Here is a 57,671-nt window from a genome sequence, read left to right as displayed (position 1 = left end):
AGATCGTGGGTGACTTCACCACCTCCATGTCACCATCACTGGCAGAAGAAGTGATGCCGCAGAATGATGGGTCCGTGCTGATTGAAGGCAGCGCCAGTGTGCGTGAAATTAACAAGGCGTTTAACTGGCAGCTGCCAGAGCAGGAAGCGCGCACCATCAACGGCATGCTGCTGGAAGCGCTGGAAGAGATCCCTGCCATCGCCACCCGTGTTCAGATCGGCCACTACAACGTCGATATTCTGGACGTGCAGGACAACATGATTAAACAAGTGCGCATCACGCCGAAGACGCCACTGAAAAAATCGGTAGGGTCCTGAAGCGATAAAAAAACGCCGCAATCGACATGATGCGGCGTTTTTTTTAGCAGCAAAGCCCTGACTAGATGTGCAGTTCTTTCAGCTTTTCAGCAGGCAGTTTCAGATCTTCGTTGCGGTTAACGCCGATCTCATGCGCCAGCACATTGCGGGCGATTTGCTGCGCTTCATCCAGTGAGTGCAGCTTGTAGCTGCCGCACTGGTATTCATTCAGCTCAGGGATCTGGTTCTGATCTTTCACTTTCAGAACATCTTCCATCGCCCCTTTCCACGCTTTGGCAACGCGCTGCTCGTCTGGTGTACCAATCAGGCTCATGTAGAAGCCGGTGCGGCAACCCATTGGCGAGATATCGACGATTTCCACACCATCACCATTCAGGTGATCACGCATGAATCCGGCAAAGAGATGCTCCAGCGTATGAATGCCACGCTCAGTGAGAATATCAATGTTCGGGCGGCAAAAACGCAGGTCAAAAACGGTAATCGTATCGCCATGCGGAGTCTTCATGGTTTTCGCAACGCGAACTGCCGGTGCGCCCATGATGGTGTGATCAACGGTAAAACTATCCAGTAGTGGCATACGTCACCTCCTGTTCTGAGAATTTTTTTTAAAACGATGAAACTTTTCTGTTCGCCCAACGTCTGAATATATGAAAGACGCGCATTTGTTATCATCATCCCTGACAACAGAGATGTTAATTTGGCCACATTGATGTGGCCTTTTTCTTTTCTACCCTTCCCGGCTCGCCAGATACGCTTCAAAATCCAGCTTATCATTCGCTTCCAGCTGCTGCTGTGCAGCAACAGACGCCTGCGCCTGACGCGTGAAATCTTCTTCTGTCAGCACTTCCAGCGGCTCTTCGCAGAGCAGATGGCGATACTGTTCAGCCAGCGCTACGCCGGTTCCGGTTACACCGTTGTCCTTCATTGCCTGAAGGATGCGCGCCGAGTAGGTTAGCTCAGGATCGTCGAACGATGCTACCAGTTGATCGCAAACCTGCTGATATTCCGTGCTGTCCTGATTATGACTGTCTAACACTTCAGCAACCCGACGCAGATCGGCAAACAGGGTTTTGCCCACTTCAACCAGCGAATGTTCCTCTTCTCCGCAGCCTACGGCAATTTTCTGGTCCGGTTTACGCCCTTCCAGCACAACCCGGTTCCAGTTTATACGGGTGCATTGCAACTCATCTGCACTCATTTCCGGCGCATCGGCCAGGGTACACCAGATCAGGAACAGGTCGAGGAAGCGAACCTGATTCTCATCTACGCCGATTGCAGAGAACGGATTGATATCCAGCGAACGCACTTCAATGTACTCAATACCACCACGCAGCAGCGCATCAGAGGGCGCTTCACCCGAGCGTGTCACACGCTTAGGCCGGATTGGCGCATAGAGCTCGTTTTCAATCTGCAGCACGTTGGTGTTGAGCTGCAGCCAGTTACCGTCGGCATCTTTAGTGCCCATCGCTGCATACTCTTCTGACGGTGTCTTGATCGCTTTCTTCAGCGCAGTGACATAGCCTTCCAGTGAGTTAAACGTGATGCCCAGAGAGCTCTGCGATTTATTGGTGTAGCCTAAATCGCTCAGACGCAGTGAGGTGGCGTACGGCAGCCACATCGTATCTTTGTCGTTGGTTTCAAACGGCAGCGCGCTCTCACGGCCCTGCAGGAAGCTGGAGCTGATAGCAGGCGATGCGCCAAACAGATAGGGGATCACCCAGCCGAAGCGATAATAGTTGCGGATCAGCCGCAGATAGCCCGCCGAGATGGTCTCTTTTCCGCTTTCCTTATCTTTCACGTCAGCCCACTCCTGCCAGAATGAGAGTGGCAGTGAGAAGTTATAGTGAATGCCGGAGATGGTCTGCATCAACGCGCCGTAGCGGTTTTTCAGTCCTTCGCGGTAGAGCGTCTTCATCTGACCAATATTGGACGTGCCATATTGCGCCAGCTCAATATTGTCCGCATCGTCAATCACGCACGGCATACTAAACGGCCACATGCGTTCATCACCCAGTTCACGGGCAACGTGACGATGGATATCGCGCAGGAATGCCAGCATATGATCAATGCTGTGATCCACTGGCGTAATAAATTCCAGCAACGTTTCGGCAAAGTCAGTGGTGATCCAGTCATGTTTCAGCGCCGACCCCAGAGATTCCGGGTGACCGCTTTTTGCCAGCTCGCCATTTGCCTCTACACGCAGCGTTTCACGCTCGATGCCACGGCCAATACCTTTAAGGGCATTGGGATGCGCTTCCAGCCAGGAGAGCGCTTTAGATACGTCCGGGATCACATTACCCCCCCGCTGTGATAATAATTTATTTTTGTTCAGCATAATGTTAACCGTAGCCTCGAATCTGTGCGAATCAATGCCACCATTGCATACCCTGTAATGTGGCAGTCGCGATAACGATATAACGCAGTGTTTTGCCGACAGCGAGAAACAGCATCGCGGGTAGCCAGGCGAAACGTAACCAGCCTGCCAGAACGCAGAGCAGATCACCTATCACTGGCAGCCAGCTGAATAACAGTGCTGCAGGTCCCAGTCGGTGCAACCACGTCATTGCTGTGTCATGCCATCGCCCCTGACGTTTTAACGGCAGCAAGCGACCAATAAGAATGTTGGTTAAGCCGCCCAAGGTGTTTCCCAGTGATGCGGCCAAAAGCAACCCGTAAACTGATGTCTTTTTTGCTATCAATAGTGCTATCAGCAGTGCTTCAGAACTTCCCGGCAGGAGCGTTGCACTTAAAAAGCTGCTGCCGAACATCGAGGCATAGGTAAGAACGTCACTCACAGTAAGCGGACATCCACCACAGCCATACCTGCCGCCTTCGCTGCCTGAATACCAAAGTCCGCATCCTCAAACACCACACAACGTGCCGGCGTCACACCCATTAGCTCAGCGCAGCGTAAGAAGGTTTCAGGCTCAGGTTTATGACGCTGTACGTCGTCAGCACCGACGACGGCCGAAAAGAGCTCACGTACGCCCAGCTGCGTCAGTAACGCCTCTGCCATGCTGTGTTCGCTTCCGGTACCGACCGCCATCGGACGCCGCCCGTGATACGCTTTCACCACCTCCATTAAAGGCAGTGGCTTCACGTTTTCCAGCAGCATCGCTTTCACGGCAGCGGTTTTTTCTGCGGCAAGAAAATGAGGGTCGAGTGACGACTGATTGGATTCAATGATGAACTGCGACAGCCGCCAGGTTGGTGCGCCATTGAAGTCGATAATACGTGCTTCATCCAGCGTTAATCCATAACGCTGGAGCACCTGACGCCACGCTTTTCGATGTGTCGGCTCAGTATCAAGAATCGTGCCGTCCATATCGAAAATCAGGGCGTCATATTGATCGTACATTGTCACTCCGGACATTCATCAAATGAGACATTACTTTAGCCTAATGTGGACAGGTTGTCGCCAGGGGGGATGAACAGCAAATGCTTTGAAAGCATTAACAATTTTTGTTTTCAGATAAAGGTGATCGTGCACGACCAGCGATAAACGTACGAAATTCCAGCGTTTTTTTAACATTCTTCTGGCAGACAAGCGGCGGCGGACGGGCATGGGCAGCAAAACAGAAGGCGTTGATGCGGGAAACAGGCGTTTCGGATCGCTTAAGTCAGGATGATGAATCAATGGGGCAGATTAAACAGGAAAAGAGTGCGTGTGAAGCCAGAGGGAAACTGCAGAGGTTTTTCAGGATACTCACTCAGCGTTTGCTGTACGGACGGTTACGGAAGTAACGCTATCGTGTTTAGTGAGGTCTTAGCGATCATCGCGCCATGATACTTTGAGGGATTTTGAGGCTAAAGAAGAAGATGGTGCATCCAGGAGGATGACTCAGCTTGCGCTTCGCCCTGCGGGCCGTTGCTGATGCAACGTTATCCCCCTTCGTGCGGCCGGAACGCTTATTGCGTCATGTCACACTGAGGAACTGCCAACATTCGAGAAGATGGTGCATCCAGGAGGATTCGAACCTCCGACCGCTCGGTTCGTAGCCGAGTACTCTATCCAGCTGAGCTATGGATGCATTGGGGTCTATCTTTTGGGGTCTATCTTTTGAGGTACAACTTTTTATGGACTTACAGAAACCAACCTGAGGATGTTACAAAGAATGGTGCATCCAGGAGGATTACTCAGCTTGCGCTTCGCCCTATGGGCCGTTGCTGATGCAACGTTATCCTCCTTAGTGCGGCCTGAACGATAATCACGTCATGACACACTGAGGCACTGTCCATATTCGGGAAGAATATGGTGCATCCAGGAGGATTCGAACCTCCGACCGCTCGGTTCGTAGCCGAGTACTCTATCCAGCTGAGCTATGGATGCATAAATCAAATTCTTGTACAACGCAGGGTGCTAACTACTCACCATGAAAGGAATTGCTAATTCGCTTTGTTTCTTTTTTTCGATGGTGCATCCAGGAGGATTACTCAGCTTGCGCTTCGCCCTGCGGGCCGTTGCTGATGCAACGTTATCCTCCTTAGTGCGGCCTGTACGCTAATGCGTCATGTCACACCGAGGCACTTCTCCATATTCGAAAATATGGTGCATCCAGGAGGATTCGAACCTCCGACCGCTCGGTTCGTAGCCGAGTACTCTATCCAGCTGAGCTATGGATGCATCGAAAATGGCGGTGAGGGAGGGATTCGAACCCTCGATACAGCTTTTGACCGTATACTCCCTTAGCAGGGGAGCGCCTTCAGCCTCTCGGCCACCTCACCTTACGCTTTCTTTCGAACTGTGCGTCTGAACGTTGTTTCTGCTCATCGGCACTGCGTGGCGCACATATTACTTTCCCGGACTTTTAAGTCAAACAATTTTTCCGAAACTTTGTTTGATTGAGCAAATCACACACAATTGGGACAAAATGGCGACAAAAAGAGTGAATTATCAACAATGAAAGATGATGGCGTTAATAAAACAGAGGAGGAACAGGTAGAAAGAAAAGGCAGGATTTTTACAGAAAGCGGTAGCGCCTCGCACAGGTGCGAGACGCTGAATCCGTTAAACGCTGGTTTGTTGCGTTTTTTCAGCCTGGATGCGTTGATAGATCTCTTCGCGATGCACAGACACTTCTTTCGGCGCGTTAACACCGATACGAACCTGGTTACCCTTAACACCCAGCACCGTTACAGTTACCTCATCACCGATCATGAGGGTTTCACCAACTCGACGAGTTAGAATAAGCATTCTTTGCTCCTTGAAAGATTAAAAGAGTCGGGCTTGTACAGGCTCCCGGCATTATCCATCATTTAACGCTGCACAATGTGTATGAGAAATACACCAATGCACATCGATGCGCCAATACATTCTGCTGATAGTTAGTTTAGCCGAAATACACTACATCAACCTGACTTTGTCATTTGCTGCTTTAGCATCGTATTAAAAAGCGCCGGAACAACCGTTCTGACGCTTTTTACGATGCCTTGTTTTAATTCACTTACAGACGGCTGCTGACCCAGTCCTCAACCCCTGCTAATGCGCCTTTCAGAGCACCCGCATCGTTACCACCAGCTTGTGCCATATCAGGACGGCCACCGCCCTTCCCGCCAACCTGCTGAGCCAGACCGGCAATCAACTCACCCGCTTTAACACGGTCAGTCAGATCTTTGGTCACACCCGCAATCAGCGACACCTTACCTTCAGTAACCGTTGCCAGCACAATAATCGCCGACCCCAGCTGATTCTTAAGATCATCAACCATGGTACGCAACATTTTAGGTTCAACATTGTTGAGCTCACTGACCAGCAGTTTCACTCCCTTAATGTCGATAGCATTGCTGCTCAGTGAAGCGCTCTCCTGCGCGGCTTGCTGATCGCGCAGTTGCTGCAACTCTTTCTCCAGAGCCCGTACATGATCGACCAGACCACGCACTTTCTCATTCAGGTTGCTGCTGTTCGCTTTTACCAGCTGCGCAAGATCCTGCAGCTGGCTGCTCTGCGCATTGACCTGCGCCAGCGCGCCTTCACCCGTAATCGCTTCGATACGACGAATACCGGCTGCGGTACCTGACTCCGCCTGAATACGGAACAGCCCGATGTCACCCGTGCGCGCAGCATGGGTACCACCACACAGCTCAACAGAGAAATCACCCATGGTCAGAACGCGCACGCGCTGATCATATTTCTCGCCAAACAGTGCCATTGCCCCTTTAGACTTCGCCGCATCCAGATCCATCACTTCGGTTTCAACCGGCAGGTTGCGACGAATTTGCGCATTGACGATATCTTCGACCTGACGAATCTCCTGAGGTTTCATCGCTTCGAAATGCGAGAAATCGAAACGCAGGTACTTGTCGTTAACCAGCGAGCCTTTCTGCGCCACATGCTCACCTAAAACCTGACGCAAGGCGGCATGCAGTAAGTGAGTAGCAGAGTGGTTAAGACGGATGCGCGCACGGCGTGCCGCATCAACCTGCGCCTCAAGGCGATCACCGATACGCAACTGCCCTGCGGTCAGCTTACCGACATGACCGATTGCCTGACCATATTTTTGTGTATCCTGGACGCTAAATTCAGCATTCTTCCCTTTCAGCAGACCGGTATCGCCTACCTGGCCACCCGATTCGCCATAGAATGGCGTTTCATCCAGCACGACCACGGCATCCTGACCCGCGGTCACTTCATCAACCGCCTCGCCTGCAACATAGAGCGCTTTCACCGTGGCAGCTAAATCGAGCTGGTCGTAGCCTTTGAAGGATGAGGCGGCATCAATACGAATAACGTTGCTGTAGTCAGCACCGAAGCCACTCGCTTCACGTGCGCGCTGACGCTGCTGCTCCATCGCCCGCTCAAAGCCAGCTTCGTCGATTTTCAGATTGCGTTCGCGACAGACGTCAGCCGTTAAATCAGCCGGGAAACCAAAGGTATCGTAGAGACGGAAGACGATTTCGCCATCCAGCGTGTCGCCCTGCAGTTTTTCCAGCTCTTCGTCCAGCAGCGCCAGTCCGCGCTCCAGGGTTCTGGCAAACTGATCTTCTTCGCTTTTCAGCACCTGCTCAACCTGAGCCTGCTGGCGCTGTAACTCTTCGCCTGCGGCACCCATGACCTCAACCAGTGGCGCAACCAGCTTATAGAAGAAGGCCTCTTTAGCGCCCAGCATGTTGCCATGACGCACGGCGCGACGAATGATACGACGCAGCACGTAGCCACGGTTCTCATTAGACGGGATGACGCCATCGGCAATCAGGAATGCACAGGAGCGAATGTGGTCGGCAATGACACGCAGCGATTTGTTACTGAGGTCAGTGGCACCGGTAACCTGTGCCACGGCCTGAATCAGTTTCTGGAACAGGTCGATTTCATAGTTGGAGTTGACGTGTTGCAGAACGGCAGAAATACGCTCAAGGCCCATTCCGGTATCAACCGACGGTTTTGGCAGCGGCAGCATGGTGCCATCAGCCTGACGGTTGAACTGCATAAAGACGATGTTCCAGATCTCAATGTAACGGTCACCATCTTCTTCCGGGCTGCCCGGCGGGCCACCCCAGATGTGATCGCCATGATCGTAGAAAATCTCGCTGCACGGACCACAAGGACCGGTATCGCCCATCTGCCAGAAGTTATCTGACGCATACGCGCTGCCCTTGTTGTCGCCAATGCGAATAATGCGTTCACGTGGCACACCGATTTCGTTCGCCCAGATATCAAAGGCTTCATCGTCGGTTTCATAGATCGTCACCCACAGACGCTCTTTTGGCAGGCTGAACCACTGCTCGCTCGTCAGCAGTTCCCAGGCAAAACCAATCGCCTCTCTCTTGAAGTAGTCACCAAAGCTGAAGTTACCCAGCATTTCAAAGAAGGTGTGGTGACGTGCGGTGTAACCGACGTTTTCAAGATCGTTGTGTTTGCCGCCTGCGCGTACGCAGCGCTGTGACGTGGTCGCACGTGTGTAGTCACGTTTGTCCTGACCGAGGAACACATCTTTAAACTGGTTCATCCCGGCGTTAGTAAACAACAACGTTGGATCGTTATTCGGTACGAGGGAGCTGCTGGTTACAACCTCATGTCCCTTGCTATGAAAAAAGTCGAGAAACGCTTGACGGATCTCAGCAGTGCTCTTGCTCATATATATCCTGGAATCACGCTAACGAACGTTCCCTCTGATCGGCGCGACCACATTCTGGTGGTGCCTGATTAGCGGAACAAAAAGTGGGAATAAGATAAATTTTCTTCAGTGGGAAGTAAAATTACATCGGCTTTTAGTCATCAAAATTTCTGAAAATGGACTGGATATCTTCGCTCATAAAACCCTTTGACTGCAGATAGCGTAGTACTTTCGCTTTCTCTTTCCACTCTGTGGGCAGCGGGTGTCCGAATTTTCGTTCAGCCAGCTGAGCCGCGCACGCCGCCCAGTCTACCTCTGTCTCTTCCATTGCAAGATCAATGGCTTCACGGTCGATGCCTTTCTGGCCCAGTTCAAGGCGCACGCGCTGCGATCCAAAGCCCTTACGGCTCCGGCTCTGAATAAATCGTTCGGTGAAACGCTCGTCGTTTAACCAGCCGCTTTCCTGACACCAGTTAAGAACCTGTTCCAGCAACGCTTCGGTAACAATTTCGGGCTCTTTTTTCTGCGCCCACGCAGCACGCTGCGCTGATTGTTGCAGTTTACGCGCTAACTCTGCACGGCTGTGGTCGCGCTGACCCAGAATACGCATCGCACGGTCAAGCAGACGAGAGTAAGAGACGACATTAGGTTGGGGTTGAGAGGGTTCAGTCATACTGCGCACCTTGTACAAACAGAGGGAGATTATGGCGACAGAACAGGACAGAGGGAAGGCAAGAAAGATAATAGAGGGGGATAAAACTACGGGAGAGGATTTCGCCCCTCCCGCATCAGAGATTAGAAGTCTTCGTTCGCTTCAGCCGCGTCTTCTTTCTCAGCAGCCTTGTCGGCTGCTGCGAGTTTTTCATCCGCGCCGTTGAGCAACATCTCACGTAACTTCAGATCAATCTCGTTTGCCACAGCAGCATTCTCTTTCAGGAAGTTGCCGGCATTCGATTTACCCTGACCAATCTTGTCGCCATTGTAGCTGTACCATGCACCCGCTTTTTCAATCAGCTTGTGCTTCACGCCCAGGTCGACCAGCTCACCAAAGGTATTGATACCTTCGCCGTACATGATCTGGAACTCAGCCTGTTTGAATGGCGCGGCGATTTTGTTTTTCACCACTTTAACGCGGGTCTCACTGCCGACCACGTTATCGCCCTCTTTGATTGCACCGATACGGCGGATATCAAGACGGACAGAGGCGTAGAACTTCAGCGCGTTACCACCAGTGGTGGTTTCCGGGTTACCAAACATCACACCAATTTTCATACGGATCTGGTTGATGAAAATCAGCAGGGTATTGGACTGCTTCAGGTTACCAGCCAGTTTACGCATCGCCTGGCTCATCATACGTGCCGCGAGGCCCATGTGTGAGTCACCGATTTCACCTTCGATTTCCGCTTTAGGCGTCAGCGCCGCGACGGAGTCGACGATGATCACGTCAACGGCACCAGAGCGCGCCAGCGCATCACAGATTTCCAGCGCCTGCTCACCAGTGTCTGGCTGAGAGCAGAGCAGGTTATCAATGTCTACGCCGAGTTTCTTGGCGTAAACCGGATCAAGCGCATGTTCTGCATCGATAAAGGCACAGGTTTTACCTTTACGCTGTGCAGATGCGATAACCTGCAGAGTCAGCGTGGTTTTACCTGAAGACTCAGGTCCGTAGATCTCAACGATACGGCCCATTGGCAGACCGCCTGCGCCTAATGCGATATCCAGCGACAGCGAGCCGGTAGAGATAGTTTCCACATCCATTGAGCGGTCTTCACCCAAGCGCATGATGGAGCCTTTACCAAATTGCTTCTCAATCTGGCCAAGCGCGGCAGCTAAAGCCTTCTGTTTGTTTTCATCAATCGCCATTTCAACTCCTAATCAAGCCGGGTAAACACGCACTCAGGGTGCCTGTACTCTTTCTGTTGCCGACAATTATACTGTATAGTCATACAGTATCAAGTTTAATTTGTCAGAAATTCGCCATACAGTTTCTGCAGGGCCCATGCCACCGACTGGCGGCGTACGGCATCACGATCGCCGCTAAAATGCTGCTGAAAAGTCAATACGTTATCCTGTGGCCCGGCAAAGCCAAACCACACCGTGCCCACCGGTTTTTCTTCACTGCCGCCATCCGGACCGGCAATACCGCTGACGGAGATCGCGTAGTCAGCATGGGCCGCCCTGCGGGCACCCAGCGCCATCTCCCGCACCACCACATCACTTACCGCACCATACTGCAACAGCGAAGCAGCCTGAACACTGACCATCTGCTGTTTGGCCTGGTTACTGTAGGTCACAAAACCCCGCTCGAACCAGGCGGAGCTGCCGCTGATATCGGTAAAGACTTTGGCAATCCATCCCCCCGTGCAGGATTCCGCACAGGTTACGGTGGCATTGTGCTGCTTCAGCTTCTCACCTATCTGCGCACTAAGCGCCTGCAATTGCTGATCATCCATTGCGACTCTCCCTTTGGCTGTGGGTTGAAGGTGGTGCAGAAAAACTGCTTTTTCAAGGTCACTCACCATTATTACGCTGTTTTTGCGGCCAGCTTTCCACTGCGCTTACCGGTTTTTCACCGCAACCATAAAAAGACGCGGGAAGGCGAGCAACACCTGACCATCGGCCTGAGCCGGATAAGCCGCGAGCAAACGCTGATGATAATCGGTCAGAAACGCCGTCTGTTCGGTCTCATCCAGCGTTGCCAGGAAAGGCCGTAAACCGGTCGCCTGCAGCCAGCTGATAATTGCCTGCGCATCGGCCATCACGTGATAATAGGTGGTACGCCAGATATCCACCTCACAGCCGGCCTGCGTCAGCAGATCGTAATACTCGCCCGTGGAAAGCAGCTGTGTACGTTCAGCGGCATCGGCATTGATGCGTGAACGCCAGCGATCCGTTGCCGCCACCTCGCGCATCAGCCGGTGCGACGGCTCATTGAGGTTATCAGGCATCTGGATCGCCAGCACGCCACCGGGCGCCAGCTGGCTGACCAGATGGGGAAACAGCGTTGCGTGATTATCCAGCCATTGCAGAGACGCGTTGGCGTAGACCACCTGCTGCGGCACATCGGCCTGCCAGTTGCGGATGTCCGCCTGGATAAAACGACAGTGCGGCAGGCGTTCAGCGGCCTGAGTTAACATCGTGGCGGAACTGTCCAGCCCGGTAATCTGCGCCAGTGGCCAGGCATCAGCGAGCAGCTCGGTGCTGTTACCGGGCCCGCATCCCAGATCGGTCACCTGCTCAACCTGTTCCAGGCTGAGGCGCGCCAGAAGTTCGCGGGCTGGACGGGTTCGTTCTGCTTCAAACTTACGGTACAGCACAGGATCCCACTCTTTCATCATGACCTCTCGCTCAGTTATCAGATGCATCCGCTTACTGAGACGGATGAAAGAGGAAAAAGTGCGACCCGTTGCTCATTTTTGAATCATGCGCTGGCAGAGACCGGCCGGAGTCATTAAGTTAAAACACTGTTTCATTTTTTTAACATCCGATTCAGGAGTCATTTATGAGTGAAAAATCGCCCTTTGCCGGTGTCTGGTGCCCTTCAGTCACCCCGTTCAATGCGCAGGGTGCGGTCGATATTGATGCGCTCGGGCGACATTTCTCCCGCCTCAATGACTCCGGTATCGATACCTTACTGGTGATGGGCAGCATTGGCGAGTTCGCCTCACTGACGCAGCAGGAACGCTTACAACTGATTCAGGAAACCAGACCCTTGTCATCGCTGAAGATGGTCGCGAACGTCTCGGCAACCTGCATTCCTGACATGCTGGAGCTGGCTGAAGCCGCCTGGAAAAATGACTTTGACGCGGTGATGGTGCTGCCGCCCTACTATTATGGCCAGACGCAAAACCAGCTGATGCACTACTTCGAAGCACTGGACGCGCAGCTCGGTGGTAAATGGTTTGCCTACAACTTTCCGGCACGCACCGGCTGCGACCTGACGCCCGCGCTGATTGCTGCCCTGGCGGCAAAGCTGCCCAACTTCGCCGGCATTAAAGATACGGTGGATTGCCTGTCGCATAACCGGATGATGATTGAAGAGACCCGCAAGGTGCGTAGCGATTTCGCCGTACTGTCGGGGTATGACGAGTACCTGCTCCCGAACCTGCTGGCGGGCGGTGCCGGCGTAATTTCAGGACTGAATAATATTGTGCCGGAGTACTTTGCGCAGATGATGACGGCATGGCGAAGTGGCAATCTGCCGGAGCTGACGCGCCTGCAGCAGCAGATCGGCCGTCTGATGGCGATTTACAGTATCGGAGATGATTTCGTAACGACAATTAAAACGGCCGTGGCACGGCGCTATGACTCGATGAGCAGCGGCTCACGAAACTACGGTGGCACGCTGAATGCGGAGCAGTGTGCCGCAATTGATAAGCTGTTCAGCTAAGCAGGAAAGCGGGCGCATCTCTGCGCCCCCGATCTCAGTTCTTTTTCACAAACTCAGATTTTAATTTCATCGGGCCAAAACCGTCGATTTTACAATCGATGTTGTGGTCCCCTTCAACCAGACGAATGCTTTTCACTTTAGTGCCGATCTTCAGCGATGAAGAACTGCCCTTCACCTTGAGATCTTTGATCACCGTGACGCTGTCGCCATCTGCCAGCAGATTGCCGTTGGCATCACGCACTTCCAGTGTTGCGTTGCTGCTGTCACCTTCTCCCTCGGTCCAGATGTGACCGCAGGAGGGGCAGTTAAGGTTATCGCCATCTTGCCAGGTGTAATCGGCGTGACAAGCCGGGCAGGCAGGTAAAGACATAATGACTCCAGAAATATCAGTGGCTGTGTGGCCTGAAAAAGGGCGTCATCATATAACCTTACAGTTAACAAGGACAGCCTTTATAACAGGCCGCCCTGGCGTGCCTTGCTCACCGCCTCACCCAACTGCCACACCGCCATCGCATAATGGGTACTGTGGTTGTAGCGGGTAATGACATAGAAATTGGGTAAGCCATACCAGTACTGGTAGCTGGTGCCCAAATCCAGGCGTAGCAGACTGACCTGATCGTTACCGTTCAGCGAGCCCTGTGGGGACAATCCTGACGCCGCCAGCATGCTCACGCTGTAACGGGTTTTGAAGCCATCTTCCAGCATCGGCGCCTGACCGCTGGCCGGTACCGCCACATTTTCGCCGCTGCGCCAGCCATGCTTCTGGAAATAATGCGCCACGCTGCCGATAGCATCCACCGGATCCCACAGGTTTGCATGACCGTCGCCGTTGAAATCAACCGCATAATCATTGTAAGAGGAGGGCATAAACTGACCATAGCCCATCGCCCCGGCAAAGGAGCCTTTCAGCGCCAGCGGGTCATCCTGCTCTTTGCGCGACATCAACAGAAAGGTTTCCAGCTCGCTGCTGAAGTACTCTGCGCGGCGCGGATAGTTAAAGGATAAGGTCGCAAGCGCATCCAGAATCCGCGTTTTCCCCATCACGCGCCCCCAGCGGGTTTCCACACCAATGATGCCCACGATAATTTCCGGTGGCACGCCATAAACCTGCTGTGCGCGTTGCAGGGCATCCTGATACTGATTCCAGAACGCCACCCCATTTTGCACGTTATCGGGCGTAATGAACTTGTTGCGATAGCGGATCCAGGCGCCATTAGGCCCTGGCGCTGGCGTATAGCTTGGTGCCTGACGGTCCATCAGTCGCAGCACATAATCCAGTCGTTTGGCCTGACCGATGATGTTGTGCAGTTGCTGACGGTCAAAGTCATGCTTCTCTACCATCTTATCGATAAATTGCTCTGCTGCCGGGTTACCGGCAAAGTCGCCAAACATCGCCTGTCCGCTGTGCGACGGCTGCAGTAAAAAACCGCCCTGTGGCGCAGCCAGCATCTTCTGCTGGGACGGGACTTCAGGTTTGCTGCTGCAGGAGGCCAGAAGCGGGATGAACGCAAGGAAGGCTAACTTGAGGCGCATCGGTTATCCATAAACGAGGGGTAATTTCAGATGCGGTAATAGTAGACGTTCAGCGCAATGACATACAGGGCAAAATCTTAAAAAAACGTCAAGGCAGCCGTGGGCTAAAATGGCTGCGGGTCTCTCTCTGTCCCGCAGCCATCATGCGCTTAGCGGCGGTTTCTCACCAGCTGATAGCGACGGGTCAGATACTCAACCGGCGCGCTCCAGATATGCACCAGCCGGCAGAACGGGAACAGCAGGAACAGCGTCATTCCCAGCACCATGTGCACGCGGTAGATAAACGCCACGCCGTCGAGATGCTGCGAAGCGCCACCGTGGAAGGTCACCACCGCCTGCGCCCAGCCCACCAGCTTCATCATTTCACTGCCGTCCATATGCTGGGCGGAGAAGGGAATGGTCAGCAGGCCCAGCGTCGCCTGAGCCACCAGCAGGGTCATGATCAGAATATCACCGACGCTACTGGTCGCCCGCACCCGTGGATTGGTCAGACGGCGCTTCAGCAGCAGTCCACCGCCCACCAGTGTCATCGCCCCGAACAGGCCACCGGCAATCATCGCCAGTTTCTGCTTCACGTCGATCGGCAGGAAGGATTCATACATCCAGTGCGGCGTCAGCATCCCGACGATATGACCGAAGAAAATACCGATGATGCCGATGTGAAACAGGTTGGAGGCGAGACGCATCCCTTTTTTGTCCAGCATCTGACTGGAACCGGCACGCCAGCTGTATTGCCCGTAGTCATAGCGCAGCCAGCTTCCCACCAGGAAGACCGTTCCGGCGAGGTAGGGGTAAATATCGAAGAAGAAAGTGTTAATAAAATTCATGCTGATTCTCCTGTGGTACGCGCCGTCGCCGCGGCGATGTCCAGATACTGCGGCGCGACCGCATCGGCGAAGCGACGCTGATGCATCGCCTGCTGCGCCGAGGCGCAGCCCTGTTCGCCGAGAAATTTAATCTGCTCCTCTTCCCAGACAGCATCCAGTGCTGCCGGCGTATCGTCGCGCGCTTCCTGCGCCACCTGTGGCTTGAGGGCCGCAGGATCAACCGCGCTACCGGACAGCGTCAGTAATACTGTGAAGAGATCGGCGTAGGGGCTCTGACGCTCTTCAAGCCGCGCCGCCAGCAAGGCCAGGATAGGCACGATGTCGTCCAGTCCCTGACGCGCGGCCTCATCGCTTTTACAGGCGAGATACTCCAGGTAGAGCGGCAGGAAATCGGGCAGCTCTTTGCTGTCCAGCTCCAGACCATCGGCACGATACTGTTCCAGCAGATCAACCATCGCCTGACCGCGATCGCGTGACTCACCGTGCACGTGTTCAAACAGCAGCAGCGAGGTGGCGCGGCCACGATCAAACAGTTCGCAGTAGTCAGCCTGCACGTCCAGCAGTGGCCGGGCACAGAGCTGATTGATAAAACGCACCAGCCGTGCGCTCTGCTGCAGGTTGAGTTCAGTGGCGTCATCCAGCGCCGCGATCAGGTCGGAAGAGTGGGTAAACAGCGCCTCGTCCGGGTAGTCCAGCAGCCGCGAAAGAATCCGTAACGTCATCATGAGGCATCCTCCGGACGAATGGTTTTCTTACTGACGTCGATGGCATCAATACGGCGGCTGTTGAACAGGTTGAATTTGCTGTCGCTGCCGTGACAGCCATCGCCAAAGCTAAAGCCGCAGCCTTTGCTTTCCGGGAAGGCTTCACGTGCCAGTTCGCGATGGCTGGAGGGCACCACAAAGCGATCTTCATAGTTCGCGATCGCCAGATAGCGGTACATCTCCTGCGCCTGCGCTTCGGTCAGGCCGACCTGCTCCAGCGCCCGGATATCATGCTCACCGTCCACGCTTTCTGCGCGTTTGTAATGACGCATTGCCAGCATCCGCTTCAGTGCCAGCAGCACCGGTGCGGTGTCGCCTGCGGTCAGCAGGTTCGCCAGATACTCAACCGGAATGCGCAGGCTTTCCACATCCGGCAGCACGCCGGTGTGCGCCAGCGCCCCGCCATCCACCGCCGACTGAATCGGTGACAGTGGTGGCACATACCAGACCATTGGCAGCGTGCGGTATTCAGGGTGAAGTGGCAGCGCCAGCTTCCACTCCATCGCCATTTTATAGACCGGTGAACGCTGTGCTGCATCGATCACGCTCTGCGCAACGCCATCTTTCAGCGCCTGCGCAATCACCGCCGGATCGTTGGGATCAAGGAAGATATCCAGCTGGCTCTGATAGAGATCTTTCTCGTTTTCCGCTGCGGCCGCCTGTTCAATGCGGTCAGCGTCATAGAGCAACACGCCGAGATAGCGGATACGGCCGACACAGGTTTCTGAACAGACGGTGGGCTGGCCCGCTTCAATGCGCGGATAACAGAAAATGCATTTTTCTGATTTGCCGCTTTTCCAGTTGAAGTAGATCTTCTTGTACGGACAGCCGGTGAGGCACATCCGCCAGCCGCGACATTTATCCTGGTCGATCAGCACGATGCCATCTTCGCCGCGTTTGTAGATCGCGCCGCTTGGGCAGGTCGCCACACACGCCGGGTTGAGGCAGTGCTCACACAGGCGCGGCAGGTACATCATGAAGGTGTGCTCAAACTGACCGTAAATCTCCTTCTGGATGTTATCGAAGTTCTTATCCTGCGAACGTTTGGCAAACTCGCCGCCGAGGATCTCTTCCCAGTTCGGGCCGTTTTCGATCTTTTTCATCCGCTGACCGGTGATCAGCGAGCGCGGACGCGCAATCGGCTGATGCTTACCGGCGGGCGCATTGTGCAGATGCTGATAATCAAAATCGAACGGTTCGTAGTAATCATCCAGCGCCGGCACATCCGGGTTGGCGAAGATCTTCGACAGCAGGCCGATGCGACTCCCCATGCGCGGCTCCAGCTTACCGTTGATCTTACGGATCCAGCCGCCCTTCCACTTCTGCTGATCTTCCCAGGCGTGCGGATAGCCAACACCAGGTTTGCTTTCAACGTTGTTAAACCAGGCGTACTCCATGCCCTCGCGGCTGGTCCAGACGTTTTTACAGGTCACCGAGCAGGTGTGGCAGCCGATACATTTGTCGAGGTTCAGCACCATGCCGACCTGTGAACGAATTTTCATGGTTTTACCTCCTGCTGGCTGCCCTGGCAGGCATCGTTGCCTTCCCCATCTAACCAGTTAACGTTGTTCATTTTTCTCACTACCACGAACTCATCGCGGTTAGAGCCGACGGTGCCGTAGTAGTTAAAGCCCCAGGAGAGCTGCGCATAACCGCCGATCATATGGGTCGGTTTCGGGCAGGTCCGCGTCACCGAGTTATGGATCCCGCCGCGCTGGCTGGTGATCTCCGAGCCAGGGATATTCACGATACGTTCCTGCGCGTGGTACATCATGGTCATACCCGCCGGGATGCGCTGACTCACTACTGCACGTGCGGTCAGCGCACCGTTGGCATTGAACGCCTCGATCCAGTCGTTATCCACGATACCCAGCTCACGAGCGTCATCTTCACTCATCCAGACAATCGGTCCACCGCGCGACAGTGTCAGCATCAGCAGATTGTCGCTGTAGGTGGAGTGAATGCCCCACTTCTGGTGTGGCGTCAGGAAGTTCAGCGCCTTCTCCGGGTTACCGTTGGGTTTGCTGTTCAGCAACGGCTTCGCCGCACGGGTATCGATTGGCGGACGATAGACCATCAGGCTCTCACCGAAGGCGCGCATCCACTCATGATCCTGATAGAGCTGCTGACGGCCGCTCAGGGTTCGCCACGGGATCAGCTCATGAACGTTGGTGTAGCAGGCGTTGTAAGAGACATGTTCATCTTCCAGCCCTGACCAGGTCGGGCTGGAGATAATTTTGCGCGGCTGCGCCTGGATATCGCGGAAGCGAATCTTCTCATCTTCTTTATTGAGCGCCAGGTGGGTGTGGTCACGACCGGTAATCACGCCCAGTGCCTGCCAGGCTTTCACCGCCACCTGACCATTGGTTTCCGGTGCCAGCGCCAGGATCACTTCTGCCGCATCGATCGCCGTGTCGATATTCGGCCGCCCCGCTGCCGGGCCATCCGCTTTGACGTAGTTCAGTTGCTTGAGGAAATCGACCTCTTTGCTGGTGTTCCAGCTGATACCTTTGCCGCCGTTACCCAGGGTCTCCAGCAACGGTCCCAGCGAGGTAAAGCGCTCCCAGGTCGCCGGATAGTCGCGCTCCACCACCATAATGTGTGGCGCGGTTTTACCCGGAATCAGATCGCATTCGCCTTTTTTCCAGTCTTTCGCCTCAAAAGGCTGCGCCAGTTCCGCGGGTGAGTCATGCAACACCGGCAGAGTAACGACGTCCGTTTCAACGCCTAAATGACCCGGGCAGAGATCGGAGAAGGCTTTGGCGATGCCTTTGTAGATCTCCCAGTCACTTTTTGAGTCCCAGGCAGGATCGACGGCCGCCGAAAGCGGATGAATAAACGGATGCATATCCGAGGTATTCATATCGTCTTTTTCATACCAGGTCGCCGTTGGCAGCACGACATCGGAGTAGAGACAGGTGCTCGACATGCGGAAGTCGAGTGTGACCACCAGATCCAGTTTGCCTTCGGCACCCTGATCCAGCCACTCCACCTCTTCCGGCTTCACGCGGCCCTGCTGGCCTAAATCTTTGCCCTGAATGCCGTTTTCCGTGCCCAGCAGATACTTCAGCATGTACTCATGCCCTTTACCGGATGAGCCGAGCAGATTGGAGCGCCAGACAAACAGGTTACGCGGGAAGTTCTGCGGATCGTCCGGCTGTTCAGCGGCAAACCGCATGGTGCCCTGCTTCAGGCTTTCCACGGTGTAATCCAGCGGCGACTGACCGGCGGCTTTCGCCTGCGCCGCGATGTGCAGCGGGTTGACGTTAAGCTGCGGCGCTGAAGGCAGCCAGCCCATACGTTCGGAACGGACGTTAAGGTCGATCAGGCTGCCGCTGTAGCGACTTTTATCCGCCAGCGGGGAGAGCAGTTCGCTGGTGGCCAGGGTTTCATAGCGCCACTGACTGGAGTGGTTGTAGAAGAAGGAGGTGCTGTTCATCTGGCGTGGCGGACGCTGCCAGTCCAGGCCAAAGGCCAGCGGGGTCCAGCCGGTCTGCGGACGAAGTTTCTCCTGACCGACATAGTGCGCCCAGCCACCGCCGCTCTGACCGACGCAGCCGCAGAAAATCAGCATGTTCATCAGGCCACGATAGTTCATGTCCATGTGATACCAGTGGTTCATACCGGCACCGACGATGATCATCGAACGACCGCGGGTTTTCTCGGCGTTTTCGGCAAATTCACGGGCAATGCGAATGATGTTCTGACGGGAGACACCCGTAATCTGCTCCGCCCAGGCCGGGCTGTACGCTTTGATGTCGTCGTAGGTTTGCGCGCAGTTGGCATCATCCAGACCGCGATCCAGACCATAATTCGCCAGCGTCAGATCGTAGACGCTGGTGACCAGCGCTTCACTGCCATCCGCCAGTTGCAGGCGTTTCACCGGCAGCTTATGCAGCAGGATTTCGTCCAGCGCAACGCTGTTGAAATGCTCGCTGGTAATGCCACCGAAGTAAGGGAAACCGACCTCCACCACCTCATCATGGCTGCCGAGCAGGCTGAGCTGCAGTTCAACTTCCTGATGTGACGCCCCATCACGCTGCTCGAGGTTCCACTTGCCTTTTTCGCCCCAGCGGAAGCCGATAGATCCCTGCGGCGCGGTCAGTTCCCCGGTCGCCTCGTTGATCGCGACGGTTTTCCACTCCGGGTTATTCTCCTGACCGAGCCCATCCACCAGATCGCTGGCGCGCAGCTGACGGCCGGCGGCGTAAAAACCGCCCTCACGGGGTTCCAGCAGCACCAGCATCGGCATATCGGTGTAACGACGCACGTAGTCGCGGAAATAGCCAACTTCGCGATCAAGATGAAACTCTTTCAGCATCACGTGGCCCATCGCCAGCGCCATCGCGCTGTCGGTGCCCTGCTTCGGACTCAGCCACTGGTCACACAGCTTCGCGACCTCAGCATAGTCCGGCGTGATCGCCACGGTTTTCGTCCCTTTATAGCGGACTTCCGTAAAGAAGTGTGCATCCGGGGTGCGGGTCTGCGGCACGTTAGAGCCCCAGGCAATAATGTAGGAGGAGTTGTACCAGTCAGCCGATTCCGGCACGTCGGTCTGCTCGCCCCAGGTCATCGGTGAGGCTGGCGGCAGATCGCAGTACCAGTCGTAGAAGCTCAGACAGGTTCCGCCAATCAGTGACAGGTAACGTGCGCCCGCAGCGTAAGAGACCATCGACATCGCCGGAATCGGTGAGAATCCCATAATGCGGTCAGGGCCGTAGGTCTTCGCGGTGCAGATGTTCGCGGCGGCGATCATCTCGTTGACTTCCTGCCAGCTGGAGCGGACAAAGCCGCCGCGTCCACGCGCCTGTTTGTAGCTTCTGGCCTTTTCAGGATTGCTGATGATGGATGCCCAGGCGTCCACCGGGTCGCTGTGCTGCGCTTTCGCATCGCGCCAGAGCTGAATCAGCTTCTTGCGCATTAACGGATATTTCAGGCGGTTAGCGCTGTAGAGATACCACGAGTAGCTGGCACCGCGTGGGCAGCCACGCGGCTCATGGTTTGGCAGATCGGGACGGGTACGCGGATAGTCGGTCTGCTGGGTCTCCCAGGTGACCAGTCCATTTTTGACGTAGATTTTCCAGCTGCATGAGCCGGTACAGTTAACGCCGTGCGTGGAGCGCACGATTTTATCGTGCTGCCAGCGACTGCGATAGCCATCTTCCCAGTCGCGGTTGCTGTTTAACGTCTGGCCATGCTGGCCGGAAAAGGGTTCGGCCAGCTGTTTGAAATAGCGAAACCGATCAAGAAACTTGCTCATCCGGAATACTCCTGAAGGCTTAATGTGACATTGCTGACTCTGCATCTGTCCCGACACAGAAAGTGAAATTGTGCCGGTGCGCCACACCGGCTTTGTCGTTATCAGGCGCGTGATTTTCGGCCGTAAACCAGCCAGGTCACCGCGATGCAGCAGAGATAAAAGACCAGGAAGATTTTCATCGCGCCGGCGGGTGAACCGGTCATGGCGAGCGAAAGGCCAAAAGTCTGCGGAATAAAGAAACCGCCCAGCGCGCCAATGGCGGAGATAAAGCCGAGCGCAGCAGAGGTTTCTGTTGCCGCTTCGCGCTGTGCCAGCGCATCGTCGCCGCCCTCAGCTTTGATACGTTCCAGCGTCAGCTTACGGAAGATCACCGCAATCATCTGGTAGGTGGAGCCGCTGCCCAGCCCGGACGTCAGGAACAGGCCCATAAACACGGCGAAGAAGGCCACGAACGAGCCATCATGTCCGGCACCCGGCAGGGTAAGGAACAGCAGCGCAGCAAACAGCGCCATCAGCACGTAGTTGATCAGCGTGACGCGGGTACCGCCGAAGCGGTCAGAAATGATGCCGCCTGCTGAACGGGCCAGCGCGCCAATAAAGGGGCCGAAAAAGGCGTAATGCATGATCACGACATCAGGAAATTGCGTCTTCGTCAGCATGGCAAAACCGGCAGAGAAACCAATAAACGAGCCAAAGGTGGCCAGATAGAGCAGCGCCATAACCCACAGGTGGGGACGTTTCAGCACCGGTAACTGCTCACGCAGCGAGGATTTCGCCGCCGCCAGGTCATTCATGCCGAACCAGGCCGCCAGCGTGCCGATCGCCAGGAACGGCACCCAGATCCAGGCGGCATTTTCCAGCCAGATGCTGTCGCCGGTGACGGTGGTCTGACCCACATCGGCAAAACCAAAAATGGCACAGGAGATCGCCAGCGGGGCGACAAACTGCATTACGCTGACGCCAAGATTACCGAGGCCGCCGTTGATACCCAGCGCGCCGCCCTGACGGGCTTTGGGAAAGAAGAAGCTGATATTGCCCATGCTCGACGCGAAGTTAGCGCCACCAAAACCGCACAGCAGGGAAATCACCATAAAAGTGGTGAATGAGGTCTGGCTGTCCTGTACGGCAAAGCCGAGCCAAAGGCAGGGAATGATCAGGATGCCGGTGCTGAAGGCGGTCCAGCGACGTCCTCCAAAGATGGGAATAACAAAAGAGTAAGGCACACGCAGCAACGCGCCAGAAACCGACGGCAGTGCGGTCAGTAAAAAGAGCTGCTCAGTGCTGAAGGTAAAGCCAACTTTATTCAGGTTAACCGCAACGGTGCTGAACAGCATCCAGACGCAGAAGCCCAGCAGCAGACAGAAGACAGAAATCCACAGGTTACGGCTGGCGATACGTTTACCACGCGCCTGCCAGAACGCGTCGTTTTCCGGTTGCCAGTCCTGAATTAACGCGCCGCGCGTCGGGGTTTGCAAAGAGGTGGATTGGGTCATAAATCTCTCATCAGCAGAATAATAATTGTGCGTATCCTGCGCATCCGGCGTGGTGTCGGGCTTGATACAAATCAACGGCAATGCAGGTTACAGAGGCACGCCGCCCTCTCTTCACCCCGGTTAAGTAGTTGACTGAATTCAGATAAACCTTATAAATCATAGGGTTTAAACACGGCCGCCCATGCCTTCTGTAAAAGGGTGTCCGACTGGAAATAAAGGAGTAGTCCATTGGGGGTATATAGCGACCCCGCTTCACCGGTAAGATAGGCTCTCCGCCCGCTCAGGGCTGGCGTATGTGACAGGAACAGGAGCCATTGTGACGGCAGAGAAATTTACGCTTTTATTGATCGACGACCATCCCATGCTGCGCAATGGCCTGAAGCAGCTGATTGCGCTGGATGAAAGGCTGCAGGTGGTTGCCGAAGCGGGTAATGGCATTGATGGCCTGGCGCTGGCACAGCAGCATGATCCCGACCTGATCCTGCTTGATCTCAATATGCCAGGTCTGAACGGACTGGATACCCTGACCCAGCTGCGTGAGATAGCCCTTTCTGGCCGGGTAGTGGTGTTCAGCGTTTCAGATAATGAAGAGGATGTGGTCAGCGCGCTGAAGCGCGGCGCTGATGGTTATCTGCTGAAAGATATGGAACCGGAAGCCTTACTGAAAGCGCTGCATCAGGCTGCTGCCGGTCAGATCGTGCTGAGCGAGGCGTTAACCCCGATTCTGGTCGCCCGGTTGCGTGAAGCGCAGCCTGCTCAGACGCGCGACATCAATCAGCTGACCCGGCGCGAGCGCGATATTCTGCAACTGATCAGCGACGGGATGACCAATAAAGCGATTGCCCGCAAGCTGGCCATCAGTGAAAGCACGGTTAAGGTTCACGTTAAATATCTGCTGAAGAAGATGAACCTTAAATCCCGACTTGAAGCCGCCGTCTGGGCGCTGCAGAACGGGCTGCACTGACCTTTCCCCCTTCCCGATGCGGCGCAGTTCCGTCCTGCCGGCCATAAACTGCCGCAGAAATCGCGAGCCGCCTCGCAGCCCCGCATCAGCGTCATGAGAACAGGCACTTTTTTGTCGCCAGCCGCCGCCACATTTGCCAGGATGCCTGTCAGGTTACACCCGGTCAGGATCGCGGCTGTGCATCACGCTGGCATATGCCCTGCCCTATTCGTTATCATCTGATTATCCTGCGCGCCTGGAATCCCTTTCGGTTTCATGGGCGTTGACCGCCAGAAATTTACCGCATTAAAAATGAGCTAAAACCTTATGCAAGAGCCAACCGAAAAGGACTTTCCTTCCCACACGCCGATGATGCAGCAGTACCTGCGTCTCAAGGCGGAGCATCCTGACATTCTGCTGTTTTACCGTATGGGTGACTTCTACGAGCTGTTTTACGACGACGCAAAACGTGCCTCGCAGCTGCTGGAGATTTCACTCACCAAGCGCGGTGCGTCAGCGGGCGAACCGATCCCGATGGCGGGTGTGCCCTATCATGCGGTTGAAGGTTACCTGGCTAAACTGGTGCAGCTGGGCGAATCCGTTGCCATCTGCGAGCAGATAGGCGATCCGGCGCTGAGCAAAGGCCCGGTCGAACGCAAAGTGGTGCGCATCGTTACCCCAGGCACCATCAGTGATGAGGCGCTGTTGCAGGAGCGGCAAGACAATCTGCTGGCGGCGATCGTGCAAAGCCCGCGTGGTTTTGGCTACGCCACGCTGGATATCAGCTCAGGCCGTTTTCGCCTCAGCGAACCTGCCGATGCTGAAACCATGGCGGCAGAACTGCAGCGCACCAATCCGGCAGAGCTGCTCTACCCCGAAGATTTCCAGGCGATGTCGCTGATCGATCAGCGACGCGGCCTGCGACGCCGTCCGCTGTGGGAGTTTGAGATCGATACCGCGCGCCAGCAGCTGAACCTGCAGTTCGGCACCCGCGATCTTAATGGCTTCGGCGTGGAGAATTCGCACCTTGGACTGAGCGCGGCGGGCTGCCTGCTGCAGTATGTCAAAGATACCCAGCGTACGACGCTGCCCCACATCCGCTCGCTGAGCATGGAGCGGCAGCAGGACAGCATCATCATGGATGCGGCCACCCGCCGTAATCTGGAGATCACACAGAACCTGGCAGGCGGCACTGACAACACCTTAGCGGCGGTGCTGGATAAAACGGTCACCCCGATGGGTAGCCGGATGCTGAAACGCTGGCTGCATATGCCGCTGCGCGATGCGCGCATCATTAACCAGCGTCAGGAGTCGATTGCTGAGCTGCAAAATCTCAGCGACGTGCTGCAACCGGTGCTGCGTCAGGTCGGCGATCTGGAGCGAATCCTGGCTCGCCTGGCCCTGCGCACCGCACGTCCGCGCGATCTGGCTCGCATGCGTCATGCGTTTCAGCAACTGCCGGAACTTAACCAGCTGCTGGCCGATGTTGAGGCGCCCCAGTTGCAGAAGCTGCGCACGCAGATGGGCGAGTTCACTGCGTTACGTGAGCTGCTGGAACAGGCGGTGATTGAGTCACCGCCGGTGCTGATCCGCGACGGCGGAGTGATTGCGCCCGGCTACAACGCGGAGCTGGATGAGTGGCGCGCACTGGCAGATGGCGCAACCGACTATCTTGACCGGCTGGAGATCCGCGAACGCGAGAAGCTGGGACTGGATACCCTGAAGGTCGGCTTTAACGGCGTGCATGGTTATTACATTCAGGTGAGCCGCGGACAAAGCCATCAGGTACCGATGCACTATGTCCGTCGTCAGACCCTGAAAAATGCTGAACGCTATATCATTCCGGAGCTGAAAGAGTACGAAGACAAAGTACTCACCTCCAAGGGTAAAGCGCTGTCGCTGGAAAAAAGCCTGTATGAAGCGCTGTTCGATCAGTTGCTGCCGCATCTTGAAGCGCTGCAGCTGAGTGCCGCCGCGCTGGCAGAGCTGGATGTGTTAAGCAACCTGGCAGAACGTGCCTGGTCCCTGAACTATTGCCGCCCGGTATTGCAGGATAAAGCCGGGATTAAAATCAGCGGCGGACGTCATCCGGTGGTGGAACAGGTTCTGAAAGAGCCGTTTATTGCCAACCCACTGTCACTGGCACCCCAGCGCAGAATGCTGATTATTACTGGCCCCAACATGGGCGGTAAAAGTACCTATATGCGCCAGGCGGCACTGATTGCGCTGATGGCATGGATTGGCAGTTTTGTTCCTGCCGATGAGACGCTGATTGGCCCGCTGGATCGCATCTTTACCCGTGTCGGTGCCGCTGACGATCTCGCCTCCGGGCGCTCGACCTTTATGGTTGAGATGACCGAAACCGCTAACATCCTGCACAACGCCACCGAAAACAGCCTGGTGCTGATGGATGAGATTGGACGCGGAACATCCACCTACGACGGTTTATCGCTCGCCTGGGCCTGCGCCGAAAACCTGGCGAACCGCATCAAGGCGATGACGCTGTTTGCCACCCATTACTTCGAGCTGACAACCCTGCCGGAAAAAATGGAAGGCGTGGTTAATGTCCATCTGGATGCCGTTGAGCATGGCGACACGATCGCCTTTATGCACAGCGTCCAGGAGGGTGCGGCAAGTAAGAGCTATGGTCTGGCGGTGGCGGCGCTGGCCGGCGTACCCAAAGAGGTGATTAAGCGGGCACGCAATAAGCTGAAGGAACTTGAGACCGTTTCAAACCACTCCGCGTCATCGACGGTCGATGGCTCTCAGCTGCCGCTGCTGGTTGAAGAGACCTCGCCTGCCATGGAGGCGCTAGAGGCGCTGGATCCCGATACGCTGACACCGCGTCAGGCACTCGACTGGATTTATCGTCTTAAATCGCTGGTCTGATATTACATCCCGTACATCGCACCGCGTTAATGCGCGGTGCGATGCTTGCTCGCCCGCAAATCACTTTTCTGCAGACATAAAAAAAGCGATGGTTTTCACCATCGCTTTTCGCATTCAAACTCAGATTTACTGTTAACAATTATTCACGAAACAGTGCTTCAATGCTGAGGCCCTGCGCCTGCAGAATTTCACGCAGACGGCGTAAACCTTCAACCTGAATCTGGCGTACACGCTCGCGGGTTAAGCCGATTTCACGACCCACATCCTCAAGTGTTGCCGCTTCATAACCCAACAGGCCGAAACGACGTGCCAGCACTTCACGCTGCTTGGCGTTCAGTTCGAACAGCCATTTAACGATGCTTTGTTTCATATCATCGTCCTGCGTGGTGTCTTCCGGGCCGTTGTCTTTCTCATCGGCCAGAATATCCAGCAGCGCTTTTTCAGAATCACCGCCTAATGGCGTATCAACCGAGGTAATGCGTTCGTTGAGACGTAACATGCGGCTTACGTCATCAACCGGTTTATCAAGCTGCTCTGCGATCTCTTCCGCACTCGGCTCATGGTCGAGCTTGTGGGAAAGTTCACGCGCAGTACGCAGATAAACATTCAGTTCTTTCACAATGTGAATCGGCAGACGGATGGTACGGGTTTGATTCATGATCGCCCGTTCAATAGTCTGACGAATCCACCAGGTGGCGTACGTTGAGAAACGGAACCCGCGCTCCGGGTCAAATTTCTCTACGGCGCGAATCAGGCCGAGGTTACCTTCTTCAATCAGGTCCAGCAGAGCTAAACCACGATTGCTGTAACGACGAGCGATTTTCACCACCAGGCGTAAGTTACTTTCGATCATACGGCGACGGGAAGGGATATCACCCCGCAATGCACGGCGCGCGAAGAAGACTTCTTCCTCTGCCGTTAACAACGGAGAATAGCCAATCTCCCCGAGATAGAGCTGCGTCGCATCTAACACACGTTGCGTCGCACCCTGTGATAGCAACTCTTCTTCCGCTACGTCGCTATCACTGGCTTCATTTTCAACGAGTGCCTTCTCGTCAAAAATTTCAGCTCCGTTCTCATCGAATTCCGCGTTCTCATGTAACTCGTTTACTTTCAGCGTATTCTGGCTCATAAGCGGCTCCTACCCGTGATTCCAGGGCAGAACATAAACCTGTTTTGTTCTGCCGGATTATCGCTGCGGTAAATAACGCAACGGGTTTACGGATTTCCCCTTGTAACGAATTTCAAAGTGTAATCTGACTGAACTGGTTCCGGTGCTACCCATGGTAGCGATCTTTTGCCCCGCCTTAACTTCCTGTTGTTCCCGGACCAGCATTGTATCGTTGTGGGCGTAGGCGCTCAGGTAATCATCGTTGTGTTTAATGATGATTAAATTACCGTAACCCCGGAGTGCGTTACCTGCGTAAACCACTCGTCCTGAAGCAGTGGCGACCACAGATTGTCCGCGCGTCCCGGCGATATCGATACCTTTATTGCCACCTTCGGCGGCAGAGAAGTTATCGATGATCTTCCCGTCAGTCGGCCAGCGCCAGCTTCCGACCGGCGTTGAACTGTTGGTTGTACTGCTAACCGTTGGGGGTGCGGTAACGACTGGAGCTGTTGTCGTTGCAACATTTGCTCCATTCGAAGGCAACATTTTGCTGCCACCCGAATTACCTGAATCATCAGAATACGTAATAACAGGTTGCTGTGCAACAGCAGGCGATTTAATTTGTGGCGCCGCCGGAACGCCGCCCTGCGTTGCATCAGCAACGGTAATGGGATTGCCGCCGGTAATCGGCTGACCCGACCCATTGCCAATCTGCAAAGTTTGTCCGACATTCAGGCCATATGGCGCAGGAACATTGTTGCGCTGGGCTAAATCACGGAAATCGTTGCCGGTAATCCAGGCGATGTAAAACAATGTGTCGCCACGCTTAACGGTATAAGTTTCACCGGAGTAGCTACCTTTAGGAATGTTCTGATAACTGCGATTGTAAACAATCCGGCCATTCTGCGTCTCAACATTGCTGTTGGTACTAATCATTCCACCACTAGCGGGGGCAGATGCTGAATTTTTGCTTAACATTTGTCCCTGGGCTGGCGTGGCAGGAACGCCGCCTGAACTCATGTCTGCTCCAGACTGGTTAGTGTTCATGCCACCATTGTCGCCAACGCGACTGATGGGTGCCTGTGAGTTGTCGCTGGAGCTACAGCCTGCCAGCCAAAAACCTACCAGTGAAAGCGCCGCCAGACGGCGTAACTGAAAAAGTGTGCTTCCCGTGCTCATTAATCCCCCGTGATGGCAACTCTGATCTATCTGTTTCACTGTATCTGCCAGCAGGATACTCTGCGCGGCGCGATAAAATCTGCGTTTTCGATGAATAAACTGGATAGTAACAACATCAGGTACGTGGTGCTATGAAACAGTTGTGAAGAAATACGAAGAGGGTCAGGCCAGATCGCCCTGCACCAGCGGGACAAAACGCACTGGTTCGATGGTCTCTTCCATCACCTCTTCGCCCTGACGACGCAGGCGCTTCAGTACCTGCTGATCTTCGCCAACCGGCAGCACCATGATGCCGCCTTCTGCCAGTTGTGCTATCAGCGCAATCGGAATTTCAGGCGGTGCAGCCGTGACGATGATGGCATCGAAGGGGCCACGTGAAGGCCAGCCCTGCCAGCCATCACCATGACGGGTTGAGACATTATGCAGATCCAGCTGTTTCAGACGGCGCTTGGCCTGCCACTGCAGCCCTTTGATGCGTTCCACTGAATAAACATGGTCCACCAGATGGGCAAGAATCGCCGTCTGATAACCTGAACCCGTACCAATCTCCAGCACACGCGAATGCGGATTAAGTCCGAGCAGCGCGGTCATCCGCGCGACCATGTAGGGCTGTGATATCGTCTGACCGGAGCCGATGGGCAAGGCAACATTGTCCCAGGCTTTATGCTCGAACGCTTCGTCGATAAAACGTTCGCGCGGCACCTCGCTGATGGCTTTCAGCAGGTTTTCATCATCGATGCCCTGCTGACGCAGTTGTGACAGCAACGTCTCAATACGCCGATTCACCATGCCAGGTTCACCTCAGCTTTAGCCAGCCAGTCACTGAGCACGTTCTGCGCGCTGTGCGCCGTTAAATCGACATGCAGTGCCGTGACAGAGACGTAGCCCTGATCCACGGCGGCGAAGTCCGTATCCGGGCCCGCATCCAGTTTTTCGCCTGGCGGACCAATCCAGTAGAGTGTATTGCCACGCGGATCCTGCTGCGCAATCACCTGATCCGCCGGATGGCGACTGCCACAGCGCGTCACGCGGATGCCTTTGAGTTCAGACAACGGCAGATCGGGAACGTTGATGTTGAGAATGCGGCCGGTGCGCAGCGGTTCATGCGTCAGCGCCCTGAGGAGCGCGCAGGTCACGGCCGCCGCGGTGGCGTAGTGCTGATGGCCATTGAGCGAAACCGCGATAGCCGGTAAGCCAAGATGTCGCCCTTCCATCGCTGCCGCCACCGTGCCGGAGTAGATCACATCATCGCCCAGATTGGGGCCGGCATTGATGCCCGACACCACAATGTCGGGACGCGGCTGCATCAGCGCATTCACCCCCAGATAGACGCAGTCGGTCGGCGTCCCCATCTGGACGGCGATATCGCCGTTTTCATGGGTGAAGGTGCGCAGAGGCGTTTCCAGCGTTAATGAGTTCGAGGCACCGCTTCGGTTACGATCGGGGGCAACAACCTGCACGTCAGCAATCTGCCGCAGGGCTTTCGCCAGAGTCTGAATGCCTGGCGCATGAATGCCGTCATCGTTACTGAGCAATATCCGCATTTCGTTCTGACCTTTTTTTATTCGACTGGTCGCCGTGACGGAACCTGTTTTAACGGCATGGCAACAGGTGAGGAATGGACGGCGATTTTTGCATTCTAGCGAGGCGCGCAAGGAAGTGGTAGGCGTAAATCACACGACGGTGGGGGTTTGCCGCAACATTACCCACACTGCGGGTCAGGTTGCGGCGAAGATTACTCATCAATCTGATCGGGCGAGTCCGCGTGGGTCAGCAGCTCCCGGACCACGCTGGTGGCAAAGCTGCCCGCTGGCAGCCAGAATGCCAGTTCCAGCGTGACATCATCCCACCAGCTCCACTGCATATCGCGCGGCACCACCAGCATGGCACGGCGTGCAGCATCAACCTTCTCACGTTCAATCAGTCCCAGCAGCAGCGTCTCATCAGCCAGCGCCTGCTGTTCAAAGGCCAGCGCGTCAGCCTGCGGGCCAGGCTCGCCCCGTCCCGGCAGCGGCGCGGTGATGCGCAGCTCATGCTGATCAACCCGGCGCTGTGACTCTGCCAGTTCATCAGGCTGCGCGACAAACCAGCTGCCTCGTCCGGTCAGCTGCAACGCATCGCCGTTGAGCACCTGAGTCAGCCCACCCTGCTGTTGCAGACGCGCACTGGTCACCTGATTAAACAGCGCACTGCGCGCGGCAGAGAGCATCAGGCTGCGCTTGTTGCGGTCGCGAATAATGATCTCATTGCTCGCCCACTTTTCTGCCATCACCAGGTTATTGCCGCCGCGACCAAAACGCTGTTCACCAAAATAGTTCGGCACGCCCGCATCGCGAATCTGCGCCAGACGCGTTTCAACTGCATCACGGTCACTGATCTGGCGGATGATCAGCCGGAACGCGTTCCCCGCCAGTGCGCCGATGCGCAGCTTACGTTTGTGGCGCACCGCCTGCAGAATCTCGACCCCTTCCAGCTCAAAACCGCGCAGATCGGGCATCGCATTACCCGGCAGGCGAAAACAGAGTGTCTGTTCCGTCACCGCATGGCGATCTTTCATTCCGGCATAACTCATGTCGCGCTGATGAATACCGAGATACTTCGCCAGTGCCTCAGCGACAAAGCGGGTATTGGCCCCCACTTTACGGATGCGCACCAGCAGGTGCTCACCTTCACCATCCGCGCCATAACCGAGATCTTCAACCACCACGAAATCTTCCGGATTGGCTTTGATCACGCCGGAGGCCACGGGTGTGCCGTGCAGGTAATTCAGCATCATTGGCTGTCAGCTTTCAGGACTAACGCCACCGCTTCACAGGCGATGCCTTCGCCGCGCCCGGTAAAGCCCAGCTTTTCGGTGGTGGTCGCTTTGACGTTGACCGCATCCATATGGCAGCCCAGATCTTCTGCAATATTGATCCGCATCTGTGGCACGTGCGGCAGCATTTTCGGTGCCTGAGCAATAATCGTGACGTCGACATTACCGATGCGATAGCCTTTGGCTTCGATACGGCGCCAGGCCTCACGCAGCAGGCCGCGGCTGTCCGCCCCTTTAAAGGCCGGATCGGTGTCAGGAAACAGCTTGCCGATATCGCCCATCGCCACTGCGCCCAGCAGCGCGTCAGTCAGCGCATGCAGCGCCACATCGCCATCCGAATGGGCGATAAAACCCTGCTCAAACGGGATCCGCACACCGCCAATCACTAACGGACCCTCTCCGCCAAAGGCGTGAACGTCAAAACCGTGACCGATACGCATCATGCGCTCTCCTTTAATTGAATCTGACTCAGATAAAAAGCCGCCAGCGCCAGATCTTCTGGCCGGGTGACTTTGATGTTATCACTGCGTCCGCTGACTAACAGCGGGTGGTAGCCGCAATACTCCAGCGCCGAGGCTTCATCGGTGATGGTTGCGCCTTCTGCCAGCGCCCGCGTCAGGCAGGCGGTGAGCAGCGCATGAGGGAAAAATTGCGGCGTTAAGGCGTGCCAGAGATCGTCGCGCTCTACGGTATGGGCCACCGCGGCTTTGCCCGGCTCGCCCCGTTTCATGGTGTCACGCACTGGCGCGGCCAGAATCCCGCCAACGTGGCTCTGTTCACGCACGTTGAGCAGTTGCTGGAGATCGTCGGGATGCAGACAGGGACGCGCGGCGTCATGGACCAGCACCCAGGCGGAACCCTGTGCGGCCTGCAATCCGGCCAGCACCGATTCGGCGCGGGTCTCTCCGCCTGTCACCCTGAGCACGCGCGGATCGCGTGCCAGCGGCAGTGAAGCGAAGTGCTGGTCATCAGAACTGAGGGCGACAATCACCTGTTTGATAGCGGGATGGGAAAACAGACGCGCAATGCTGTGTTCCAGAAGGGTGTGCTGACCAATCGTCAGATACTGCTTCGGACAGGTTGCCTGCATGCGGCTGCCGATCCCGGCAGCGGGCACCACGGCAATCACATCCGCAAGGGAGGCCAGAGTGTTCATGTTTTATCGTTGTTGGTTAAGCGCTGCTTGTTGCGCGTTGCGTTTGTTCTGGTCAGGCACCAGACGATAGAAAGTCTCACCGGGCTTAATCATGCCCAGTTCATTGCGTGCACGCTCCTCGATCGCTTCCGAGCCGCCATTGAGATCGTCAATTTCGGCAAACAGCTGATCGTTTCGCGATTTCAGTTTGGCATTGTTTGCCTGTTGCACCGCGACATCATCATTGACGCGCGTATAGTCATGGATGCCATTTTTCCCCAGCCACAACGAATATTGCAGCCAGCCAAGCAGCACCAATAACAGTAACGTCAGTTTTCCCATCCCGCCCCCTAAAAACGGCCCAATCATCCCATAACTTTGCACAGGACTCCACACCAGCGGAGAAAATGGCGCGCTTTGCTGCGCGTCTGCGCAAAATATGAATCAGTACCGATTCAGACGGGAAAAGATTTGTAACCTGCCGATGCGTTTGCACATCAGCGCGGGCGCACTGAGGGCTTACCAGCCAGAGAGAAAAGAGAACATTAACCAGAAGAGCGTGACCACCATGATCACCGTGGCGAGCGCGGCCCACAGCCACTGTCCACTCAGCAGCGTATTCAGCGCGATACCCGTGACCACCGCAACCGGCAGCAGCGCCAGAAAGAATGGCCAGGTATAAAGAAAGAAGAACAGCGTGTTAGAGCCGAACAGCAGGAAAGGGATCGCCAGCGCGCACCAGTAAGCGAGAAAGCCGATAACGCCGCCCGGCAGCAATGAGCGCGGCTCATCCGGGGAGGAGTCATCTTTTCGAGCGAGCATTGGGGTAATGTTCTGCATAGGCATCCTGTTGGCGCGAGGGCGGCAAATCAGAAACGATTTGCCGCTGTCTCTTCAGGATTTGATGATATCGCGGTCACGCAGCAGGTCTAACAATTGGGCGGCCAGTTTTGTAACCAATTGTTCGCCATCCAGCTGGATTTCCGGGCTATCGGGCGCCTCATAGACGCTGTCGATACCGGTGAAATTACGCAGTTCACCGGCGCGCGCTTTGCGATACAACCCTTTCGGATCACGCGCTTCACACACGGCTAACGGCGTATCGACAAATACCTCGATAAACTGTCCCGGCTCCAGCAGATCGCGCACCATCTGACGCTCGGCGCGATGCGGCGAAATAAAGGCAGTGAGCACCACGAGTCCGGCATCCACCATCAGTTTCGCCACTTCACCGACGCGACGGATATTCTCTTTACGGTCATCATCGCTGAAACCGAGGTCACGACAGAGGCCGTGACGCACATTGTCACCATCCAGCAGATAGGTGCTGACGCCGATGCGGTGCAGCGCCTGCTCCAGCGCACCGGCAACGGTGGATTTCCCCGAGCCCGAAAGCCCGGTGAACCACAGCACCACGCCCTGATGGCCATGCTGCTGTTCGCGTGAGGCGCGTGTCACCGGATGATCATGCCACACCACGTTATCGTCGTGCTGAGCCATTACTGACCGCCCAGCAGGTCGCGCGCATTCCAGTGTGGGAAGTGGCGGCGCACCAGCGCATTCAGTTCCAGCTCAAACGCGCTGAACTCGCCGGTATTAACCGGGGCATCATGGTTTGGCTGATGGATCATGCCGGCACCCACGGTGACGTTGCTCAGGCGATCGATAAAGATCATGCCGCCGGTTACCGGGTTTTGCTGATAGCTGTCGAGTACCATCGGTTCATCAAAAGTGATCTCAATGCGACCGATACCGTTCAGCGGCAGCGTATCGACCTGACGCGTCTCCAGCGAGTTGATCTCGACCTGATGCAGCACCTTCTCTACCCGGCCACGGGTTTTCTTACCGGCGATTTTCAGGTCATAGCTCTGACCGGCCTGCAGCGGCTGTTCTGCCATCCAGACCACGTCAACGCTGGCAGACTGAACCGCTGCCAGCTCTTCACTGGCATCCACCAGCAGATCGCCACGGCTGATATCAATCTCATCCTGCAGCACCAGGGTAATCGCTTCGCCTGCACCCGCTTCCTGCAGATCGCCATCGAAGGTCACAATGCGGGCAATGGTCGACTCCACGCCAGAAGGCAGCACTTTAACGCGCTGGCCTACCTGCACGCTGCCCGACGCCAGGGTGCCGGCATAGCCACGAAAATCGAGGTTCGGACGGTTGACATACTGCACCGGGAAACGCATCGGCTGATGATCGACGACGCGCTTCAGCTCCACGGTCTCCAGCACATCCAGCAGCGTCGGGCCGCTATACCACGGCATGGTCTGACTGGCAGAGGCGACGTTATCCCCTTCCAGCGCCGACATCGGCACAAAGCGGATATCGAGGTCTTCCGGCAGCTGCGCAGCAAAGTCGAGGTAATCCTGTTTGATCTGTTCGAAGCGCTCCTGGTTGTACTCCACCAGATCCATCTTATTGATCGCCACCACCAGGTGTTTGATCCCCAGCAGCGTCGAGATAAAGCTGTGGCGGCGGGTCTGATCCAGTACGCCTTTACGCGCATCGATCAGCAGGATCGCCAGATCGCAGGTTGACGCGCCGGTCGCCATGTTACGGGTGTACTGCTCATGTCCCGGCGTGTCGGCGATAATAAATTTACGCTTTTCGGTCGAGAAGTAGCGGTAGGCCACATCAATGGTAATGCCCTGCTCACGCTCAGCCTGCAGACCATCCACCAGCAGCGCCAGATCGAGCTTCTCGCCCTGGGTGCCGTGACGTTTACTGTCGTTGTGCAGCGATGAGAGCTGATCTTCATAGATCTGACGGGTGTCGTGTAGCAGACGTCCAATCAGGGTACTTTTTCCGTCATCAACGCTGCCGCAGGTCAGAAAACGCAGCAGGCTCTTGTGTTGTTGCGTGGTCAGCCAGGCTTCAACGCCGCCCTGGTCGGCAATCTGTTGTGCAATTACGGTATTCATCTGGCGTCTCCTTAGAAATAACCCTGACGTTTTTTCAGTTCCATCGAACCGGACTGATCGCGATCGATCATGCGGCCCTGACGCTCGCTGGTGGTGGAAACCAGCATCTCTTCGATGATCTCCGGCAGCGTCTGCGCTTCAGACTCTACCGCGCCGGTCAGCGGCCAGCAGCCGAGCGTACGGAAACGGACCATCCGTTCGGTGATCTCTTCACCCGGCTGCAGGTTGATGCGATCGTCATCGATCATCATCAGCATGCCATCACGCTCCAGCACCGGACGCGGTGCGGCGAGATAGAGCGGCACGATCTCGATGTTTTCCAGGAAGATGTACTGCCAGATATCCAGTTCGGTCCAGTTCGACAGCGGGAAGACGCGGATGCTTTCGCCTTTGTTGATCTGACCGTTGTAGTTGTGCCACAGCTCAGGGCGCTGGTTTTTCGGATCCCAGCGATGGAAGCGGTCACGGAATGAGTAGATACGCTCTTTGGCGCGTGACTTCTCTTCATCACGACGTGCGCCGCCAAAGGCTGCATCAAAACCATATTTGTTCAGCGCCTGCTTCAGCCCTTCGGTTTTCATGATGTCAGTGTGTTTGGCACTGCCGTGAACAAAGGGGTTGATGCCCATCGCCACGCCTTCCGGGTTGCGGTGAACCAGCAACTCTGCGCCCATCGCTTTCACGGTGCGATCGCGAAATTCGTACATTTCACGGAATTTCCAGCCGGTATCCACATGCAGCAACGGGAACGGCAACGTGCCTGGGTAGAAGGCTTTACGCGCCAGATGGAGCATGACCGAGGAGTCTTTGCCGATGGAGTACATCATCACCGGATTGCTGAACTCCGCCGCCACTTCGCGAATGATGTGGATACTCTCCGCCTCCAGCTGACGCAGATGAGTGAGTCGTTTTTGGTCCATGATTTTCCCTCAAGCCAGATTGACAACGGCGGACTCGCGAGCCCCCTGCTGTGCTGAATGTTTAAACCAGGCGAGTTGCCCGTGCAGATTAACCACCTCTCCGATCACCAGCAGCGCCGGAGTGGGTGCCGAGGCGGCCAGCGCCTCAAGTTGTTCTAAGGTGCCGGTCAGCACCTGTTGATCCTGACGGGTGCCGCGACTGATCACCGCCACCGGCGTTGATGGCGCGCGACCGTGCTGAATCAGCGCCTCGCTGATGGCAGCGGCTTTAACGGTTCCCATGTAGATCGCCAGCGTCTGACGCGCACGCGCCAGCGATGGCCAGTCAATGTCATCCCCATCGGGACGGCAGTGACCGGTAATAAACATCACGCTCTGCGCGTAGTCGCGGTGGGTCAGCGGAATACCGGCATAGGCCGTCGCACCGGCAGCCGCGGTGACGCCCGGCACCACCTGGAACGGCACACCCGCCTGCTGAGCCGCCTGCAGCTCTTCGCCGCCGCGGCCAAAGATAAAGGGATCGCCGCCCTTGAGGCGCACGACGCGCTTGCCTTTCAGCGCCAGTGAAACCAGCATCTGATTGATCTCTTCCTGCGGCAACGTGTGCGCGCTGGCCCGTTTGCCGACGCAGATGCGATCGGCATCGCGGCGCACCAGATCCAGCACCTCTTCGCTGACCAGATGGTCGTAGAGCACCACATCGGCTAACTGCATCACCTGCAGGCCACGCAGCGTCAGCAGACCGCTGTCGCCCGGCCCGGCGCCCACCAGAAAGATCTCACCCTGACGGGTCGGCTCTTCCTGCAGCTCACGGTCCAGCGTGCGTTTCGCCTCTTCGACGTTACCGGCAGACATCTCACTGGCGAACCGGCCGTCGAAAGCGCGTTCCCAGAAGCGCCGACGGTCAGACATGCGGCTGAAGCGCTGTTTGACTTTATCGCGCCAGAGTCCGGCCACTTCAGCCATCTGACCCAGACTGGCAGGCAGCAGCGTTTCGATTTTTTCGCGCAGCATGCGTGCCAGCACCGGTGCGGTGCCGCTGGAGGAGATCGCCACCACCAGCGGTGAGCGGTCAACAATCGAGGGGAAGATAAAGGTGCATTTTGGCTGGTCATCCACCACGTTAACCAGCTTATGCCGCGCATTGGCGGCTTCAAACACCTGGGTGTTGAGATGGTTGTCGTCGGTGGCGGCAATCACCAGGAAAACGCCATCCAGCTGGGCCGGGTCAAATTCGGTCGCCAGCCACTCCAGCTCCTGCTTATCCAGCAGTGCCTGCAGTTCAGGGCAGAGTTCACGAGATGCGATCAGAACGCGCGCGCGTGCACGGCGCAGCAGTTCAATTTTTCGCGCCGCAATATCTCCCCCGCCGACAACCAGAACCGGGCGGCCAGAAAGATCGGCAAAAAGAGGCAAATAGTCCACGTTAACCCTGATGTTTTAACTTTGTATTAACGCGACTATACGTCGCTGAGTTTATCCAGATGAAATTACGAATTGGAATGAGTAGTTACCGAATGGAATAACGACGCCGCAAAGCACAGAACAATTTGGTCTTAACAGATGAAATTTAATGGCTTTTTCGTGAACAGGCTCACATATTGAAAGCCACACCTGCGGCAGCAAAAGCAGATAAGTGCCAGCGATAATGGTCCGTTACGCCTTTCGGTAGTGACAGCGCCCGATTCCACTAACAAAGTCACGGGACAAAAAGGATATAATGCGCGCGGCATGGCTGGCCCTGGCCCCCATGCGGAACGGCTCCCGAATAATGAAAAAGGATGCACTATGTTTTATTCCCTCCGCTTGAGGGTAGCGACAATTTTATTTGGCGCACTCATTTCCCCGCTGGCTCTGGCCACTCCGCCTGGTCAGTTTGCCGAACAGCAGGTCCGGCACATCGCCACCTTGTTTCCTGGCCGGATGAGCGGCAGCCCGGCTGAGCTGATGGCAGCCGACTACCTGCAACAGCAATTTACCGCGCTGGGGTATAAGACCAATACCCGCCAGTTCAGGACCGGCTATAAGTGGCAGGAAGAGGACGGCACGCAGCGCTGGCATAAGCTTACGGCAACCTCGGTGATTGCCGCGCGTGCAGGCAGCGTCCCGCAGGAGATTCTGATCGTGGCACATCTGGATACCTGGACGCCGCAAAATAGCAGCCAGGCCCAGCATAATCTGGGCGGCTTACGCCTGCAGGGCGTCGATGATAATGCATCGGGTCTTGGCGTGATGCTGGAGCTGGCGCAGCAGCTGAGCCGCAAACCGCTGCACTACGGCATACGCTTTGTGGCGCTGAGCGCCGGAGAGGCGGATCTGCACGGCATGGATGATTATGTTGAGCGGATGAGCACGCGTGAGAAGAAGAATACTCTGCTGGTCATCGATCTGAATAGCCTGATCACCGGCGATCATCTCTATTTTAACAGCGGCATGAATACGCCCCGGGCGGTGCGCAAGCAGACCAGCGAACGAGCCCTGTTACTGGCACGTCAGCAGGGCATTCCCGCCGCCAGTCATCAGCTGAACCGTAAAGACTTTGACGCTCTTAATGCCTTCGACAAGGCGGGCTTTCCGCTGCTGGATGTGACCGCCAGCAACTGGACGCTGGGTAATAAAGATGGTGCGCTGCAGCGTCATCGTAGTCCCCACTTTCCTGATGGCGTTACCCGCCATCAGACTGACCTGGATAATCTGAGCTATCTCGACCGCTGGCTGCCGGGGCAGATAACCTTGCGAACCCGCGACAGCGTTCGCGTGCTACTGCCGCTGCTCAGTGAACTGACCAACCCCAAAGTGTAAGGATCTGACATGTACGTGGTCTTTCTGAATTACGTTCGTCCGGTAGAAGAAGTTGAAGCGCTGCTGGCAGCCCATATCGAATGGCTGGATCGCTATTTTGACGCGGGCTTTTTTATTGCAGCGGGACGTAAAGATCCGCGCACGGGCGGCATGTTACTGGTCAGGGAGATGGAACGAGAAGAGCTGGATGCAATTTTAGCGGAAGATCCGTTTGTCACGGTGGCAGAGTATGAGGTGACGAAAGTGAATGTGACCCGTGCAGCAGAGGCGTTTGCCGCATTAAAAGGCGCTTAGCTTTCCGCCTGACTGCAGCCAAAAACTTCTCTCCCTGTGTGCGGGGAGAGAAGTCCTGCGTCAGCCTTCGTGCAGACCACACTCGCGCTTGAGGCCGAAGAAGCGCGTCTCTTCTTCTGCCATACCCGGCTCCCACTTGCGGGTGGTATGGGTATCGCCCACCGATAGATAGCCTTCATCCCACAGCGGATGGTACTTCAGCTTATGCTGCTCCAGGTACTGATGAATCTGGCGGTTATCCCAGTCGATAATCGGCAGCAGCTTAAAGACGCCACGCTGGACGCCCAGCACCGGCAGATTCGCCCGACTGCCCGACTGGTCGCGCCGCAATCCGGCAAACCAGGTCTGCGCGCCCAGGGTTTCAATGGCGCGATTCATCGGCTCAACTTTGTTGATCTCGTTATATTTCTCAATCCCCTCGACGCCCTGCTCCCACAGTTTGCCGTAGCGCGCTTCCTGCCAGGCCGGAGAGGTTTCGGCGCGGAACACTTTAAGGTTGAGATTGAGCTGGTCCGCCAGCTCATCAATAAAACGATAGGTCTCCGGGAACAGATAGCCGGTGTCGGTCAGGATGACCGGAATATCGGGCTGCTGACGCGTCACCAGATGCAGCGACACCGCGGCCTGAATACCGAAACTGGAGGAGAGCACATAGGCACCCGGCAGATTCTCCAGCGCCCAGCTGACCCGCTCTTCCGCAGATGACTTCTCCAGCTGCGCATTGGTCGCGGCCAGCGCCATAGCACGCTGGACTTTGGACATCTCATTCAGTGCTGCGAGGTCGGGGTGACTCATTTTGCTTCCTCCCAAAAATCGCGTGCCGGGTCCAGCACCGGCGCAACAATGCCCGCGCGGATGGTGAAGTCACCAAAGCCTTCAGCGGCCTGGCGCTCAGTGGCCCAGCGTCCCACCAGCTCATCAATGGTGGCGAGAATTTCGCTTTCGTTAATGTTTTCACGGTACATGCGGGGAATACGCGTTCCGCTGCGGTTTCCACCCAGATGCAGGTTGTAGCGACCTGGCGCTTTACCCACCAGACCCAGTTCAGCCAGCATGGCACGGCCACAGCCGTTGGGACAACCGGTAACGCGTAACACTATGTGCTCATCGCCAACGCCATGCGCATGCATGATCCCTTCCACTTTGGTCACGAAGGCAGGCAGGAAGCGCTCGGCTTCTGCCATCGCCAGCGGACAGGTCGGGAACGCCACGCAGGCCATCGAGTTTTCGCGCTGTGCCGTAACGTGATCCATCAGACCATGTTCGCGCGCGATTGCTTCGATCTGCGCTTTTTCGCTTTCCGGCACGCCCGCCACAATCAGGTTCTGGTTAGCGGTCAGGCGGAAATCGCCCTGATGGATTTTCGCAATTTCAGCGATGCCGCTTTTCAGCGGTCGGCCCGGATAGTCGAGCAGGCGACCATTTTCGATAAACAGCGTCAGGTGCCATTTGTTGTCGATGCCTTTAATCCAGCCAATGCGATCGCCACGGGTGGTGAACTCATAAGGACGGATCGGCTCAAACGTCACGCCTGCCCGTTTTTCAACTTCGGCTTTAAAGGTCTCGACGCCAACGCGTTCCAGCGTGTACTTGGTTTTGGCGTTTTTACGGTCGGTGCGGTTGCCCCAGTCGCGCTGAGTCGTGACCACCGCCTCGGCAACGTCGAGGATCTTCTCCACCGGGAAGTAACCAAACTCGCTGGCGGTGCGCGCGTAGGTCGCTTTGTTACCGTGCTCAATCGACAGCCCGCCACCCACCAGCAGGTTAAAGCCCACCAGCTTGCCGTGCTCGGCGACAGCGACAAAGTTCAGATCGTTGGCGTGCAGATCCACGTCGTTATGCGGCGGGATCACCACAGTAGTTTTGAATTTACGCGGCAGATACGTTTCACCGAGGATCGGCTCTTCGTCAGTGGTGGCGACTTTTTCTTTATCCCACCAGATCTCCGCATAGGCACGGGTGCGTGGCAGCAGATGCTCAGAGAGTTTCTTCGCCCACTCATACGCTTCCTGATGCAGCTCCGACTCAACCGGGTTCGACGTACAGAGCACGTTACGGTTAACGTCGTTGGCGGTCGCCAGCGCATCCAGCCCCACCTCATGCAGCATCTGATGCGTCGGCTTGACGTTCTTCTTCAGAATGCCGTGAAACTGGAAGGTCTGACGGTTAGTCAGACGGATGCTGCCATAGATGGTTTTGTCGGTGGCAAATTTGTCGATGGCCAGCCACTGGGTCGGCGTAATGATGCCGCCCGGCAACCGGCAACGCAGCATCATGGCGTGGCGTGGCTCCAGCTTCTGCTCCGCACGTTCGGCACGAATATCGCGATCGTCCTGCTGGTACATGCCGTGAAAACGAATCAGCAGGAAGTTGTCGCCGGTAAAACCGCCGGTCAGACCCTCTTCCAGATCTTCTTTAATGGTGCCGCGCAGATAGTTGCTCTGCTTCTTCAGACGCTCAGCGTCTGCTAATTTGCCTTCTACAACCAGCGGTCCAGGGTGTTTATCGCTCATTAGTAAACGTCTCGCTGATAACGGCGCTCAATGCGCAGCTCACTTAAAAATTCGTCGGCCGTTTCACGATCCATTCCGCCGTGTTCGACCACCACATCCAGCAATGCCTGCTCGACGTCTTTTGCCATACGATTCGCGTCGCCACAGACATAAAGATGCGCGCCCTCTTCAATCCAGCGCCACACTTCGGCCCCTTTCGCGCGGATCTTATCCTGTACGTAAATCTTCTCTGCCTGATCGCGTGACCAGGCGAGGTCGATATGGGTCAGCAGACCATCCTTAACATATTTCTGCCACTCTACCTGATAGAGGAAATCGTCGGTGAAGTGCGGATTACCAAAGAATAGCCAGTTTTTGCCGCCGGCACCGTCGTTGTCGCGCTGCTGCATAAAGGCGCGGAACGGCGCGATGCCGGTGCCCGGGCCAATCATGATCACCGGCGCATCCGGATTAGCCGGCAGGCGGAAGTTGTCGTTGTGTTCAATGAAGACCCGGACTTCGCCCTCTTCTTCGATGCGATCGGCCAGCCAGGTCGATGCACCGCCGCCACGCTGGCGACCTTCAATATCAAAGCGAACGGCACCAACGGTGATATGCACTTCGGTATCGGTTTCAGCCTGCGAAGAGGCGATAGAGTAGAGTCGCGGCGTCAGCGGTCGCAGCAGCCCGGTCAGCTGTTCAGCGCTGAGTTCGGACGGTGCCAGGCGCACCATATCCACAATCGGATAGTGCTGCGCATAGTGCTGCAGCCTGGCTTTATCATCCACCAGTGAGAGCAACTCCGCGTTGCGTGACAGCTGGGCATACTGCGCCACGATCTGTGCGGTGTTAACCGTCAGCTCGAAATGCTTCTGCAGCGCCTCCGCCAGCGGCAGGGTTTTCCCCTGAACCTCTACCGGCTCATCGCCTTTCAGCCAGACCAGCTCCAGCAGTTCGCTGACCAGCGCCGCGTCGTTCTCATACCAGACGCCCAGCGCATCGCCAGGCTGGTAGCGCAGACCGGAATCGCCCAGATCGATTTCGATATGGCGCACATCTTTATCTGAGTCCCGTCCGGTAATTTTCTGATTCACCGCCAGACTCGCGCTGAGCGGCGACTCTTTAGTATAGGGGCTGGTGGTGACTTCGTTGACGCTGCCGGCTGCTGTCGCCGCAGCCTGCGCCGGGGATTCAGTGGGAACGCGCTGTTTGAGGATCTCAGTCAGCGCACTGCGCCAGGCGGCGGCCTGCTCCGCATACTCTACATCCGCATCAACGCGATCCAGCAGACGCTCGCCGCCCAGCTCCGCCAGTCGGCTGTCAAAATCTTTACCCGCCTGACTGAAGAATTCATAAGAGGTGTCGCCCAGGCCAAACACTGCGAAGGCGGCACCCTCCATTTTCGGTGCCTTTTTCGACATCAGGAATTTATGCAGCGCCACCGCCTCTTCCGGCGGTTCGCCTTCGCCCTGGGTGGAGGTTACAACCACCAGCATTTTTTCCTGGCCAATCTGTTTGAACTTGTAATCACCGGCATTCACCAGGTTTACGTTCAGCTTTGCGGCCAGCAGGTCATCACGCAACTGCTCAGCCAGACGACGTGCGTTGCCGGTCTGGGAGGCAGAAAGCAGCGTAATGGCGGGCGCTTCGGCCGGAGCCGGAGCAGATGCAGTGCTGGCGACGGCGCTACCCGGGGTCTGTTCCACCCTGCCCCAGAAATAGCCTGACAGCCACGCCAGTTGAGTCGGGGAATAATCTGTCGTCGCCGCCTGTAAGCGAGCGAGTTGTTCCGGGGAGAGCGGAAGCATTGAACCAGGTGCCTGAGTCGTCATCGCGTTAAAAATTCCAGTATCAGAAGTCCGGACCGTAAAATGGCGGAAGAGTGCGTAGGTTACCGGTCCGTATATTAACGATTAAATACACCTTCGACATATCAAATAACCAAAATGACTAAATGGTTTTCCAGGTAGGAATAATCGTTAAAAGTGGTAAGCAAAGCGGTGATATATCAGTTAATTAGCTGGACGCCACTGTATAAACGCGCAGGAAAAGTATCGGTTTGTGCGGTTCGGGTGCGAAAAAAGCGGTAATCAGGTAGAATTCAGCGGTTTTTTAATGTCTGAGAACCATTATGTCTACCACCTTGTTTAAAGAGTTCCAGTTCGAAGCCGCGCATCATCTACCGAATGTGCCGGCCGGACACAAATGTGGCCGTCTGCACGGTCATTCGTTCCTGGTTCGTCTGGAGATTACCGGCGAAGTGGATGCGCATACCGGCTGGGTTATGGATTTTGCTGAGCTGAAGGCGGCGTTTAAGCCGGTCTACAATCGGCTGGACCACTACTATCTGAATGATATTCCCGGCCTGGAAAATCCCACCAGCGAAGTGCTGGCGAAATGGATCTGGGATCAGATGAAGCCGCAACTGCCGCTGCTTAGCGCGGTGATGATCAAAGAAACCTGCACCGCAGGCTGCGTTTACCGCGGCTAACCCTGTCGGATCGAACCCTTCGATCCGACGCGGCTCTTCTCTCCGTCCTGCCTCTGACGCTCAACGCTTTCCTGTAGTTAACGGCTCATTGCGTGCCGCTTTATCAGGATCAGGCGATATTGAGATATTTATGGGTCTGCATCGACAGACGCCAGTTACGAGCAATGCAGGTCTCAATGCAGAGCCGGGTTGCATCATCTTTGCGGCTGATTGGCTGCAGGGCGATGATACGCGCTTTGGTGTCATCAATGCCTGCCAGCAGCCGATCCAGCGCTTCCACATCACGCTCGCGCGCCACCGGATGCTTGATTTCATCGGCCCGGCTCAGCGCCTGGGGCAGCACATCGTAGCCGCCGCGCATGTTGACCTTCGGCGAGACGGTCACCCAGGTCCGTTCAGAACAGTGAATCTCGTGGGTTCCGCTGGTCTCAATCTGGCACTGGAAACCGTGCTGCTCCAGCGCAGTGGTTAACGGACGCAGATCGTAAATCGCCGGTTCACCACCGGTGATGACCACATGACGCGCCGTCCAGCCCTGCTGCGCAATGGCACTCACCAGGGTCGCCGCGTCGGCATCCCCCCAGGCGTCGCTTTCCACCGTCTTGATCAAAATATCGCCCAGCGACGTTTCCCGATCTGTCCGCTTTTCCCAGGTGTGTTTGGTATCGCACCAGCTACAGCCCACCGGGCATCCCTGCAAACGAATGAAAATGGCAGGCACGCCGGTGTAATAACCTTCGCCCTGCAGTGTCTGGAACATTTCGTTAATCGGGTATTGCATTACGGACTCGCTTGAAAAAAACAGGGCGCTGATTATGGCAGATTTGCCGCGCAGCTCAACCACGCGTTGTGCCTTTTCTCCGCGCCGGACAAAACCCAAAAGAGGGGCTTCAGACGGCTGACAGGCTCAGAACGTGGATGGCCAGGACCGAAGAGCAAAGCGTCCCGCGCTCAGGACAAAAACGCCGGAAGCGTTTTTGAACAACGCAAAGCGTTGGCCCGGTAACGGGCGCACTTCAGGGATGAGGTGCGTAATCGCGCGAACCGGGCCGGCAGAGATGCCGCTTTGGCGATCGGACCTTGCCATCTGCGTCTGCTCACCGCCACCAACAAAAAGCCCCGCACAAGGCGGGGCTTCAGAGGCCGATGATGTCACTTAGCGCGACATCAACGCACAGTCATTACTGACCTTTAACTTCTTTCAGACCGTTGAATGGCGCTTTAGAACCCAGCGCTTCTTCAATACGGATCAGCTGGTTGTACTTAGCAACACGGTCAGAACGGCTCATTGAACCGGTTTTGATCTGGCCCGCTGCAGTACCTACCGCCAGGTCAGCGATGGTCGCATCTTCGGTTTCGCCTGAACGGTGAGAGATCACGGCAGTGTAGCCCGCGTCTTTCGCCATTTTGATCGCAGCCAGAGTTTCGGTCAGAGAACCGATCTGGTTGAATTTGATCAGAATGGAGTTAGCGATACCTTTATCGATACCTTCTTTCAGGATTTTGGTGTTGGTAACGAACAGGTCATCACCCACCAGCTGGATTTTGTCGCCCAGTACTTTGGTCTGGTAAGCGAAGCCGTCCCAGTCAGATTCGTCCAGGCCATCTTCGATAGAAACGATCGGATACTGTTTAGTCAGATCTTCCAGGAAGTGGGTGAACTCTTCAGAGGTAAACGATTTACCGCCTTCACCGGCCAGAACGTATTTGCCATCTTTGTAGAACTCAGATGCCGCACAGTCCATCGCCAGGGTGATGTCTTTGCCCAGCTCGTAGCCTGCTGCTTTTACCGCTTCAGCGATAACAGCCAGCGCTTCGGCGTTGGAACCCAGGTTAGGCGCGTAGCCGCCTTCGTCACCCACTGCAGTGCTCATGCCTTTGCTTTTCAGCACTTTTGCCAGGCTGTGGAACACTTCAGAACCCATACGGATGGCTTCTTTCAGGTTCGGAGCGCCAACCGGCTGGATCATGAATTCCTGGATGTCGACGTTGTTGTCGGCATGTTCGCCGCCGTTGATGATGTTCATCATTGGCAGTGGCATAGAGTATTTGCCTGGGGTGCCGTTCAGTTCAGCGATGTGCTCATACAGCGGCTGACCTTTAGAGGCTGCAGCGGCTTTAGCAGCTGCCAGTGAAACAGCCAGAATGGCGTTAGCACCGAAGTTAGATTTGTTCTCAGTACCGTCCAGGTCGATCATGATCTTATCGATGTTCGCCTGATCTTTCGCGTCTTTGCCTTTTACCGCTTCAGCAATCGGACCGTTTACTGCAGCAACGGCTTTGGTTACGCCTTTGCCCAGATAACGTGATTTGTCACCGTCACGCAGTTCCAGCGCTTCGCGTGAACCGGTAGAGGCACCTGATGGTGCAGCTGCCAGGCCTACGAAACCGCCTTCCAGATGCACTTCAGCTTCAACAGTCGGGTTACCACGTGAGTCGATAATTTCGCGACCGATGACTTTTACGATTTTGGACATTACGATTTTCCTCAGTACAAGTTAGTCAATCCTAAGACAAGCAACGCGCGAAAAGTTCGCGCGCTGCCTGTGAAACTTACTTCGCTAAACGCTTCTGATGCTCATGTGCGGCTTTAACAAAGCCGGCAAACAACGGATGGCCGTCGCGTGGGGTCGAGGTAAACTCAGGATGGAACTGGCAGGCCACAAACCACGGATGGTTCGGGATCTCGATAATCTCAACCAGTTGATCATCACCAGAGCGACCTGCTACGCGCAGACCGGCTGCTTCAATCTGCTTTAACAGCATATTGTTCACTTCATAGCGGTGGCGATGGCGCTCAACGATAGTGTCAGAGCCGTAGAGCTGGCGAACCTGGCTGCCCGGCGTTAACTGACACTGCTGGCTGCCCAGACGCATGGTGCCGCCCAGATCGCTCTGCTCGCTGCGGACTTCGACGTTGCCATCTTCGTCACGCCATTCGGTGATTAATGCCACCACCGGATATTTACAGTCTGGCACAAATTCCGTGGAGTTGGCGCCCGGCATCCCGGCGACATTGCGGGCGAACTCCATCAGCGCAACCTGCATGCCCAGGCAGATGCCCAGGTACGGCACGTTGTTTTCACGTGCATACTGCGCGGTCATCAGCTTGCCTTCCACGCCACGGTAACCGAAGCCACCCGGGATCAGAATCGCATCCAGATCTTTCAGTAATTCGACACCGCGTGATTCAACATCCTGCGAATCGATCAGTTTGATGTTCACGGTGACGCGATTTTTCAGGCCGCCATGTTTCAGCGCTTCGATGACCGACTTGTAGGCATCCGGCAATTCCACATACTTGCCCACCATACCGATGGTGACTTCACCACCCGGATTGGCTTCTTCGTAGATCACCTGCTCCCATTCGGCCAGGTTGGCTTCCGGTGCATTCAGGTTGAAGCGCTTGCAGATATAGTCATCCAGGCCCTGCGATTTCAGCATGCCAGGAATCTTGTAGATGGAATCAACGTCTTTCAGCGAGATAACCGCTTTTTCAGGGACGTTACAGAACAGGGCGATTTTAGCGCGTTCGTTGGCCGGTACGGCACGGTCAGAACGGCAAATCAGCACGTCTGGCTGAATACCAATCGACAGCAGCTCTTTCACCGAGTGCTGGGTCGGTTTGGTTTTCACTTCACCGGCAGCCGCCATATACGGCACCAGCGTCAGGTGCATATACATGGTGTGTTCGCGGCCCACATCAACGGCCATCTGGCGAATCGCTTCCAGGAACGGCAGTGATTCGATATCCCCGACCGTGCCGCCGATTTCGACCAGTACCACATCATGACCTTCACCGCCTTCAATAATGCGTTCTTTGATGGCGTTGGTGATGTGCGGAATAACCTGAATGGTTGCGCCCAGATAGTCGCCACGGCGCTCTTTGCGCAGGACTTCTGAGTAGATACGGCCAGTGGTGAAGTTGTTACGACGCGACATTTTGGTACGGATGAAGCGCTCGTAGTGACCCAAATCCAGATCGGTTTCAGCGCCGTCATCAGTGACGAAAACTTCACCGTGCTGCGTCGGGCTCATGGTGCCTGGATCCACGTTGATATACGGGTCCAGCTTCATGATGGTCACGTTCAGACCACGGGCTTCGAGAATGGCTGCGAGGGAGGCTGCGGCAATGCCTTTACCCAGAGAGGAAACGACCCCGCCGGTCACAAAAATATAATTCGTTGTCATGCTGAACCTGAGAGTTTAGGTTTAAAGACGGTGGAATAACCAGGACGGGAAAACAGTATACTGGAAACCGCTATCAGCCACAATTGATGAATCACCGCCATCCTCCAACGCATTGCTGCGGCTAACATAGCCGATAGCCGCCAATGAAATGTTGACGTGCGTCACAAAGTTGCCGTCAGGCTGAATCGAGTAAGCGAAAGCGGTGGCTTTATGCACAGCACTGGAATAATCAGCGCTTCTCGCCCCGTTTCACCTGCTGCCAGGCGGCTTCCATCTGCTCCAGTGTGGCACCCGGCATACTTAACCCCTGTGCAGCGATGATCGCTTCGACTTCGCGGAAGCGGCGCTCAAACTTGTCGTTGGCCTTTTGCAGCGCAGTTTCCGCTTTGCTGCCCAGATGGCGCGACAGGTTAACCGTGGCGAACAGCAGGTCGCCAATCTCCTCTTCCAGCTTCTCACCATCCACCACACTCTGCTGCGCCTCGTGCATCACTTCATCAATCTCTTCATGCACCTTAGCCACCACCGGTCCCAGCGTGGTCCAGTCGAATCCGACATTGTGACAACGCTTCTGAATCTTGTGGGCGCGCATCAGTGCGGGCAGTGCCTTAGGGATATCATCCAGCGCCGAATGCTGGGCTTTGTCAGCCCGCTCAGCGGTTTTTATCGCTTCCCAGTTTTTCAGCACTTCGCTGCTGGTTTCTGCTGTGGCATCGCCAAAAATGTGTGGATGACGGCGCTCCAGCTTGTCGCTGATTGCGTGGCAGATATCCTCAAAATTAAAGCGATCCTGTTCGCTGGCCATCTGCGCATAGAACACCACCTGAAACAGCAGATCGCCCAGCTCACCACGCAGATCGTCAAAATCTTCGCGCTGGATAGCGTCCAGCACTTCGTAGGTCTCTTCCAGCGTATAGGGCGCGATGGTGGCGAAGGTCTGTTCACGATCCCACGGACAGCCATGTTGTGGATCGCGCAGGGTTTTCATTATGCCAAGCAGGCGCTCAATAGCGTTCATTCAGGAGGATCCTTGATTAGTGAGATGACAGGCAACGGGCGAAGAGGCAAAGCGTACAACACGGCAGGACGCTATTCACCGCGTCCGGCCGTGTCTGGTGGTGCAGAAAACGCCTGCGCAACCTCCAGCTGCCGGTTGCCTCAGTGCCTGCCTGAATATCAGTGCAGGCGACGGGCGTCAATGATATCAGAGACCTGGTTCAGACGCGCCAGGACACGTCCCAGTACCTGATGGTTGTAGATCTCGATATCCATGTCGATGGTCGCCAGCTGTTTTTTGGTGTCGCTGCGGCTTGAGACGCCCAGGACATTCACTTTCTCGTTGGCGAGAATGGTGGTGATGTCACGCAGTAAGCCGCTGCGATCGTTGGCGGTCACGCGCACCACCAGCGAATAGCCGCTGGAGTAGCTTTCGCCCCACACCGCATCGACGATACGTTCCGGCGCATGCGAAATGAGTTCAGCCAGCTGGTCGCAGTCGGCGCGGTGAATAGAGATGCCGCGCCCCTGGGTGATGAAGCCGACAATATCATCCCCCGGAATCGGCTGGCAGCAGCGGGCAATGTGGTGCATCAGGTTGCCCACGCCTTCCACGACGACGCGTCCGCTCTCTTTGCGTGAAGAGGGAGTGTACGATTTCTGGGTCAGCTGGCGCAGCGCTTCGCGATCTTCCTCTTCGGCGCTCGGCTTGTTCAGCTTCGCCTGCAGGAAGTTAACCATCTGGTTAAGACGGATATCGCCGCCGCCAATCGCCGCCAGCAGCTCTTCAAGCGAGGTGACGTTATAGCGCGGCAGCAGCAGTTTTTCGGCTTCGCGCAGGCTGATATCCAGCTGATTCAGTTCGTTATCCAGAATCTGCCGTCCCGCGATAATATTCTTGTCGCGATCCTGCTTGCGGAACCAGTTGTGGATCTTCGAGCGTCCACGGTTGGTGGTGATGTAGCCCAGATTCGGATTGAGCCAGTCGCGGCTCGGGTTCGGCTGCTTCTGGGTGATCACTTCAACCTGATCGCCCATCTGCAGCTGGTAGGTGAACGGCACGATGCGGCCACCGATTTTCGCGCCGATGCAGCGGTGACCGATGTCGCTGTGAATATGATAGGCAAAGTCGAGCGGCGTCGATCCAGCGGGCAGATCCACCACGTCGCCTTTCGGGGTAAAGACGTAGACCCGGTCATCGAACACCTGGCTGCGGACCTCTTCCAGCAGTTCGCCGGAGTCCGCCATCTCTTCCTGCCAGCTGATGAGCTTACGCAGCCAGGCGATCCGCTCTTCATGACCGGCCGCGCCACGCGCGCTGCTGGAAGTTGGCCCCTCTTTATATTTCCAGTGCGCCGCCACGCCCAGCTCGGCATCTTCATGCATCTGGCGGGTACGGATCTGGATTTCCACCGTTTTGCCCTGCGGCCCTAACACCACCGTATGAATCGACTGGTAGCCGTTGGGTTTGGGGTTAGCGACGTAGTCATCAAACTCGCTGGGCAGATGGCGATAGAGCGTATGCACCGTACCCAGCGCACCGTAGCAATCCTGCAGGCGATCGGCGACGATGCGCACCGCCCGCACGTCAAACAGCTCATCAAAGGCCAGCGATTTTTTCTGCATCTTGCGCCAGATGCTGTAGATATGTTTCGGACGGCCATAGACTTCGGCGCGCACGCCCTCTTTGACCATCTCTTTGCGCAGATTGCTGACGAAGTTTTCGATGTACTGCTCACGGTCAATACGCCGCTCATGCAGTAATTTGGCGATGCGCTTATATTCGTCGGGATGCAGGTAGCGGAAGCAGTAATCTTCCAGCTCCCATTTGAGCTGACCAATACCGAGACGGTTGGCCAGTGGCGCATAGATATTGGTGCTCTCTTTGGCGGCCAGTACCCGCTCATCTTCCGGCGCATCTTTCATTTCGCGCAGGTTCATGATGCGTTCAGCCAGCTTCAGCACTACGCAGCGAAAATCTTCCACCATCGCCAGCAGCATGCGGCGGACGTTATCCACCTGTTCAGAGGCCATGGAGTCGTTGTGGATCGCTTTCAGCTGGCGGATGGCGTCCATATCGCGCACGCCGTGTACCAGCGAAACAATGCCTTTGCCGACGGCGGTTTCCAGCTCCTCTTCACTCACCACTTCATCGTTAGCCAGCGGGAAAATCAGCGCCGCACACAGGCTTTCGATATCCATGCTGAGCATTGAGAGGATTTCAACCATCTCAATACCGCGCCACAGCAGCAGCGACTGATCAGGATGGCCCTGCGTCTGCGCTTCACAGTAGCGCCACGTCTCGGCCACACGTTGACATGATTGCGGGTTGGCAATACCGAGACTGGCGATCCACTGGTCGAGGGCGAAATCCCCCTCAGTATTTAAATGCGCACTTCTGACCGCAACCATAACCTCTCCTGCACAACGACATACATCGCTTATGTTTTTCTGAACAGCACCATGGATTCGAGATGACGGGTATGTGGGAACATATCCAGCATCGCGACCCTTTCCAATTGGTAGCCTGCCGACAGCAATGTCTGGCTGTCGCGGGCGAGTGTGGTGGGATTACACGAAACATAGACCACGCGATCTGGTGCAAGTTTAACCACATGCGCCATTACGCCCGCAGCCCCGGCGCGTGCCGGATCGAGTAATACCTTGTTAAATCCCTGTGCCGCCCACGGCTGGCGCGACACTTCTTCTTCCAGATTATGCTGAAAGAAACTGACATTTTTAAGATTATTCAAATCAGCATTATACGCTGCCTGCCGCACTAATGCTGCAATCCCCTCCACACCAACCACATTATGTACGAAGATTCCTATAGGAAGTGTGAAGTTTCCCATGCCGCAAAACAGATCCAGCACCCGGTCTTCCGGCTGCAGATCGAGCCAGGCAATTGCCTTCGCGACCATCTGCTGATTAACACCATTATTAACCTGAATAAAATCCTGTGGGCTGAAGGTTAGCTTAAGCTGGTGAGATTGATAAAACGGCGTCGACTCATTTAACGCACTCAACTCTTCCTCGCCCGCATCCAGGAACAGCATCAGCTGATGCTTATGCGAAAACTGTTCCAGTTTTTCACGGTCATCCGCATGCAGCGCATCAAGATGGCGCAGAATCATCAGCGGCCCGTTATCTGCCAGCACCAGCTCCACATGCCCGAGACGCCTGACGGCGCGTAAGTCACTGAGACACTGATGCAGTGGAACCAGTAAAGCCTCAAGTTCGGGCACTAAAATGGGGCATTGCTGAATATCGACCAGATCGTTGCTGGCTTCCTGACGGAATCCCATCTGCAACCGCTGCGCCTTATTCTGCCATTGCAGCCCCAGACGGGCACGGCGACGATAGCCCCAGGGCTGACCGGCGATCACCTCATCCACCGCCACGTCTTGTGCGGCGGCCAGGCGCAGCATCCGGCTCAGCGCCTGGGCTTTGCTCTGCTGTTGCAGCGCCACATCGGCATGCTGCTGCTGGCAGCCGCCGCAGCGTTCATAATGTGGGCAGCGCGGCGTGACGCGCGCCGGACTGCGGCTAATCAGTCGTGTCACTTTCGCCCGGGCAAATTGACGTTTATCCTCTGTCAGCATGACCTCCGCCTGTTCCCCAGGCAGGGCACCGGCGACAAAAAGGGTTTTGCCCTTGTGACGCGCCACCCCTTGTCCGAACGGATCAAGCGCCTCAATGGTGACGGTGATCCGTTGTTGCGTCGTCACGCGCTGTTTTGCAACGTAAAATTGCGCCATAGTGTTATTAATTCTCTTTATCGAAAACGACCTGCATTGTTTTTGTCGACAGCATGCACAGGGACGTTAATGCCGGAGTAGCCAGGCGACTATTATGACCAAATACAGCCTGCGGGCGCGAATGATGATTTTAATTCTGGCACCCACGCTGATGGTTGGCCTGCTGCTCAGCTCATTTTTTGTGGTGCACCGCTACAATGAACTGCAGCGCCAGGTTATCGATGCCGGAGCCAATATCATTGAACCGCTGGCGATCTCCAGCGAATACAGCATGACCTGGCACAATCGTGACGCCATGCGTGAACTGGTCAGCCTGCTGCACCGCCGCCATTCGGGCATCGTCCGGGCGATCTCGGTGTTTGATAATCACAACCAGCTCTACGTCACCTCCAATCACAAGCAGAACCTCAGCCTGCTGCAACAGGATGATATCCGCGCCCTGCCCGACGATGTCTCAATGGAGCGTCACGGCAACGTATTGATTCTGCGCACACCGATCACCACCGAGCGTTACGATGTGGATGAATTGCCTGACGAAGATGCCAAGCCGTCGGGCAATCCGCTGGGCTACGTGGCGATAGAGCTGGATCTGCAGTCGGTGCGCCTGCAGCAGTACAAAGAGGTGTTTGTCGCCACGCTGATGCTGCTCTTCTGCCTCTGCCTGGCCATGCTGTTTGCCTATCGTCTGATGCGCGATGTCACCGGCCCGATCCGCAATATGGTCACCACCGTTGACCGCATCCGTCGCGGCCAGCTCGACAGCCGCGTTGAGGGATACATGCTGGGTGAGCTCAGCATTCTGAAAAACGGGATTAATGCGATGGCGATGTCGCTGACCGCCTATCACGAAGAGATGCAGCACAATATCGATCAGGCGACCTACGATCTGCGAGAGACGCTGGAACAGCTGGAGATTCAGAACGTTGAGCTGGATCTGGCGAAGAAACGCGCCCAGGAAGCGGCGCGTATCAAATCTGAGTTTCTGGCCAATATGTCGCATGAGCTGCGGACGCCGCTTAATGGCGTGCTGGGCTTTACCCGGCAGATGCTGAAAACCCAGCTGCGCACCACCCAGCGCGACTATATGCAGACCATTGAACGTTCAGCCAATAACCTGCTCAGTATTATCAATGACGTGCTCGATTTCTCGAAGCTGGAAGCGGGCAAACTGATGCTGGAGGCGATCCCCTTCCCGCTGCGTGCCACACTGGATGAAACGCTGGTGCTGCTGGCCCCGTCGGCGCATGACAAAGGGCTGGAGCTGACGGTGGTGTGTGACAGCAGCGTGCCGGACAACGTGATTGGCGATGCGCTGCGCCTGCAACAGATTCTGATTAACCTGATCGGTAACGCCATCAAGTTTACCGAGAAAGGGTATATCGGCCTGCGTGTCGGACAGCGGGTGATTACGCAGTCGCGCGTCGAGCTGGAGATTCAGGTTGAAGATAGCGGCATCGGCATCTCTGAGCAGCAACAGACACAGCTTTTCCAGGCGTTCCGTCAGGCTGACGCCAGCATTTCGCGCCGTCATGGCGGCACCGGGCTGGGGCTGGTGATCACCCAGAAACTGGTGCGGGAGATGGGCGGCGAAATCACCTTCAGCAGCCAGCCGGACAAGGGCTCCACCTTTGTGATTCGCGTGCAGCTGGATCTCAATCCCAATGCGCCCGGCATGCCACGCGTGCTGGATGCGCTGTCACATGCGCGCATTGCCTATGTTGAAGCGGATGCTAACGTTGCCAGCGCAGCACTGGAGATGTTAAGCGCCACACCATTGCAGATCGATTACAGCGAAACGCTGGAGGGATTAAAAGCGTCTCACTATCCGCTGCTGCTGATGGCGATGCCGGTCGACATCAGCCAGCCTGAGCTGCTCAATGAACGCATGATTAATGCGCTGCTGGATCGGGCCGACAACGTGCTGATGGCGCTCCCCAGCCCGATGATGTTGCTGGCAGATGAGCTGAAGGTACGCGGCATCGACGGTTGCATCGCTAAACCTATCTCCCTGACGCGACTCCTGCCGATGTTACTGGATCTGCATACCCGTCAGATCAGTGAACTGCCGCTTTCACCCCGGCTGCCGCTGACGGTGATGGCGGTGGATGATAATCCCGCCAACCTCAAGCTGATTGGCGCGCTGCTGGAGGAGCAGGTGCAGAACATCCTGCTGTGCAGCAGCGCCGAACACGCCATCCGCGAAGCACGTCAGCAGTCGCTGGATGTGATTCTGATGGATATTCAGATGCCAGACATCGATGGCATTCGCGCCAGCGAAATTATCCGCAGCATGCCGCATCATGCCAGTACACCGATTGTGGCGGTCACCGCCCATGCGATTGATGGCGAGCGTGAACAATTGATCAAGGCGGGCATGAATGACTATCTTGCCAAACCGATTGATGAGAGCAAGTTAAGACAGTTGCTGGCGCGCTATACGCCACCACCGGTGGTCACCGTGCCGGAACTGCTGCCAATATTACCCACGCTAGACTGGCAACTGGCGCTGCGACAGGCGGCGAACAAAGCCGATCTGGCACGCGATCTGCTGCGAATGCTGCTGGAATTTTTACCGGAAGTGCATGCGAAGATGGCGCAGTTTATGTCGACCAATGAGGTCAACGCCCTGCGTGAGATTATTCACAAGCTGCACGGCAGTGCCAGCTACAGCGGCGTGCCGCGCATGAAGCAACTCTGCCATCAGCTGGAAAGAGAGCTGCTGGAGGCCAGCGATATCGCTGCGCTGGAGCCGGAACTGCTGGAGCTGCAGGATGAGATGGAGAACGTCGCCCGAGAAGCCCGCCAGCTGTTAGGGATTGGATAAGGCTATTGGTTAGTTAAACCCGGCCGATGTGGAGTGGCCGGGTAATGCTGGTGGTTAGTTAAACCCGGCCAGCTTTAACGTGGCTGCCACATTACGCGCCGTCATCTCAACATTCTTTCCGGCGCTGGCGAGTGCCTCATCCAGCGTACAGATGCTGTAGAGCACGCTGAATACCGCATCGATCCCGTGCTGATGCACCACGCCGACATCGGCCGTCAGGCTTCCGGCGATGCCAATCACCGGCTTATTAAAGCGCTTTGCCACGCTGGCGACGCCGATCGGCACCTTGCCATTAATACTCTGGCTGTCGATACGCCCTTCACCGGTAATTACCAGGTCAGCATCTTTTACCTCTTCAGCCAGCCCCAGCGCTTCAGTAACAATCTCAATGCCGCGTCGCAGCTCCGCCTGACAGAAGGCGTGCAGCGCCGCCCCCATACCGCCCGCTGCGCCGCCGCCCGGAATATGCAGCACATCAATATCGAGATCGCGGTGAATAATCGCGGCGTAATGGGCCAGCGCCTGATCGAGCTGCTGCACCAGCGCCGGTGTCGCCCCTTTCTGCGGGCCGAAAATGGCCGATGCACCCTCTTTGCCCGTCAGCGGATTGGTGACGTCACAGGCCACTTCAATGCGGCACTGATGAATGCGGGCGTCCAGCGCGTCAATATCGATGCTGGCAAGATCGGCGAGTGCACCGCCACCGTGACCGATCTCGCAGCCCTGGTCGTCCAGCAGCCGGGCGCCCAGCGCCTGCATCATGCCGGCTCCGCCATCATTGGTGGCGCTGCCGCCGATACCAATGATGATGTGGCCGACCCCCTTATCCAGCGCATGTCTGATCAACTCGCCGGTGCCAAATGAGGTCGTTATCAGCGGGTCACGCTGCGATGCAGGCACCCGCTCCAGTCCACTGGCCGCTGCCATTTCGATATAGGCGGTGGACTCATCGCCGGACAGGCCATAGAAGGCGTCAACCTCTGTTCCCAGCGGCCCCGTCACCTTCAGCCTGACGATTTTTCCCTTCGTCGCCGCCACCATCGCTTCTACCGTTCCTTCACCGCCGTCGGCGACCGGTATTTTCACGTAATGCGCATCGGGAAAGATGTCACGGAAACCCGCTTCAATCGCCGATGCCACATCCAGGGCGGATAAACTCTCTTTATATGAATCCGGTGCGATTACGATTTTCATAGGCAATCCGAGCGCAGTTGAGTAATTGAAACGGCTCTGAACCAGTCCGGTTTCCGCAGAGACCGACACCGGGTT

At 56.0% G+C, this 57,671-nt stretch carries 48 protein-coding genes and 4 tRNA genes (1 of these 52 running past the window's edge); 8 read left to right on the top strand and 44 right to left on the bottom strand.

Annotated features, from left to right (window positions below; all coding sequences use genetic code 11):
- Nucleotides 1-317, top strand: the final stretch of a protein-coding gene (locus ACXKZD_RS04340) for an HlyC/CorC family transporter (protein WP_022623780.1). The gene continues 970 nt to the left of window position 1, outside the view; 317 of the gene's 1,287 nt are visible here — the last part of the coding sequence; its start codon lies beyond the left edge, outside the window; the stop codon is at nt 315-317.
- A 61-nt stretch (nt 318-378) separates the two neighbouring features.
- Here the strand turns inward: ACXKZD_RS04340 and luxS are convergent, their stop codons facing one another.
- The 14 genes from luxS to tam form a co-directional block, all read right to left on the bottom strand.
- Nucleotides 379-894 carry an S-ribosylhomocysteine lyase gene (luxS, locus tag ACXKZD_RS04335; RefSeq protein WP_009086888.1) on the bottom strand — a complete coding sequence of 172 codons (516 nt, stop codon included), beginning with the start codon at nt 892-894 and terminating at the stop codon, nt 379-381.
- A 150-nt stretch (nt 895-1,044) separates the two neighbouring features.
- The gene (gene gshA / locus ACXKZD_RS04330) at nt 1,045-2,652 is read right to left on the bottom strand and encodes a glutamate--cysteine ligase (protein ID WP_050680043.1); all 1,608 of its coding nucleotides are present in this window, start codon (nt 2,650-2,652) and stop codon (nt 1,045-1,047) included.
- A 31-nt stretch (nt 2,653-2,683) separates the two neighbouring features.
- Nucleotides 2,684-3,112, bottom strand: coding sequence for a YqaA family protein (locus tag ACXKZD_RS04325; protein ID WP_010248498.1), 429 nt, complete (start codon nt 3,110-3,112; stop codon nt 2,684-2,686).
- Nucleotides 3,109-3,675: a fructose-1-phosphate/6-phosphogluconate phosphatase gene (gene yqaB / locus ACXKZD_RS04320; RefSeq protein WP_488981887.1), complete on the bottom strand. Its 567-nt coding sequence runs from the start codon at nt 3,673-3,675 to the stop codon at nt 3,109-3,111. The genes ACXKZD_RS04325 and yqaB overlap by 4 nt, the downstream gene beginning before the upstream one ends.
- Nucleotides 3,676-4,271: 596 nt before the next feature.
- Nucleotides 4,272-4,348, bottom strand: a tRNA-Arg gene (locus ACXKZD_RS04315).
- A gap of 222 nt (nt 4,349-4,570) precedes the next feature.
- Nucleotides 4,571-4,647, bottom strand: a tRNA-Arg gene (locus ACXKZD_RS04310).
- A gap of 217 nt (nt 4,648-4,864) precedes the next feature.
- Nucleotides 4,865-4,941: transfer RNA gene (locus ACXKZD_RS04305), tRNA-Arg, on the bottom strand.
- Nucleotides 4,942-4,949: 8 nt separating this feature from the next.
- Nucleotides 4,950-5,042, bottom strand: a tRNA-Ser gene (locus ACXKZD_RS04300).
- Between the two features lie 283 nt (nt 5,043-5,325).
- On the bottom strand, nt 5,326-5,511 hold the full coding sequence (gene csrA / locus ACXKZD_RS04295; RefSeq protein WP_008927091.1) for a carbon storage regulator CsrA: 186 nt from the start codon (nt 5,509-5,511) through the stop codon (nt 5,326-5,328).
- A 250-nt stretch (nt 5,512-5,761) separates the two neighbouring features.
- Nucleotides 5,762-8,389: an alanine--tRNA ligase gene (alaS, locus tag ACXKZD_RS04290; RefSeq protein ID WP_010672120.1), complete on the bottom strand. Its 2,628-nt coding sequence runs from the start codon at nt 8,387-8,389 to the stop codon at nt 5,762-5,764.
- A gap of 133 nt (nt 8,390-8,522) precedes the next feature.
- Entirely contained in the window at nt 8,523-9,041 is a 519-nt protein-coding gene (locus tag ACXKZD_RS04285; RefSeq protein ID WP_010248508.1) for a regulatory protein RecX, read from the bottom strand.
- A 122-nt stretch (nt 9,042-9,163) separates the two neighbouring features.
- Nucleotides 9,164-10,231 (bottom strand): recombinase RecA, encoded by a 1,068-nt coding sequence (gene recA, locus ACXKZD_RS04280; protein WP_010248510.1) that lies wholly within the window; start codon nt 10,229-10,231, stop codon nt 9,164-9,166.
- Between the two features lie 95 nt (nt 10,232-10,326).
- Complete coding sequence (gene pncC / locus ACXKZD_RS04275) at nt 10,327-10,821, bottom strand: nicotinamide-nucleotide amidase (RefSeq protein ID WP_010248512.1); 495 nt, start codon at nt 10,819-10,821, stop codon at nt 10,327-10,329.
- A 105-nt stretch (nt 10,822-10,926) separates the two neighbouring features.
- Nucleotides 10,927-11,703, bottom strand: a complete 777-nt coding sequence (tam, locus tag ACXKZD_RS04270) for a trans-aconitate 2-methyltransferase (protein WP_033770048.1) — start codon at nt 11,701-11,703, stop codon at nt 10,927-10,929.
- Between the two features lie 167 nt (nt 11,704-11,870).
- On the opposite strand from tam, the gene ACXKZD_RS04265 reads away from it, so the two are divergent.
- Nucleotides 11,871-12,758, top strand: coding sequence for a dihydrodipicolinate synthase family protein (locus ACXKZD_RS04265; protein WP_060680816.1), 888 nt, complete (start codon nt 11,871-11,873; stop codon nt 12,756-12,758).
- Nucleotides 12,759-12,792: 34 nt separating this feature from the next.
- Here the strand turns inward: ACXKZD_RS04265 and ACXKZD_RS04260 are convergent, their stop codons facing one another.
- The 7 genes from ACXKZD_RS04260 to ACXKZD_RS04230 all read right to left on the bottom strand — a co-directional run bounded on the left by ACXKZD_RS04260 (nt 12,793) and on the right by ACXKZD_RS04230 (nt 22,635).
- Nucleotides 12,793-13,128 carry a zinc ribbon domain-containing protein YjdM gene (locus tag ACXKZD_RS04260; RefSeq protein WP_010248517.1) on the bottom strand — a complete coding sequence of 112 codons (336 nt, stop codon included), beginning with the start codon at nt 13,126-13,128 and terminating at the stop codon, nt 12,793-12,795.
- 80 nt (nt 13,129-13,208) lie between these two features.
- Nucleotides 13,209-14,291, bottom strand: a complete 1,083-nt coding sequence (mltB, locus tag ACXKZD_RS04255) for a lytic murein transglycosylase B (RefSeq protein WP_010248519.1) — start codon at nt 14,289-14,291, stop codon at nt 13,209-13,211.
- 149 nt (nt 14,292-14,440) lie between these two features.
- Nucleotides 14,441-15,118 (bottom strand): respiratory nitrate reductase subunit gamma, encoded by a 678-nt coding sequence (gene narI, locus ACXKZD_RS04250; RefSeq protein WP_022623789.1) that lies wholly within the window; start codon nt 15,116-15,118, stop codon nt 14,441-14,443.
- Nucleotides 15,115-15,843, bottom strand: a complete 729-nt coding sequence (gene narJ, locus ACXKZD_RS04245) for a nitrate reductase molybdenum cofactor assembly chaperone (RefSeq protein WP_033772484.1) — start codon at nt 15,841-15,843, stop codon at nt 15,115-15,117. The genes narI and narJ overlap by 4 nt, the downstream gene beginning before the upstream one ends.
- Entirely contained in the window at nt 15,840-17,384 is a 1,545-nt protein-coding gene (gene narH, locus ACXKZD_RS04240; RefSeq protein WP_010248525.1) for a nitrate reductase subunit beta, read from the bottom strand. The genes narJ and narH overlap by 4 nt, the downstream gene beginning before the upstream one ends.
- Nucleotides 17,381-21,142 carry a nitrate reductase subunit alpha gene (locus ACXKZD_RS04235; protein ID WP_010248527.1) on the bottom strand — a complete coding sequence of 1,254 codons (3,762 nt, stop codon included), beginning with the start codon at nt 21,140-21,142 and terminating at the stop codon, nt 17,381-17,383. The genes narH and ACXKZD_RS04235 overlap by 4 nt, the downstream gene beginning before the upstream one ends.
- Before the next feature lie 101 nt (nt 21,143-21,243).
- Nucleotides 21,244-22,635, bottom strand: coding sequence for a NarK family nitrate/nitrite MFS transporter (locus tag ACXKZD_RS04230; protein ID WP_167423911.1), 1,392 nt, complete (start codon nt 22,633-22,635; stop codon nt 21,244-21,246).
- A 361-nt stretch (nt 22,636-22,996) separates the two neighbouring features.
- Here ACXKZD_RS04230 and narL point away from each other — a divergent pair, with 361 nt between their 5' ends.
- Both narL and mutS read left to right on the top strand, forming a co-directional pair.
- The gene (gene narL, locus ACXKZD_RS04225) at nt 22,997-23,599 is read left to right on the top strand and encodes a two-component system response regulator NarL (protein WP_050442355.1); all 603 of its coding nucleotides are present in this window, start codon (nt 22,997-22,999) and stop codon (nt 23,597-23,599) included.
- Between the two features lie 306 nt (nt 23,600-23,905).
- Entirely contained in the window at nt 23,906-26,467 is a 2,562-nt protein-coding gene (gene mutS / locus ACXKZD_RS04220) for a DNA mismatch repair protein MutS (RefSeq protein ID WP_488981886.1), read from the top strand.
- A gap of 139 nt (nt 26,468-26,606) precedes the next feature.
- Here the strand turns inward: mutS and rpoS are convergent, their stop codons facing one another.
- The 13 genes from rpoS to cysG form a co-directional block, all read right to left on the bottom strand.
- Nucleotides 26,607-27,599 (bottom strand): RNA polymerase sigma factor RpoS, encoded by a 993-nt coding sequence (gene rpoS, locus ACXKZD_RS04215; protein WP_003849090.1) that lies wholly within the window; start codon nt 27,597-27,599, stop codon nt 26,607-26,609.
- Nucleotides 27,600-27,656: 57 nt separating this feature from the next.
- Nucleotides 27,657-28,757 (bottom strand): murein hydrolase activator NlpD, encoded by a 1,101-nt coding sequence (gene nlpD, locus ACXKZD_RS04210; protein WP_010248535.1) that lies wholly within the window; start codon nt 28,755-28,757, stop codon nt 27,657-27,659.
- Nucleotides 28,758-28,919: 162 nt separating this feature from the next.
- Nucleotides 28,920-29,546 carry a protein-L-isoaspartate(D-aspartate) O-methyltransferase gene (locus ACXKZD_RS04205; RefSeq protein WP_010248537.1) on the bottom strand — a complete coding sequence of 209 codons (627 nt, stop codon included), beginning with the start codon at nt 29,544-29,546 and terminating at the stop codon, nt 28,920-28,922.
- Nucleotides 29,540-30,301, bottom strand: a complete 762-nt coding sequence (gene surE, locus ACXKZD_RS04200) for a 5'/3'-nucleotidase SurE (protein ID WP_003849099.1) — start codon at nt 30,299-30,301, stop codon at nt 29,540-29,542. The genes ACXKZD_RS04205 and surE overlap by 7 nt, the downstream gene beginning before the upstream one ends.
- Before the next feature lie 191 nt (nt 30,302-30,492).
- Complete coding sequence (gene truD, locus ACXKZD_RS04195) at nt 30,493-31,533, bottom strand: tRNA pseudouridine(13) synthase TruD (protein WP_187484744.1); 1,041 nt, start codon at nt 31,531-31,533, stop codon at nt 30,493-30,495.
- Nucleotides 31,530-32,012 (bottom strand): 2-C-methyl-D-erythritol 2,4-cyclodiphosphate synthase, encoded by a 483-nt coding sequence (ispF, locus tag ACXKZD_RS04190; protein ID WP_010248541.1) that lies wholly within the window; start codon nt 32,010-32,012, stop codon nt 31,530-31,532. The genes truD and ispF overlap by 4 nt, the downstream gene beginning before the upstream one ends.
- Nucleotides 32,012-32,728 carry a 2-C-methyl-D-erythritol 4-phosphate cytidylyltransferase gene (ispD, locus tag ACXKZD_RS04185; RefSeq protein ID WP_122889665.1) on the bottom strand — a complete coding sequence of 239 codons (717 nt, stop codon included), beginning with the start codon at nt 32,726-32,728 and terminating at the stop codon, nt 32,012-32,014. Before ispD ends, ispF begins: the two co-directional genes overlap by 1 nt.
- 3 nt (nt 32,729-32,731) lie before the next feature.
- Nucleotides 32,732-33,049, bottom strand: a complete 318-nt coding sequence (gene ftsB, locus ACXKZD_RS04180) for a cell division protein FtsB (RefSeq protein WP_010248545.1) — start codon at nt 33,047-33,049, stop codon at nt 32,732-32,734.
- 177 nt (nt 33,050-33,226) lie between these two features.
- The gene (locus ACXKZD_RS04175) at nt 33,227-33,547 is read right to left on the bottom strand and encodes a DUF3561 family protein (protein WP_010248547.1); all 321 of its coding nucleotides are present in this window, start codon (nt 33,545-33,547) and stop codon (nt 33,227-33,229) included.
- 54 nt (nt 33,548-33,601) lie between these two features.
- Entirely contained in the window at nt 33,602-34,207 is a 606-nt protein-coding gene (gene cysC, locus ACXKZD_RS04170) for an adenylyl-sulfate kinase (RefSeq protein ID WP_010672130.1), read from the bottom strand.
- On the bottom strand, nt 34,207-35,634 hold the full coding sequence (gene cysN, locus ACXKZD_RS04165; protein ID WP_010248552.1) for a sulfate adenylyltransferase subunit CysN: 1,428 nt from the start codon (nt 35,632-35,634) through the stop codon (nt 34,207-34,209). The genes cysC and cysN overlap by 1 nt, the downstream gene beginning before the upstream one ends.
- 11 nt (nt 35,635-35,645) lie before the next feature.
- The gene (cysD, locus tag ACXKZD_RS04160) at nt 35,646-36,554 is read right to left on the bottom strand and encodes a sulfate adenylyltransferase subunit CysD (protein ID WP_010248554.1); all 909 of its coding nucleotides are present in this window, start codon (nt 36,552-36,554) and stop codon (nt 35,646-35,648) included.
- Nucleotides 36,555-36,563: 9 nt separating this feature from the next.
- A complete protein-coding gene (gene cysG / locus ACXKZD_RS04155; protein WP_010672131.1) occupies nt 36,564-37,979 on the bottom strand; it encodes a siroheme synthase CysG in 1,416 nt (471 codons plus the stop codon).
- A gap of 363 nt (nt 37,980-38,342) precedes the next feature.
- On the opposite strand from cysG, the gene ACXKZD_RS04150 reads away from it, so the two are divergent.
- Both ACXKZD_RS04150 and ACXKZD_RS04145 read left to right on the top strand, forming a co-directional pair.
- Nucleotides 38,343-39,356 carry an aminopeptidase gene (locus ACXKZD_RS04150; RefSeq protein WP_010672132.1) on the top strand — a complete coding sequence of 338 codons (1,014 nt, stop codon included), beginning with the start codon at nt 38,343-38,345 and terminating at the stop codon, nt 39,354-39,356.
- A gap of 9 nt (nt 39,357-39,365) precedes the next feature.
- On the top strand, nt 39,366-39,650 hold the full coding sequence (locus ACXKZD_RS04145) for a YciI family protein (protein WP_167423912.1): 285 nt from the start codon (nt 39,366-39,368) through the stop codon (nt 39,648-39,650).
- A 60-nt stretch (nt 39,651-39,710) separates the two neighbouring features.
- Here the strand turns inward: ACXKZD_RS04145 and ACXKZD_RS04140 are convergent, their stop codons facing one another.
- From ACXKZD_RS04140 to cysJ, 3 genes are read right to left on the bottom strand one after another with little or no spacing between them, the layout of a single operon-like run.
- Entirely contained in the window at nt 39,711-40,445 is a 735-nt protein-coding gene (locus tag ACXKZD_RS04140; RefSeq protein ID WP_010248562.1) for a phosphoadenylyl-sulfate reductase, read from the bottom strand.
- Nucleotides 40,442-42,163: an assimilatory sulfite reductase (NADPH) hemoprotein subunit gene (gene cysI, locus ACXKZD_RS04135; RefSeq protein ID WP_022623798.1), complete on the bottom strand. Its 1,722-nt coding sequence runs from the start codon at nt 42,161-42,163 to the stop codon at nt 40,442-40,444. The genes ACXKZD_RS04140 and cysI overlap by 4 nt, the downstream gene beginning before the upstream one ends.
- Nucleotides 42,163-43,974: an NADPH-dependent assimilatory sulfite reductase flavoprotein subunit gene (gene cysJ, locus ACXKZD_RS04130; RefSeq protein ID WP_305820306.1), complete on the bottom strand. Its 1,812-nt coding sequence runs from the start codon at nt 43,972-43,974 to the stop codon at nt 42,163-42,165. Before cysJ ends, cysI begins: the two co-directional genes overlap by 1 nt.
- 299 nt (nt 43,975-44,273) lie before the next feature.
- Between cysJ and queD the strand changes: the two genes are divergently transcribed.
- Nucleotides 44,274-44,633, top strand: a complete 360-nt coding sequence (gene queD / locus ACXKZD_RS04125) for a 6-carboxytetrahydropterin synthase QueD (protein WP_010248568.1) — start codon at nt 44,274-44,276, stop codon at nt 44,631-44,633.
- Nucleotides 44,634-44,742: 109 nt separating this feature from the next.
- Here queD and queE read toward each other — a convergent pair whose 3' ends face one another.
- The 6 genes from queE to rlmD form a co-directional block, all read right to left on the bottom strand.
- Nucleotides 44,743-45,414 carry a 7-carboxy-7-deazaguanine synthase QueE gene (queE, locus tag ACXKZD_RS04120; RefSeq protein WP_010248569.1) on the bottom strand — a complete coding sequence of 224 codons (672 nt, stop codon included), beginning with the start codon at nt 45,412-45,414 and terminating at the stop codon, nt 44,743-44,745.
- Between the two features lie 400 nt (nt 45,415-45,814).
- Nucleotides 45,815-47,110, bottom strand: a complete 1,296-nt coding sequence (gene eno, locus ACXKZD_RS04115; RefSeq protein ID WP_010248571.1) for a phosphopyruvate hydratase — start codon at nt 47,108-47,110, stop codon at nt 45,815-45,817.
- 76 nt (nt 47,111-47,186) lie between these two features.
- Nucleotides 47,187-48,824, bottom strand: coding sequence for a glutamine hydrolyzing CTP synthase (pyrG, locus tag ACXKZD_RS04110; RefSeq protein WP_010248572.1), 1,638 nt, complete (start codon nt 48,822-48,824; stop codon nt 47,187-47,189).
- A gap of 229 nt (nt 48,825-49,053) precedes the next feature.
- Nucleotides 49,054-49,842: a nucleoside triphosphate pyrophosphohydrolase gene (gene mazG, locus ACXKZD_RS04105; RefSeq protein ID WP_050680051.1), complete on the bottom strand. Its 789-nt coding sequence runs from the start codon at nt 49,840-49,842 to the stop codon at nt 49,054-49,056.
- 158 nt (nt 49,843-50,000) lie between these two features.
- Nucleotides 50,001-52,232, bottom strand: coding sequence for a GTP diphosphokinase (relA, locus tag ACXKZD_RS04100; RefSeq protein ID WP_010248576.1), 2,232 nt, complete (start codon nt 52,230-52,232; stop codon nt 50,001-50,003).
- A 29-nt stretch (nt 52,233-52,261) separates the two neighbouring features.
- Nucleotides 52,262-53,578 carry a 23S rRNA (uracil(1939)-C(5))-methyltransferase RlmD gene (rlmD, locus tag ACXKZD_RS04095; protein WP_488981885.1) on the bottom strand — a complete coding sequence of 439 codons (1,317 nt, stop codon included), beginning with the start codon at nt 53,576-53,578 and terminating at the stop codon, nt 52,262-52,264.
- Nucleotides 53,579-53,672: 94 nt separating this feature from the next.
- On the opposite strand from rlmD, the gene barA reads away from it, so the two are divergent.
- Nucleotides 53,673-56,402: a two-component sensor histidine kinase BarA gene (barA, locus tag ACXKZD_RS04090; protein ID WP_010248580.1), complete on the top strand. Its 2,730-nt coding sequence runs from the start codon at nt 53,673-53,675 to the stop codon at nt 56,400-56,402.
- Between the two features lie 54 nt (nt 56,403-56,456).
- On the opposite strand, the gene ACXKZD_RS04085 is transcribed toward barA, so the two are convergent.
- Nucleotides 56,457-57,596: a glycerate kinase gene (locus tag ACXKZD_RS04085; RefSeq protein WP_031291930.1), complete on the bottom strand. Its 1,140-nt coding sequence runs from the start codon at nt 57,594-57,596 to the stop codon at nt 56,457-56,459.
- Between the last annotated feature and the right edge of the window lie 75 nt (nt 57,597-57,671).

The sequence above is a fragment of the Pantoea sp. ABR1s genome (assembly GCF_057812235.1).
The sequence above is the reverse complement of the archived record's forward strand: the minus strand, read 5'-3'. Positions and strand labels throughout refer to the sequence as shown.

What these genes read in the sequence shown, in the direction of transcription:
- yqaB (WP_488981887.1), bottom strand. Translation starts at nt 3,675, where the DNA reads ATGTACGATCAATATGACGCCCTGATTTTCGATATGGACGGCACGATT.
- cysI (WP_022623798.1), bottom strand. Translation starts at nt 42,163, where the DNA reads ATGAGCGATAAACACCCTGGACCGCTGGTTGTAGAAGGCAAATTAGCA.
- relA (WP_010248576.1), bottom strand. Translation starts at nt 52,232, where the DNA reads ATGGTTGCGGTCAGAAGTGCGCATTTAAATACTGAGGGGGATTTCGCC.
- ftsB (WP_010248545.1), bottom strand. Translation starts at nt 33,049, where the DNA reads ATGGGAAAACTGACGTTACTGTTATTGGTGCTGCTTGGCTGGCTGCAA.
- cysC (WP_010672130.1), bottom strand. Translation starts at nt 34,207, where the DNA reads ATGGCTCAGCACGACGATAACGTGGTGTGGCATGATCATCCGGTGACA.
- ACXKZD_RS04150 (WP_010672132.1), top strand. Translation starts at nt 38,343, where the DNA reads ATGTTTTATTCCCTCCGCTTGAGGGTAGCGACAATTTTATTTGGCGCA.
- ACXKZD_RS04235 (WP_010248527.1), bottom strand. Translation starts at nt 21,142, where the DNA reads ATGAGCAAGTTTCTTGATCGGTTTCGCTATTTCAAACAGCTGGCCGAA.
- ACXKZD_RS04205 (WP_010248537.1), bottom strand. Translation starts at nt 29,546, where the DNA reads ATGGTGAATCGGCGTATTGAGACGTTGCTGTCACAACTGCGTCAGCAG.
- cysJ (WP_305820306.1), bottom strand. Translation starts at nt 43,974, where the DNA reads ATGACGACTCAGGCACCTGGTTCAATGCTTCCGCTCTCCCCGGAACAA.
- eno (WP_010248571.1), bottom strand. Translation starts at nt 47,110, where the DNA reads ATGTCCAAAATCGTAAAAGTCATCGGTCGCGAAATTATCGACTCACGT.
- mltB (WP_010248519.1), bottom strand. Translation starts at nt 14,291, where the DNA reads ATGCGCCTCAAGTTAGCCTTCCTTGCGTTCATCCCGCTTCTGGCCTCC.
- ispF (WP_010248541.1), bottom strand. Translation starts at nt 32,012, where the DNA reads ATGCGTATCGGTCACGGTTTTGACGTTCACGCCTTTGGCGGAGAGGGT.
- ACXKZD_RS04230 (WP_167423911.1), bottom strand. Translation starts at nt 22,635, where the DNA reads ATGACCCAATCCACCTCTTTGCAAACCCCGACGCGCGGCGCGTTAATT.
- luxS (WP_009086888.1), bottom strand. Translation starts at nt 894, where the DNA reads ATGCCACTACTGGATAGTTTTACCGTTGATCACACCATCATGGGCGCA.
- ACXKZD_RS04085 (WP_031291930.1), bottom strand. Translation starts at nt 57,596, where the DNA reads ATGAAAATCGTAATCGCACCGGATTCATATAAAGAGAGTTTATCCGCC.
- ispD (WP_122889665.1), bottom strand. Translation starts at nt 32,728, where the DNA reads ATGAACACTCTGGCCTCCCTTGCGGATGTGATTGCCGTGGTGCCCGCT.
- rlmD (WP_488981885.1), bottom strand. Translation starts at nt 53,578, where the DNA reads ATGGCGCAATTTTACGTTGCAAAACAGCGCGTGACGACGCAACAACGG.
- narI (WP_022623789.1), bottom strand. Translation starts at nt 15,118, where the DNA reads ATGAATTTTATTAACACTTTCTTCTTCGATATTTACCCCTACCTCGCC.
- narJ (WP_033772484.1), bottom strand. Translation starts at nt 15,843, where the DNA reads ATGATGACGTTACGGATTCTTTCGCGGCTGCTGGACTACCCGGACGAG.
- queD (WP_010248568.1), top strand. Translation starts at nt 44,274, where the DNA reads ATGTCTACCACCTTGTTTAAAGAGTTCCAGTTCGAAGCCGCGCATCAT.
- mazG (WP_050680051.1), bottom strand. Translation starts at nt 49,842, where the DNA reads ATGAACGCTATTGAGCGCCTGCTTGGCATAATGAAAACCCTGCGCGAT.
- recA (WP_010248510.1), bottom strand. Translation starts at nt 10,231, where the DNA reads ATGGCGATTGATGAAAACAAACAGAAGGCTTTAGCTGCCGCGCTTGGC.
- cysD (WP_010248554.1), bottom strand. Translation starts at nt 36,554, where the DNA reads ATGGACCAAAAACGACTCACTCATCTGCGTCAGCTGGAGGCGGAGAGT.
- pncC (WP_010248512.1), bottom strand. Translation starts at nt 10,821, where the DNA reads ATGGATGATCAGCAATTGCAGGCGCTTAGTGCGCAGATAGGTGAGAAG.
- surE (WP_003849099.1), bottom strand. Translation starts at nt 30,301, where the DNA reads ATGCGGATATTGCTCAGTAACGATGACGGCATTCATGCGCCAGGCATT.
- narL (WP_050442355.1), top strand. Translation starts at nt 22,997, where the DNA reads ATGCTGCGCAATGGCCTGAAGCAGCTGATTGCGCTGGATGAAAGGCTG.
- ACXKZD_RS04285 (WP_010248508.1), bottom strand. Translation starts at nt 9,041, where the DNA reads ATGACTGAACCCTCTCAACCCCAACCTAATGTCGTCTCTTACTCTCGT.
- csrA (WP_008927091.1), bottom strand. Translation starts at nt 5,511, where the DNA reads ATGCTTATTCTAACTCGTCGAGTTGGTGAAACCCTCATGATCGGTGAT.
- barA (WP_010248580.1), top strand. Translation starts at nt 53,673, where the DNA reads ATGACCAAATACAGCCTGCGGGCGCGAATGATGATTTTAATTCTGGCA.
- truD (WP_187484744.1), bottom strand. Translation starts at nt 31,533, where the DNA reads ATGATGCTGAATTACCTGCACGGCACACCCGTGGCCTCCGGCGTGATC.
- cysN (WP_010248552.1), bottom strand. Translation starts at nt 35,634, where the DNA reads ATGAATACCGTAATTGCACAACAGATTGCCGACCAGGGCGGCGTTGAA.
- rpoS (WP_003849090.1), bottom strand. Translation starts at nt 27,599, where the DNA reads ATGAGCCAGAATACGCTGAAAGTAAACGAGTTACATGAGAACGCGGAA.
- ACXKZD_RS04265 (WP_060680816.1), top strand. Translation starts at nt 11,871, where the DNA reads ATGAGTGAAAAATCGCCCTTTGCCGGTGTCTGGTGCCCTTCAGTCACC.
- nlpD (WP_010248535.1), bottom strand. Translation starts at nt 28,757, where the DNA reads ATGAGCACGGGAAGCACACTTTTTCAGTTACGCCGTCTGGCGGCGCTT.
- queE (WP_010248569.1), bottom strand. Translation starts at nt 45,414, where the DNA reads ATGCAATACCCGATTAACGAAATGTTCCAGACACTGCAGGGCGAAGGT.
- ACXKZD_RS04145 (WP_167423912.1), top strand. Translation starts at nt 39,366, where the DNA reads ATGTACGTGGTCTTTCTGAATTACGTTCGTCCGGTAGAAGAAGTTGAA.
- narH (WP_010248525.1), bottom strand. Translation starts at nt 17,384, where the DNA reads ATGAAAATTCGTTCACAGGTCGGCATGGTGCTGAACCTCGACAAATGT.
- alaS (WP_010672120.1), bottom strand. Translation starts at nt 8,389, where the DNA reads ATGAGCAAGAGCACTGCTGAGATCCGTCAAGCGTTTCTCGACTTTTTT.
- ACXKZD_RS04175 (WP_010248547.1), bottom strand. Translation starts at nt 33,547, where the DNA reads ATGCAGAACATTACCCCAATGCTCGCTCGAAAAGATGACTCCTCCCCG.
- mutS (WP_488981886.1), top strand. Translation starts at nt 23,906, where the DNA reads ATGCAAGAGCCAACCGAAAAGGACTTTCCTTCCCACACGCCGATGATG.
- ACXKZD_RS04140 (WP_010248562.1), bottom strand. Translation starts at nt 40,445, where the DNA reads ATGAGTCACCCCGACCTCGCAGCACTGAATGAGATGTCCAAAGTCCAG.
- gshA (WP_050680043.1), bottom strand. Translation starts at nt 2,652, where the DNA reads ATGCTGAACAAAAATAAATTATTATCACAGCGGGGGGGTAATGTGATC.
- tam (WP_033770048.1), bottom strand. Translation starts at nt 11,703, where the DNA reads ATGAAAGAGTGGGATCCTGTGCTGTACCGTAAGTTTGAAGCAGAACGA.
- ACXKZD_RS04260 (WP_010248517.1), bottom strand. Translation starts at nt 13,128, where the DNA reads ATGTCTTTACCTGCCTGCCCGGCTTGTCACGCCGATTACACCTGGCAA.
- pyrG (WP_010248572.1), bottom strand. Translation starts at nt 48,824, where the DNA reads ATGACAACGAATTATATTTTTGTGACCGGCGGGGTCGTTTCCTCTCTG.